Here is a 57671-nt window from a genome sequence, read left to right as displayed (position 1 = left end):
CTGGCTTTTTCCTCCGAGTTAAGCTCCACGCTTACAGCAACTTTGTCACTATCATTCAATTCGCGTTTTGAATCAGAACCCATAATAAATCCATCTTCTGTTATTCTTAATTGTGAGTATAGAACAAGGTCTTTATCACTCTCTTCAACAGGAAAGTCTGGACTTGAAGGGAGCTCACTATATTTTTGCATCGCAATAAGTTCCCCGCCAAATGCCTCAATATAAAGTTTGAAAGCCTCTTCACATTCCCTATTGAACATTAAATACGGTTTGATCATTTTCATTCTCCTTTGAATTAAGATTTGATCCCTTAGTAATAACTGCTACCAAGATTGTCTTCTTATCAGTATATACGAACGTAAGTTCTTCTTTCGAGTGAAAACTTCTAAAACTTAAACCTGTATCATTATGTACAAAAATATCATTTTTTTATTCTCCCCGTGAAGGAATATAATGCTAATAAAACTTGGTGTAAAGATGAATACTACATTATTAAGTGCTCTTGCAGAGCCAATTCGATTAAGGGGGAATTTGACAGCCATTGGCATTTAAACAGCTAAGTGTGCTTTATAAATTCATGAGTGGTGGAATTTTATGAGGAAGCAAATCGTCGAATTAATAAGCTTCGTTCAGAACCCTTTAAGGCATTAAAACTTACGAGGAGTCGCAAGAAATGGTACAGGCGGGCTTTTCAGGAACCTTCGTTCAACTCGCTGATTACCTCTCGAATATTTCGGAAAACTGATATCGGTTGATGACGATCAAAAAAACAATGAGAATACTGTTAATAGCAGTGTTCTCATTGTTCTTATTAAAGGGCACTTTAATGGGGTAACGAAAAAAGCCCGATTTCTTAATATAGAAATTGGGCTTTTTAATATTGGAATTCATTATCATAAATCCGCATTTTCATGACGCTACCATTAAATGATCGGATATTTGGATATCATTTTTTGTAGTCAATTGTCTTGTGAAATTTTTCTTCCTTTAATCATTGATAAAAAAGAAAAACTGTGGTAAATTTATATAGTTATACACTGTTAAATAATTTTTATATAAATTATCCCTATTCTAATTATACTTCATAAAATCCTTTTCAGTCAACCCCTATTTTTATTTTTTTAAAGGAGGGGTTGGTATGAATATGGAACTTTGCTAGGAGCAGGAATGAGTGGACAGCACAATTGGTTGATCAGATGAACAATTTTTGTCATAGAATTCGTCTTGGTATTGAGCGATAAATGGGAGGGAAAGAAATGAAACCATATGTACTAGAGTTTCGGGAGATCGATAAAACGCAACTTTTGCTCGCCGGAGGAAAAGGGGCGAATTTAGGGGAACTATCAAAGAATCATGGAATACAAGTGCCAGAAGGATTTTGTGTTACGACAGAAGGTTATCAAAAAGCCCTCGAACAAAACGAAGCCTTCTACGCATTGGTGGATCAACTAACACTGCTAAAAGTAGAGGATCGAGATCAAATTGGCGAAATCAGCAGGAAGATTCGGAAAATCATTATGGAAGTGGAAATTCCTTCCGATGTAGTGAAGGCTGTTGCTCACTATCTCTCCCAGTTTGGTGATGAACATGCTTATGCAGTGCGTTCTAGTGCGACTGCTGAAGATTTACCACATGCCTCTTTTGCCGGTCAACAAGACACCTATTTAAATATCATCGGCGTCGATGCCATCTTGCAGCATATCAGCAAATGCTGGGCTTCCCTGTTTACGGATCGCGCGGTAATCTACCGTATGCAAAATGGATTTGACCACAGTCAAGTTTATTTATCCGTTATCGTTCAAAGGATGGTTTTCCCACAGGCTTCAGGGATTTTATTTACCGCTGATCCGATTACTTCTAACCGAAAGCTGCTATCGATCGATGCCAGTTTTGGACTTGGGGAAGCACTGGTCTCTGGCTTGGTCTCTGCCGATTGTTATAAAGTACAGGAAGATGAAATCGTCGAAAAGATGATAGCAACGAAAAAATTGGCTATCTATGGACTAAAAGAAGGCGGAACACAGACCCAGCAGATCGATCCCGATCAGCAAAAGACTCAAACACTTACTGAACAACAAATTTTACAACTAGCACGCATAGGAAAACAGATCGAAGCTTATTTTGGTTGCCCGCAAGATATCGAATGGTGTTTGGTTGATGATGCATTTTATATTGTCCAGAGTCGGCCAATCACTACTTTATACCCGATCCCTGAAGCGAATGATCAAGAAAATCACGTTTACGTATCTGTCGGTCATCAACAAATGATGACCGATCCCATGAAACCACTGGGAATGTCATTATTCCAGTTAACATCTTTTGGACCCAGGTTTAAAGCTGGGGGAAGGTTGTTTGTTGATGTCACACATATGCTGGCTTCACCTGACAGCAGAAAAATGTTATTAGATGCCATGGGACAACACGATCCGCTCATGAAAGACGCACTCATTACCATAATAGAGCGAGGAGATTTCATAAAATCTTTACCAAATGATAAAAAAGAACCGAGTTCCGGTAAAAGCAATAAAAGTGTGTCGTCTGCGGATTCTAGGGCACAAATCGAAAACGACCCGACAATCGTTTCTGATTTGATTAAGAGTAATCAAACATCGATAGAAGAGTTAAAACAAAACATCCAAACGAAATCAGGATCGGATTTATTTGATTTTATTCTGGAAGATATCCAGATATTAAAGAAGATTTTATTTGACCCACAAAGTTCAGCTGTGTTTATGGCTGCTATGGATGCTTCATCATGGATCAATGAAAAAATGAACAAGTGGTTAGGTGAAAAAAACGCAGCAGATACGCTTTCTCAATCTGTATCAAACAATATTACTTCGGAAATGGGTCTGGCGCTATTGGATATCGCAGATGTGATTCGTCCTTATCCAGAAGTAATTGATTATCTACAACATGTAAAAGATGATAACTTTTTGGATGAACTGGTTAAGTTTGATGGTGGACAGGAAATCCAAGACGCTATCCATGATTATCTCCGTAAATACGGAATGCGATGTACCGGAGAAATCGATATTACTAAAACTCGTTGGGGCGAAAAACCAACTACCCTCATCCCTATGATTCTCAGTAATATTAAAAACTTTGAGCCTAATGCCAGCAATCGGAAATTTGAGCAAGGGCGACAGGAAGCTTTGAAAAAAGAACAGGAGTTATTAGATCGATTGAAGCAATTACCGGATGGTGAACAAAAAGCTAAAGAAACAAAACGAATGATCAGCCTAATCCGGAATTTCATCGGGTATAGGGAGTATCCAAAATACGGCATGGTTAATCGCTACTTCGTCTATAAGCAGGCTTTGATGAAAGAAGCCGAACAGCTTGTACAAGCCAAAGTCATTCGTGAAAAAGAAGATATATACTACCTCACTTTTGAAGAACTTCACGGAGTCATACGTACAAATAAATTGGATTACCAGATCATCAGCAAACGAAAAGAAGAGTACAAATTATATGAAAAACTAACTCCGCCACGTGTTATCACGTCTGAAGGTGAAATCATTGTAGGTGAGTACAAACGAGAAAATCTCCCAGCCGAAGCTATTGTAGGTCTACCTGTTTCTTCCGGAGTTATTGAGGGACGTGCGCGTGTCATCTTAAACATGGAAGATGCTGATCTAGAAGAGGGAGATATATTGGTCACCTCCTTTACTGACCCTAGCTGGACACCATTGTTTGTATCCATAAAAGGTCTAGTTACCGAGGTTGGTGGACTGATGACCCATGGAGCAGTTATCGCACGTGAATATGGCTTACCGGCGGTTGTTGGAGTGGGAAATGCCACCAAGATAATAAGAGACGGGCAACGAATTCGCGTGCATGGAACAGAAGGGTATATCGAAATAATATAATTCATTACATTTAAACCATAAAAGAAGAGCATTTGCTTTCATGTAGTAACCAAAGCCCAATTTCCCGCCTGCAACACCGGGAAATTGGGCTTTTTATATTTGGATTTTAATAACGTTGTAAATTCGCAGTTATCGATTCAAGTGATGCTATTTCAGCATGTTCGTATCTATTGGATGGGAACCATTCCGAAAAAATATGTTTCCATGTACTCACGATAGCCTCTGGTGTTGGGCCCTATTAACTCGTTATAATACCCTATTTTCTTAGTATTCTAACTGTAGTATCTTTGTTTGACAGAATACATAGGAACAGTCCCACACAAACAACCCCCGCAAAGGAGGCCTTACAGATGAGTAAAGAATCAATTTTAATCGTGGAAGACGAAGAAAAAATCTTGAGACTGCTTGAATTGGAGCTTGAAATCGAAGGCTACCAAATCGGAAAGGCAATGGACGGAAATGAAGCCCTTGAAGCGTATCGAACAGGAAAATGGGATTTAATCTTATTGGATGTGATGCTTCCAGGCATAAGCGGGATCGAGCTGCTTCGGAAAATCCGTATGAAAAACAATTCCACCCCAGTCATCCTGTTAACTGCAAAAGGCTCGGTTGAAGATAAAGTTTCGGGTCTTGATCTCGGCGCAAATGACTACATCACCAAACCTTTCCAAATTGAGGAATTGCTTGCCCGAATTCGTGCAGTTTTAAGAATGCGGACTGCCGTACCTTCAATGAGAGATGAAGACGATGGATGGCTCAATACCGCTGATTTAAAGGTGAATGTCAAAACACGCGAAGTCATTAGAGGTGAAAGTGAAATTGACCTAACGCCAAAAGAGTATGATTTACTTCTTTATTTACTGAAGAATAAGCGTCAAGTGCTAAACCGGGATCAAATTCTGGAAGCGGTTTGGGGATATGATTTCTATGGAGAAACAAACGTGGTGGATGTGTATATCCGATATGTTCGCAAAAAGCTCGAATATGGCTTTGATACGCCGCTTATCCATACTGTAAGAGGCGTTGGCTACGTCATGAAGGATGCAAAATGAGACTTCGGAAGAAAATAAATTTATATACAGCGGTGTTATTCATTTTCCTGCTCCTTTTAATGAATGTTTCCATTTATTTTGTATTCAGTAATCTGATGATGGTGAATGAACTTAATCGTGCGAAAGCGGAGACAAAGAAAATTGCCTTTGATGTTAGTAAAAATGTTAATGATATTTCACCAAATGATTTACTTCGGGCCTATCTGCCTATAGATGGCATGATCGGTATTGTAAACGAAGGTCAACGAAAAGGAACAGTCGTTACATCCAATTCTGAAAAACAATTAAGCAATCGAGATAGTAGCTTTTATCCGGGTGAGAAGAGCGCGATCATCACTTATCATCAGAAAAAGTATGTATACGTTTCAAACCCGATCGTTTGGGGGGATGGAAGTATAGTTAATCTACAAATCACCAAAAGCATTGCAGCAACCGAAGACATGCTCGCTGTTCTGCGCATCGTATTAATCGCTGTAACGGTCATTGCCATGATACCTGTTCTGATATCAAGCACCATTCTTAGTAACTTCATCGCCCGTCCGATTCGATCGATGATTGATACGATGAAGGAGATTCAAACGAGCGGCCAATTTAAGCGACTTAGCCTAGAGGAAAAATCAAAAGATGAACTTGTGGAAATGGGAAAAACCTTTAATCACATGATCGATTTGCTGCAAGCTAACTTCGAAAAACAGGAGCAATTCGTATCAAATGCTTCACATGAATTAAAAACACCGCTAACTGTCATCGAAAGCTATGCAAGTCTTTTGAAGAGAAAAGGGTTGGAGCGCCCTGATTTGTTTGATGAATCAATAGAGGCCATTCATTCTGAAGCCATAAGAATGAGAGAGATGACAGAGGAAATGCTCCTGCTGGCAAAGCATCAGGAAAAATGGAATATAGAGAAGGAAACCGTCATTCTGAACGACATCATTGCAGAGTTAGCGAAAGTGTATAAAAATGCGTACAATCGAACCGTGGAGATTTATAGTGGCGATGCAATTGAAGCAGTAACGGACGTTCAAAAATTAAAACAGCTTTTGTTCATTTTTTTAGACAATGCAAGAAAGTATAGTGACGAGCATATCTCAGTCTACATAGGACAAACAAGTGATGAAGCATATATCCGCATCGAAGACAGAGGGGATGGAATTCCAAAAGCTGAATTGCCAAAAGTGTTCGATCGTTTTTATCGTGTAGATAAAGCAAGAAGCCGAAAGCAAGGCGGATCAGGATTGGGGCTTTCCATGGCAAAGGAAATTGCTGATGCAATAGATGTACGGATTGAAATGGATAGTCTCGAAGGCAGGGGAACGATCGTCACTCTTTATTTAATTAAGTCTCTTATCTCTTAAATAGTGAATTCTTATCAAGTTCTCATTTTATCAAGATTAATAAAGTTAGAATGACGTTGGATGGGGGATACGATGAAGATTAGAAAAATGCTGATAACAGCAGGATCAACTCTCGTTTTTGGTCTGCTATTATTCGTCGGATTTCAATGGTGGGCTCCATCATTATCCGCGGAAAGCTTGACGAAAGAAGAAGTGAACCAGACGGCAAAGGATAAATATCCAGGAACCATTATAAAGACAACGAAAAGTGAAGGTGAAGAATATCAGATTGAAATGCAGCTTGAAACCGGGGTATATCAAATTAGGATGGATGCGAAAAGCGGTGAAGTTCGTTCTCTAAAAAAGGAATCCATAGTTCATGAAGCTGGAGAAACGACGGAAAACATACCCGAAAAGCAACTGAACCAAAAAGAAATAAAGGCACGTATTTCCTCACAAGGTGATCTGGAACAAATTGATTTTGTGCAGGAGAAAGACAATTCCTTTTATAAAGCAGTGGTAAATAAAAATAACGAAAAAATCACATTAATACTCGACCCATATACTGGAGCTATTATTGACTCGACAATGGTGGCAGATAGTATCATTACAGAAAAGGAAGCAATTGCGATTGCGGAAAAACATGTAAAAGGAACAGGTGACGATACAGAATTTTATCAGCCACCAGATCAGACACCTTATTATTTGATCGAAGTTGAATTAGAGGATGATCGAGACGCGGTCGTCCAAGTTGACGGCTACACAAAAGAAGTAAAAACAATCACATGGGAAGATGATGAAGAGAATGAGAATGATAATGATAATGATAATGATGGCCCTGAAAACTAATGGTAGATATGGGGATATAAATCTAGACGTAAATGGAACAAATCATAAAAAAGGGTGATGCCTATTAATAGGCATCACCCTTTTTGGCTTCGGTGAGTAAGAAAAATGCAAAAGAAAAGAGAAGAAAATGTAATAATTCTCACCAATTTCTAATCCTTCTATCATTTAACTCTAATTTAATATCTCTAACATGAAATAAAGCACCAAATGATAAAACGAGCCAAATAAGTTGGTTGGATGAAAGGCATCTGGATTATTGTACATAGAACATTTCCATCATATTTCAACACGAGAAAGGAGAATAAGTAATGTCAGTTATTTCTAGCATTCTGGATTACAACAAGACGTTTGTCGACCAAAACAATTATAAAGAGTTTCAAACGACAAAGTATCCAGATAAAAAGATCGTCATCATAACGTGCATGGATACCCGTCTGTTGGAATTGCTTCCAAAGGCGATGGGTTTAAGGAATGGAGATGCGAAAATCATTAAAAACGCTGGAGCTATTGTTTCCCATCCTTTTGGCAGCATAATGCGCAGTATCCTTGTCGCTATTTATGAGCTAAAAGTGGAGGAAGTGTGTGTGATCGGACATCACGGATGCGGTATGGTGGGGCTTCAATCCTCTTCACTTCTTGATGCCGCAAAGCAGAAGAAAGTCAGTCAGGAGCATATTGATGTCCTTACAAACTCTGGTATTGATTTATCAAAGTGGCTGTCAGGTTTTCAATGCGTTGAGGAGAGTGTAACGAAAAGTGTCCGTTTGATCGAAAATCATCCATTATTACCGGACTCCATTGCCGTTCACGGTATGGTCATCCATCCCGAAACGGGTAAATTGGATCGAATCATAGATGGATATAGCAACGTTGTCAGCAAGGACGAAATACATATTCAAAAGAAGGAGCGATAAAATGATGGGATCTAGCAGGCTTGAAGGATACAACTTAGGCCATTTTCAGAAAGACCTGGTTGCCGGGGTGGTAGTTGGGATTGTAGCGATTCCTTTAGCGATGGCTTTTGCCATTGCTTCTGGAGTAAGACCGGAATACGGACTGTACACATCCATTATTGCAGGAATCATGGTCTCCCTTTTTGGAGGATCCAAATATCAAATTGCAGGCCCGACTGGAGCCTTTGTCCCGGTCTTGTTCGGGGTGGTCATGCAGTACGGATATGAAAAACTGTTAATCGCCGGTTTCTTGGCAGGTATCATGATTTTTCTTATGGGTGTCTTCAAACTGGGAAGATTCATCAAGTTTATACCCCGTCCAGTTACCATCGGCTTTACTGCTGGAATTGCTGTGATTATCTTCTCTGGGCAGATTGCCAATTTCTTTGGACTCAGTAACTTAAAAAAAGAAGAAGCCTTTCTTTTAAATATGAAAGAAATCTTATTGAACTTCAATACAGTGAATATCTATAGTGTACTGGTTGGTATCATAAGTTTAACTCTCGTCATACTGACTCCAAAATATTTACCGAAAATTCCTGGAGCCTTGCTGGGATTGCTTGTATCGACTCTAGTAGCCAGCTTATTCTTTCCAGGTCAGGTAGCGACAATCGGTTCTGCTTATGGCGCCATTCCTAATGCATTGCCCCATTTTCAGTTTCCCCATATCACTGGCGGCCTAGTGATTGAACTCCTTCCGGCTGCTTTGGTCATTGCCATGCTTGGAGGAATTGAATCACTATTATCAGCTGTAGTGGCAGACGGCATGACCAACAGTAAACATAACAGCAATAAAGAGCTGATGGGGCAAGGATTGACCAATATGATTACGCCTTTATTTGGAGGCATTCCAGCTACAGGTGCCATCGCTCGTACCGCAACGAATATTAAAAACGGTGCAGTTTCCCCTATATCAGGTGTGATTCATGGGCTGGTGGTATTGCTCGTGTTGGTCAGCCTGGCTCCTTATGCTTCGGCCATTCCATTGGCAAGCATGGCCCCCATTCTTATGTTTGTCGCATGGAACATGAGCGAACGAAAGGAATTTTCGCATATCTTAAAAGCAAAAACCATGGACTCGATCGTATTGATCGTTACCTTCGTGTTAACCGTATTGATTGACCTGACAACAGGTGTCGGGATCGGATTACTATTAGCGATTCTATCTTTCGTTAAACTGATGAGCGGTACATTGAAATTATCAAAGGTATTACCAGATCCAGCCGATAAACTAGTTAAACCAGAAATGGTGCAACAAGGTTCAAGCTGTCCGCAGATTAACATATATACGATAGAAGGACCATTATTCTTTGGTTCGATCGAAAGGCTGCAAGAAGAAATCGAAGAAATAATGCGTTCAAAACCAAAAGTCCTCCTATTAAGAATGAGCAATGTGCCATTCATCGATACATCGGGAGAAGCGCTTCTCACCGAAATCGTGAAGCAATTCAAGCTCCAAAACCTACAAGTGTTGATTTCCGGGATTCAACAGGAACCAAAAGAAATGCTTAAAAAAACGGGATTTATTAAACTGGTAGGTGAGGAACAATTCTTTTCCAGTACGGGTGATGCCATTAATAAAGCTTTATCCAAACTGGATGAGAACCGTTGTAAAGGGTGCAAACAGTTTTCATTTGCTGAATGTACCGCACTCTCTCAGCAAGTTCCAAAGCCAGCGTTATTAAAACAAAAAAGAAAACGGGAGATAGGATTAACATGACTCCGTAAATAAGAGAAAGGCATCCGCTTTTGGCAGACGTATTCCTTTGATAATATAGTCTAACTTTATTCTTTAACCAACTATAAAAAGTCGTCTTCTTAACGAATGATTCGCCATGGCTTATATATGAATACGGTAGTAGTCAGGAAGGTTGCAAGTAGAAGTAACTCCAATACAAATAGATTCAAAACGGTCAGCTTCCATGTCCATACTATTCACCAATAAACCAGTGAATAGTAATTGAATCAACAGTTTCCCCCTTGTAGGGAGCCTCTTGCCATAACGAAAAGCCGGATTTCAATACTTGCTGAATCCGGCTTTTCGTTATTTCTCCTATTTTAAGAGTTATTGTGAAAACATCGTGCTGTACATGACCCCTGCCATGTACATTTCATCAGTTTTTATGGTCAAAGTATAAACGATCCTATGGAAAAACGAATTGTCTCCATTCATTATGAGGTTCAATTAATCGAACCGAGGTGTTTGATCTTAATATTATTAAAGACCGCTGTGCCTCCCTCTGAAAAGAGGGATATTCCTTTATCATCAAATTCAGGGAATACTAAATTTGAATGTACAATCCTTCCATCGTCCACAAAGACTTCAATGCTTGTTTTATCAATGAGGATCTTTAAGTGAACATGTTTCTTACTGGCATCATATGGAGCAATACTTTTAATATATTGATTACTGTCGTCAGGGTGTCCGGTAAAAGTTCGATTGACATAAGAGTAGTTTTCTTCTGCAAAAATTCCTACGTCAATGTGGCGTGTTTGATCTGCTGATTCTCGAAGCCTTAAGCCTACATTGTTTATATCTGACCAATTGATATCCGCTTCCAATTGATATACATCACCTTTTACATCAAGTGTTTCGGAACCGTTCACTTCAATTTGTTCATAAGAATCCGTTGAACTCGTCAATTCTTTCAATGCTTCGATAGATTGTGAAGATAAATAATATAGGTTGTCGCCTTCATGTTTTAGCTCGATTTGGCGAACGATGGAATCCATTCCATTGAAATCCTCCTGTAAGGTCGGAGTATTATCGGCATAAGCCCAATTATTCATCCAAGCGAGAGCATACCGTTTGTTATATTTATCGCTTTCAGCTCCATCTTCAAATGTTACTCCACCATACCAATCGAAGCCATAATCTAACCATTGCGGTTCATTGTGATCTGGGAAGAATTCCGTTCCATCAAAGCTTCCAGTCCAATAGGCATATGTGTTTGGTTTACCATTCGATTGCCCATTAGCACTGACACCAAGTACCCATTTTAAAGTCCCGTCATCCGCCCTTAATAAATAAAGATCCGGGCACTCTACAAGACCGATGTTTTTCGTGACAAAACTACTCATATACTGCCAATCTTTTAGGTTGTGAGACTTATAAAAACCTATTTTTGTTCCTTCAGCCATGGCCATTACCCATTTCTGATCACGGTCATCCCAGATGATTTTTGGATCTCTAAAATCCTTCGTTCCTGGATTTGAAATGATAGGATCATCACTGTAGGAGGTAAATGTTTTACCGTTGTCCGTACTATACCATAGAAATTGTTCCTGTTTACCGCCATCCTTAGAGGGCTGTGTCACAATTGCCACAAGAGCACCTTTTCCAAACCCTGCTGTATTTTCCTTGTCCACAACGACTGATCCCGACCATGGATCTCCATTATCATTGGTATATTTCGGAATGGCTATCCCTTGATCAGTCCAATGCACCAAGTCCTCTGAGGTTGAATGACGCCATTCTGTTCCATTTCCATCCGGATAATCCCCATTATAGAGGTAAAAGTAATGGTACTCTCCATCAATATAAATCGGCCTCTGAGGATCGTTTTTCCATTTGTCAGGTACAGTGAAATGGTAGTTAGCTCGATACGATTGCTCTTCATCCTTCACTGGTAAAGTTGATTTGACTAGATAGACTAATAATCCGGTAATAAACAATCCAAATATTAATAGACCCAACAACTTATACTCTTTCTTTTTAAAAACAATTTTGTCCAAGTAAATCACCACGCTTTTATTTTCCCTATTTTATTCCTAAGATAATGTAAAACTCATTTAATCAAAAAAAGAAAATGCCAACTTTACTGACATTTTCTTTTTTAATTAATTTTGTAAAACAGCGGATAAAACATTAAATTATTTGTTATTCGTTAGTTGACCCTGTTCCTGAATACTATTTTCTATCACAGATGTATTTGGCCCTTTAATGTTAAGTGAAAAACTTGGGGCAAAGGTAGATTTATGGTCTTTAAAATAACCTCTATTTGTCATGTAACTTGTGATAACTACTTTATCGCTTTTCGGTTGTGGGATAGCATAGTGAGCGTATGTCCAAGTAATATCATAAGGATCAAGGTCTTGGTGTAAGACAATACCGGTTTTATTTAACGGTTTGTATGGACCAGTTAAAGAATTTGCCACGTAGCCTAACATGTAAATATCTTTATCATCAATTCCATCAATGGTCATTTTTGATCCTCTTGTACTTGTGAATAAATACCATTTTCCGTCTTTTTTAAATATGTTAGGACGTTCAATTTCATCTGTTACTGTATTCGAAACAATCAAGGGTTTCATTACGTTTTTTAATGTATAATCATCGTTTATTTCAATGATGCCAATTGCACCGTTTGCTAATTCAGCTAAATCTTTTTTTGAGCTTTGCAGAAGTTTATCCTTTTCAGCTTGGAAGAAATTATTGCTTTTGCCATAGTAAGCTTTGTTATAAAGGGATTCTTCTCCTTGGTAACCATATTCAGTCCCAGTATTCGCTTCAAAAACAAGGTATTTACGGCCCTTTTCTTCAATATAGTGAGGATCTCTAAATGTATGATTATCACTAAAATTTTCATCACTGAAAGCTTTATCATGTGATTGATAAACCGTGCTGTCTCCGCCTTCATAGATGGATTTGTAATCTTCTACGCCATCCACTTGCAATGTATCAGCATCTGACTCAGATAAGTTTACTTGAGCTGTTGTTAATGTTTGTTTACCGTATTGCTTAGAATCTGGTGAAAACTGTCCGCGATTTGTATAGAATAAGCGAACTTCTCCGTCAGAAGTGAAGGTAGCAGAACCGGACCACTCTTCTGCTTGATTTTTTAAATAGGGATCATTTGGAACATTTTTATCATTATCATCAAATACTCTGCCGGCATTTTTCCAAGCATCAATGGATGTTTCTCCAACTTTTTTGTAGAACAAGTAAATAAACGTGTCACTACCATTTTTAGGGTCTCCAGCCAATCCAAAAACGATATGATAGCCCTTATATTCAGCCACTGAACCATCAGCGTTTTGTAATGGCCAAGTATCCCACACATCCAAATCTATTAAATTACCTGATTGGTCATACTTTTTTGCTGAGGGAATATTTTTTATTGTTGATTCGTCAAACTTGGGAACTGTAAACTTTGCATCGCCTTGTTGATTAATCATTTTTTGCATGTCGTAACGAGTGATTTGTGAGGTGCCATACGTTTCATTGTGATCTAATGGGTCTTTTGCTGCCGCGAAAGTTTGTGAGCGACTGCCTCCTAATAATATAACTGTACTAAGTGTTATTACTGTTGCTTGTTTGGCAAGCCTGTTAAGGTTCATATGCCTTCCTCCTAGAATGTTTATGGGTATATAAAAATAAAGTCTAGTGGAACAGTTACTTTTTAGGAGTAACAGTCCCGCCTGTTTGTTGTACAAATAAAATTATAGGTTAGTCTTGATTCTATGGATATGTCATATATTGATTAGAATTTAGTCTTATATTGATATCGTAGTTTTCGACATACAAAAAAATGCCCCAACAAAGGAGGCAAGAAGTGTACAGAATTATTAAGGTAATATAAAGAGATCAAGTCGATTTAAATGGTTGCATCGGAGAATGTGGTTTATTAAATTATTCGCTTGAAGCCCTTTCCCAAGAATTTTGAAACTCGTGCAGTAATTGACCACGATTAAGCTTTTTTCCTACATATAGTTGCATGGCAGCCCCAAACTCTTCTCTAATTCCGACAGGGAAATTAAACCAGTTAGAGGACAACGTTTTTCCTTCTTTATAATACTGAATTGTTTCATCAGCAAGAGGTCCTAAATTGTCAGCCTCAATGTTTTTAAAAGCAGGAATAAATTTGAAGCGTTCTGTCAAAAACATTTTGCCTTGTTCAGAAGAAACCATCCAATTTAGAAATTTCTTCGCTTCTTTCTTCTTTTCTGGTGTGGTTTGTTTGTTTACAACCCAATAATTCGGTACGCTGATCACCAAGGCTTCCTTCTTAGGGTGATCATTTATTGGTATTGGCATAAATCCGATGTTCATATTCGGTGATTGTTGATCGATCATCGGCTGTATCCAGTTTCCTTGTTGAATAATCGCAGCCTTTTTTGAAGTAAATAGATTCACTTCCATGTTGTAATCTGTTGATAGCGGGTTATTGTTTCCATACTTTAATGTTACATCCAACAAATTGATCAGATCATTGAATTTTTGATTATTATATATTTTTTCCGTTCCATCATTTAGGCCTTTTATAAAAGCGGGTGGATCTACTTGTTCTGTAAAACCGACATTCATTAAATGGTCACCCAATATCCAATCTTCATAATATCCAGTTGCAAAAGGAGTAACCCCTGCTTTTTGCAATTTTTCTGCAACTGCTATTAATTCAGTCAGCGTTTTGGGTAATTCATCGATTCCTTCCTTTTTAAATATATCCTTATTATAGATGAATCCGTACCCTTCCAGATTAACCGGCATCCCATGAATTTTCCCATCGAATTTCATAGGGGTTAACGCATCTTCATATGCATGTTCAACCCAGGGTTGGTCGGAAAGATCCTCTAAATATTTACTCCAATGTTTGGCATTTTCGTATCCTCTGTTTGTGAAAATATCAGGACCATTGCCAGTGGCCATTTTCGCTTTCAAATCAGCCAGGTCATCCATAGCCCCGCCTACCGTTTGAATCTTTATATCTACATTTGGATTTTCTTTTTCATATTCAATCACCATTTGTTCGAACTGCGTAGAAATTTCCACTTTCGGATTCCTTACATTCAAAGTGATTTTTCGCTCTGAAATGTCCGGTTTTTTTGTTCCGCTCTCGGTCTTTGTTTGACATGCACAAAGTGATAGGCTCAATATTCCAATTAAAAATATGTTTAGTATCTCTTTTTTCATCATGTCACCCCTGTAATTTTCTAATTAAGGTGAATTATTTACTTCTGACCTACAGTTGCTTTTCACCGTTTCGGTATTCGAATGGTGTCATGCCAACCACTTTTTTGAATAGTTTTGAAAAGTATTTCTCATCCTGATAGCCGAGCATTAAAGAGATGGTGTAAATACTTTTTTCTGTTTCTCTTAACCAACGTTTTGCTTGGTCAGTTCTTAGTTTAGTGATGTATTTGGACAGGAGCATGCCGGTTTTTTGTTTGAACTTTCTTGAGATATGTTCGCGGCTTAAGAAGAATACATTCGATAGTTTTTCTAAACTCAATTCTTCCATGTAATACTTTTCAACATATGAAACGATGTCCTCTATGCGACGTGCAGCATCCAAGTCATCCAAACGGTGGATGGATCTGAAGTTTTGATCGTTCATTGCTTTTTGTAATTTCTTAAAGGAATTGTGGATCTCGCCTAATGATTTCAAGGGCTCGCCACTAACAAGGCGAACAGGAATATCAAATTGATGACTGATCCACTCTTCAACGGATAACCAATGGTCAGGTATGGTGATCACTAGACAAAGATTATGATCGTTCTGAAGCGCAAATGCATTTCCTATTTTCCGCTCAACAAGCTCGTCAGCAAGTAACTGAATGTAGGGGGCAGGATGGTGCATTTGGTAAAAGGAAATTAATGTAAGTTCGTATCCTTCAGCTTTTGGAACATATGTCTCAATTTCGTTTTTGTCGAAGTGTTCCCCCATGCAAGCTGCAGTAATTACTTGATTACTCCGAAACTTTTTAACATCTTCATATACACCTGTCTCTTTATTAACACGAACTTCCTCTTCATCTGCCCATAATTTAACAGCTTCTTCCAGCGTTTTGTTAAATGCATCGGCTTCAATCGGTTTCAACAAATAATCGAAGCTGCTAAACTGAATGGCTTTACGCATAAATGAATAGTCGTCAAAACCCGAAATTAAAATCACTTTTCCAGGATAAGAAATGGAATCTAGCCACTCGATTAGTTCTATACCGCTCATTCCAGGCATTTTCACGTCTGTAAAGATAATTTCCGGACTTTCCTTCTCGATCATTCCTTTTGCATCATCGCCATTACTTGCTTCTAATAGATGGGTAATACCGTATTTTTCCCACTGCCCCAAATGGCGTATTACGTCACGTACATTGAACTCATCATCGACAATTAAAGCTTTCACAGATTTCATCCCCCTTATGAATGAGTAAAAGTGTCCGCTTTTGAATAGATACGAAGCAATCTATTCATTAGCATGCGAAAATTCTAGTGGAATCACTATTTTAACGGAAAATCCTTGTCCTTGATACGTATCCACTTCCAGGTCTGCTTTTGATCCATAATTTAGAACTAAACGGTCATAAATATTTTTCAGACCGATATGATTATGTGAATATGTGCTTTCATGTGGGGAGGCGTATATATTTTCTCTTAATATTCGAAGCTCCGCCTGAGTCAAACTAGGACCGGAATTTTCAACGATAAGGTGTAAAAATTCTCCTTGTATTTCTCCATAAACAGTTAAATGAGCATGATAGAAACCTTCTTCATAACTGTGTTTAAAGAAGTTTTCAACAAGGGGCTGAAGAATCATACTTGGAATCGTCATATCAAGAATCGTCTCGCTGAATTTAATGGAATAGTTCACATTGTTTCCAAAACGCTCCATTTGAAGGGTTAGGTATGCTTCTATATAATTCACTTCATCTCGAACCAACACCCATTGATTCGCCTTAATGGAGTAGCGCATCATTTTAGATAGTGACGTCAATAATTGGTAAATTCTTGGAGAATTAGATCTTAGGGCAACTGCACCAATAGATTGTAACGAATTAAATAAGAAATGCGGATTAACCTGAGATTTTAATGCTCTGAATTGGTTTTTTCTATTTTCTATTTCGAGTTTATATTCTCTTTCAATGTGTAGATTGATTCGGTTCATCATATCCTTCATATGTTTTTCCAGCTCACCAATTTCGTCTTTTCTTCCATCATCAAAGGGGACATCCATATTTCCGCCTTTTATTGTTCTCACTTTCTTACTAAGGAGTTTAATGGGACGAGTAATTCTGTATGAAATAATACCAATCATTAATAACCCTAACAAGCCGACTATTAGTCCAACAATTATATTTGTATAGGCAGTCTTCCGGACATCATCGAATAATACATGATTAGGAGTAATCTTAACTAATTTCCAATGATTTAGTGTTCCTGATAATGTTTTGGTTAAGATAATATCTTCACCCGGAATCTGCTTTTTAAAATCAGGAGTAACGGATTTTCCTATAAGGGACCGATCATTTGCGTACATGACATTGTTATGTGAATCCATAAGTATTACAGATTCTTCATCCTTTTGAACAAGGCTGTTACATATACGGGCATAGGCATCCAAATCTATATCAATTGTAATTATTCCGAGATATTCGTTTGAAGGCACATCGACTATTTTATGGTGAAAAGTCATCACCATTGTGTCGTCCGACTGGGGAATGATCGCTGTGTCATTGTAATTTTTTATTTGATGTGGCGGCTCAATCATGTAAGTAGAGTTAGAGCTATAAAATTGTTTTAGCGGATTTTGATTTAATAAATCGGGTTGAGATTTCCGAGCACTGACCGTCGCATTATAAACTGTAAACGATTCTTTATCCTTATCAATATAAAAACGTACTTGACGGATTTCCTTTCGCATCAGATAAAAGGTTTCTATGCTTTTTTCCATCGCAATCGGGTTAAAATATATCGAGTCTTCAAAACCATTTTTAAAAACCCGGAATAAATCGGGATTTCGATATAATATATATGGAAGATTAATCATGTCATCAAAGTATTGCTCCAGTTCTTCAGCGTTTTTCTGAAGTTGTTCTTGGCTATTTTCAAGCTCATGTCTCTCAACGCTATTTTTTGTATAGTCGTAAATCAGAAACACTGATAAAAAATACGGTAAGATGATAAAAAGAAGTAACATTAACAATAAGCGACTTTGAATGGTTTTCACAGAAGGTGCCCCTTTCGCTAGTGGCCCATTTTTTATTTCATGCAGAGTTTATATAAACGTTACAAACGAATAATCCTTAGCACCATTTTATATGATGCAGTATTTTTGCTTTATTTAGTCTTAAGAGTTTATGAAGGGATTGCTCTAGATGGATTCACTTAAAATTCAGTGACGGCGACTCACATAAATTAATAAAGAGATTTAATCAGTCTTGAATTACTATTTTAAAACTATATCAAATAAACACGTATCGTCAACAGGGCATAAATACGATGCACATTGAGATCTTGAGCAAATAACTATTCGATATAAAAAAACTCATTTTTCAAAGTTAGAAGAAAGGGAGAGTATAAAATGATTAAGATTATAGAAGCTGCCTAGAAGAGTTTTGAATGGGTGTGCTGACAAATCAGGTGAAGTACAGGTGAAATCAAATAACTTTGTACCCCCCGGTTTTTCAGATACTTTTAAGACAAAGCAAAACGCATGCCCAGGAATTAAGAGCATGCGTGAACTATTATTCTTTTATGATATCCATTTCTTTCAGGGCATCAAGCGTAATCGTCTTGGCTTTGCTTCCGCTGCCATCCAAGTTGGTGGCGAAGGCCCATTTGCCTTTGTCCGTTTCGATGTAACCCACATACCAGCCCAATCCCATATCAGAAAGGCGTGTCCCGGTTTTTCCATGGAGGACATATGAGTCTGCTTCTTCATTGATCATGATTCTCTTAACAGTTCTCATATGCTGCTTATCGATAGGAAGTTTTTCTTCTACAAGGTTTTCGATGAATTGGACTTGTTCCCGGGCAGAAATCTTTATGCTGCTGTCGAGCCAGAACTGATCGATCCCACCAGAGATATCACGATTGCCGTAATCGATCAGGTTCACATATCGCTGCATGTCTTCAGCCCCGATATCGCGGGCCATTGCTTGATAATACCAGATCACGGAATGCCTCATGGCTGAAGCCAGCGTATGATCTCTGTTCCAATCTTCAAACTCCCTGATTACGCCATCCCAGCGCTTCACTTCATACTCATCGCTCACCGCTTTTGTCTGCAAGCCGATTAATGCATTCGCGACTTTGAATGTCGATTCTGGAGTGTAGCGCACTTTACTTCTCTGTTTGTTATAGATATATACTTTATCATTTTTTAAGTTTTGCAGAACCATCGTGCCTTCCGCACCATCGAAAGACTCCCCGATATCCAGTTCTTTCACCTTTTGATCGTTTGCACTTGCTTGAATCGTGCCCATGGAACCAGTGACTAGCAGGACAAGAATGAAACATAACGTTTTGATTTTCATTACACACTCTCCTTTAAGGCTGGATTGATCGATCATCAAAAGTAATTTCCATAAAATAGGTTGATAGCTAAAGTATAACTATTCCCGATAAAAAACGAAACCTTATTCTTGGATTCTATCTAGATAGCAGCAATCAAGGAGGAATGAAGCGGGTAGCCAATGAATATATAGAGCAAACTATAGAATGGATAATGGGGGGAATCTATCATGCAGGTTAACCAAAGAAAAGTAAATAGTAGTGAAAAAGAAATTACATACACACATATTGAAAACGGAAGTCGAGCCGTTTGTTTTATGTTTTCAGGTGCGGGGTACACATATGAGAAGCCGTTATTCTATTATGCGACAATGATGATGCTTCAAAATCAGTATGATGTCGTACATATTCACTACGCTTACGATCAGGATATTTTCAAGCATCCATTGGTAGATATCACAAAAGTGATTGTTAATGATATTAATCCTGTCATTACGGAAGTGCTTCAAAACCATGAATATAAAGGAACAGTGTTTTTAGGCAAATCACTTGGTACCATCCCCATCATCAATGGAATTATGAAAAGTGAACGGTTTATGAAAGCCAAAATGATTTTGCTTACGCCACTATTGAAGTTCGATTCGATTTTTGAAGGGTTATTGAGGAGCAATCATTCAGCACATATAGTTATAGGGGAAAAAGATCATCATTATATTCCAGATAAAATTCAAGCAATTGAAAATAAACCGAACATAAGCATGGATAAAATCACGCATGCAAATCATTCCTTGGATATTGAACCTTTCGATACTTCAAGGACGATCATCGTGCTGGAAGGTGTAATGAAGAGAATGGAAGAGTTCTTAAAAAAATGACTCTTTACATGAGCTCGGGTTGGTGGAGGGGGAAAATGTTATAATAATGGTATTGAAATTTTGGTTTATGAAAGGAGACTCATGGAAGGAACCAATACATTTCATTCAATTGATGAATACATTATAAAATTTCCCGAAGAAGTTCAGGAGATACTACTAACGTTAAGAAAGGTCATCAAGGATGCAGCACCGGATGCAGAAGAAAAGATAAGCTATCAAATGCCCACTTTTGTCTTATATGGAAACCTGGTACATTTCGCTGCCTATAAAAAACATATAGGATTCTATCCAACTCCAAGCGCGATCACTGCTTTTGAAGCTGCTTTATCTGAATATAAATGTTCAAAAGGGGCCGTTCAGTTTCCGCTAAACAAGTCAATTCCTTATGAATTAATAACCGAGATGGTTATATTTAGAGTGGAAGAGAACAAAAAGAAGAAAGCAGAAGGCAAATTGAAAAAGAAAAAATAACAGAAACCATTATCAGAATTAACTGAATATTTAACATTTGATTGTGAGATTCAATACGATAGAGAAGGGTGGAAATAGTATGTTCAAAAAATTATTCAGTAAAAAAGAAAGTGTGGAACAGCTGCTTGCTCCTATTAATGGACAAGTAATAAATATTGAAGACGTTCCGGATCCGGTGTTTTCCGGTAAAATGATGGGGGACGGAATAGCGATACTTCCTGAGGAGGGGGTGGTCGTATCTCCAATCGATGCAGAAGTAATCCAGGTTTTTCATACCAAACATGCACTAGGCCTCCGTACAAAGCATGGCATTGAATTGTTGATTCATATTGGATTGGAAACAGTTAACCTTAATGGTGAGGGATTTGAAGTCCATGTCGCAGAAGGGCAAAATGTAAAAGCAGGAGACAAGCTTGTAACATTTGATATCGATTTTCTAAAATCCAAAGCTCCAAGCATCGTAACTCCGATTGTTATCACGAATGGCGAGCTAGTTGAAAAACTGGAAAAAACAAATGCCACCCAGACACAGATTAACGAAACGGAGATTCTGAGTGTTTATTTGAAGTAAAAGGAAGATTCCATGGAGATCTCTCCTTTTATGCTGCAAGCAGGATAATGGAAAAATGCAGCGAATAGTAGGTGTGTGAACAAATAAATAAAGCGAGGGTGAATTTGATGGGAGTTCAAGCAGAAAAGATTTTTGTAAACTTGCCTGTTAAAGATTTGGATGCCTCAGTAGAATTTTTCACAAAGGTTGGCTTTGAGTTTAACGAGCAAATGACCAATGAAAATGCGACATGCATGGTAATCAGCGAGTCCATATATGTCATGTTATTGGTGGAAGATTACTTTAAAACGTTTACCAAGAAGGAAATCCCGGATTCTGCAGCGAGCACGGAAGCCATCGTCGCCCTGTCCGTTAAAAGTAAGGAAGAAGTCGATGAGATCGTGAATAGGGCACTGGATGTTGGCGGAAAGCCTTTTAATGAAGCCATTGATCATGGTTTCATGTACGGTTGGAGTTTCCTGGATATCGACGGACATTCTTGGGAAGTATTTTACATGGACGAAAGCGGATTTAATCAAAATTAAATCAAAAGCAAGGCACAATCCTTCGTGAAGGACTGTGTCTTTTTTATAGTGTTAAGTAAGCGATCTTACCTGAAGTTTATTCATAATAATACTGGGCTAATATCCTTCCACACATAAATCAATAGATTCAAATCAGTGCCAGCCATTTTGATTTTTTCGGTTTTAAGCAATTCAGCACCAAATGCCTCATAGAAGTATCGAGATTTATTATCTTCAAGCACCTCAACGAAAATTGTCTTAAATCCCAGTTCGTCGAATTTAAAGAATAACTCTTTGATGAGTTTCTTGCCTATCCCCATTCTTTGAAAATTTTCTAGGATATATATCGCAGTTAAATCACCAGAATCCTCAACTTTATTATTTTCCCTTTTCCCGCCACTTATAAATCCCACTATCTTCCCCTCGTTATTTTCAGCTACATAAACATAATTTTCATCACTGGTTATATTCCTTTTCCATAATTCTTTCCTTTTCCCATAAGACAGATTATCTAAAAAATCACTCGGCATTATATCTTTATAAGTGGTTCTCCAGCAATCCACATGGACTATTGCTATACCTTCAGCATCAGCCACCGTTGCCTCTCTTATTAGCATATTGATTCCTCCTTTTTTTAGTTTGCTATACCACCTATTTTTTACTAATATTATCCATTTTGCAAGTAATACAAAGATATCTTAATTGTTTAACTATATAATTTACTATTTACAGTTGTAATAAAAGAATAATGAAACTCTCCATTTTTCGGAGATAAAACTAAAGTTTTCGTCGATATATTTCAAATTTCGGAGATAAAACTAAAGTTTTCGTCGATATGTTCCAAATTTCGGAGATAAAACTGTAAGTTTCGTCGATATTTCTGGTGAGTTGTGGCTTCTGCAAAAAAAGAGATAAACCTATAAAATGATATTGAAGATTGCTGAATAGTTTGATAGAATAAAATAAATGAAAAAGACTATGTGCAACTGGCGAAACACGGATAACCGTGAGGGAACACATAGTGTCGTAGCCGTTCGCCTGGGCAGAGGTAAGGGATTTTATCCCTTGCCTCTTTCTGTATATTAATAGATAGTGAAGGTTTAAAGTATGCAGATTTTCATGGGCTTAAAAATCTTGTAAGTATTTTGAAATTTCAAAACTATCATGATCAAAAGAGGAGCAAACAAAATGAGCACATTACTTTTAGAAAAAGTCAAAACGATCAAAGCGTTAAATAATATTGCCGAAAGCGGGCTGAATGTATTCAATAAAGGCGATTTTAAGGTCGACAATGACAGTGAAAACCCTGATGCGATCGTTCTTCGCAGCTTTAACATGCATACTATGGAATTCGGCGATCAGTTAAAGGCAATCGCAAGGGCAGGGGCTGGAGTCAATAATATTCCGGTCGACAAATGCACCGAGCAAGGAATTGTCGTTTTCAATACACCTGGTGCTAACGCAAACGCTGTAAAAGAAATGGTGCTGACGTCATTAATGGCTTCATCTCGTAACCTTTTTGCAGGTGTGGCCTGGACAAAGACGCTTGAAGGCGAAGGAGAACAAATTCCAAAGCTTGTTGAAGCAGGAAAGAAACAATTCGTTGGTAAAGAAATCAAGGGGAAAACTCTTGGCGTAATCGGTTTAGGTGCAATCGGTGCACTTGTAGCGAATGATGCCCTGGATTTGGACATGGATGTCATTGGGTTTGACCCGTTCATCTCTGTTGATACAGCTTGGAACTTGTCCCGCAATGTACAGCGCGCCATGACGATTGAAGAATTGTTTGCAGAATCTGATTATATTACAGTACACGTTCCATTAACTGACGACACAAGAGGAATGTTTAACCAAGAAACATTCAGCATCATGAAGCCGGGCGTACATATCTTGAATTTCTCACGCGGCGAGCTAGTGAATGAAGATGATATGCAAGCTGCACTTGAAAGCGGAAAAGTAGGCAAGTTCATTACTGACTTCCCGAATGAAAACGTGTTGAAAATGAAAAATGTCGTTCCCATTCCGCATCTTGGTGCCTCTACGCTTGAATCAGAGGAAAACTGTGCCATCATGGCAGCTCGTCAGTTGAAGACCTTTTTAGAAACAGGGAACATCAAGAACTCTGTGAATTTCCCGAATACTTCCATTCCTTATACAGGAAACCGTCGTGTGGCAACTTTCCACGAAAACGTTCCGAACATGGTTGGGCAAATCACACTGGCTGTATCTGGCTTTAATCTGAACATTGCTGACATGGTTAACAGAAGCCGTGGGGGATATGCATATACGATCATCGACATCGAAGGTGAAGTAAACGGCGATATCATTCCTGGCTTGGAAGAAAAAATCAAACAAATCGAAGGTATCGTTACAACTCGTATTATCTAAATTAATTCAATTGATAAGTGAAAGCCTCAATTCCTTTAAGGAGTTGGGGCTTTTTAATTTTGTTGAATTTTTTTAGCAAAATGGCATTCATTCCTGCATCCTTTGGAACGTACGTACAGTTCAGGAACCTTATTAAAGAATCGCACCGGTTTTAACAACCACATTCAAGTAAGGAAGTTGTTAGTACTGTCTTCCAAGATAAAAATCCTCCCGTTAATTCTTTAACTTAAAAATCGTTTCTCCTTTGCTTTAGGCCTTAATAAAAAGTTAAGAAATACTCTGCATAATAAGTTTCACCACTTATGAAAAGGGAGGAGTTGTACATGGAACAGGTAGCACCTGAAACATATAAGAAAGCTTGGAGAAACTACATAGGAGGACAAAAAGTATGAAAAAGATGCTGTATGTTAAGCTTGGGTTAGATATTTTAATGGCCGTTACGTTCGTATTATTTTTTAATAAACAAGTATTAGGGGGATTAACGTTTCACGAAATTGCCGGGTTAGCTATTGCCATATTATTTTTCACCCATGTGTTGCTCAATTGGCAATGGGTAAAAAAAGTTACTATTAAATTATTTGACCGCAAGCTGCCTCTTGGAACAAAATTTGGTTACTTTTTAAACGTAATGTTGTTAATTACAATGACCTTCATTATGATCAGTGGTATTTTTATTTCAAGAGTTGTATTCCCGAATATCAACGTTGGAAATGAACAATGGTTTAAAGTTTCTCATATATCGATTTCGTGTTTAGCACTTATTTTAGTTGCAGCTCATGTTGGATTACATTGGAAATGGGTAATAAATGTTTTTAAAAATATGATTAACTTCAAAGCCCCGAAACCAAGCTTAGGAATTTTAGCAAGAGTGGCAACAGTTGCCTTATTAGTGTTTGGAGGCTATCAAATGTACTCAACACATTTCATCAGGCAGGTGCAAGGAGTTGCGAGCGTGTTTAATCTTTCTTCTTCACAAATGCCAGAAGGCGGCTTTAAAGGGGGAGAAAAACCGAACTTTCAAGATGGAGGCTTCGAAGGGGGAGAACGACCAAACCTTCCGGAAGGCGGCTTCGAAGAGGGCGATGGCCCATTTGAAAAAGCAAGCCTTTTAGAAGGTGGATTCAGAGGGGAAAAGGGTCACTTCGAAAGTTCGAACGCTTTAAGCGTTATCGTTACGTATTTTGGCATCATGTCTCTGTTTATCATTATCATTTATTATATTGAAAAATTTATAATGAACCATACACGGAAAAATAAAAAACGAACTATAGTGAAGGCGATTTAGCGAGTGTGTAAAAGTAATTTAGACTTCGTATGAGCATTCAACATAGCAAAGAACAAAATCAGTTACGAGACTAAAAGAAGTCCCAAGTGAAGGTAAACTACTTGGGACTTCTTTTAGTTGATAGAAGACGCTCTGTTCTACAGCTTACGTAAGCTAAAAATTTTGATTCTGCTGTTGATGAAGGATATTCGATGTTAAAAATGCTCCAACAGGAGGTAATTGCTCGGTATGGGCGTTACCGCTAACAGGAAATTGATTCAAAGCTATATCAGTGGTGGCAATCCAAGATCCAGACTCACCTGCTTGCAGAGAGGGGGGCTTCATAAGAAAACGTCCTTGTAGAATAAAATGCCGAATCCTAATCTGGTTATCATCAATTATGGTTAAATTGCCAGAGAATGTGGCATAAGGTGAATCAAATGAGATTTGTTTAGTGCTTTCATTCCAAAATCCATTAATCGGAATAGGTGTACCCCGAAAATTAACCGTACCAATTACCCTATTATCCGTAATAGAGTGAATGGCAAGTGTACCCCAAATGATCGTTCTGCCAGCTATTGAAGAGTGGATACCCCATACTGATGGGAATGGAAAGCTAACCGAAGCAGTACCCTGTGAAGTTACCAATGCTATGCCCTCCTTAAAGGTTCTTTATGTTCTGAGGAAGCTTCCTTGTTTAAAGGAACATTCCAGTATATGCAGCAGGAGCAGAATAATCCAATAAACAAAGGTGAAGTATTGCATCCCTGCCTGAAACTGCATTCTTTCCGATCAATAAAAACAACAAACAAAAAACGTGGTAAACAAACATCGATAAAAAATCCGGTCTTCAAGGGAAAACCGAATTTAAAATAAATTTTTTAATGATGATGTCCATGACTTTCTTCTTGTTTTTGCATCCCTGTTTGCAAGAATTTCAATTCACTTTCAGACAGTTTTCCTACGATAAACTGTTTTTGAGGCATAATGATTGAACCATCGTTACTAGCATGAACTTTTATATAGTATAGACCATCACTATCAAAGTTTTTACTTAAAGTATAAGTACCGTTTCCCTCTTCCTTAGCTTGTTCCATACTATATTTGAGCGAGCCATCTTGTTTCCATATCTCAAAATGAACATAATCTGCGTTTTCAACCATTTGACCACCTTGAGTAAGAACAGCCTTCATGGTCTCCTGGGTATTAACTGAAAAGGATTCTGGTATAATTATTTCAGCTTCAAGGGGTGTTTCTTCTTTGTATAGATTAGTGACATCCTTTTCAAGTGAACAAGCACTTAGAAATAAGCTGAAAATAAAGATTAAAGAAATACATATATATTTTTTCACGGCAAAAGCCACCCTTTACATTTCAAATTATGCATTCAAAAACTTCTTAACTGCAGAAATTCTTTTGATAATTAACCAGTCAATTAACCAAACAACAATAAGAGACAAACCAACTAAAGGAAACAAAATTCCTAGACCTATTAACAGAAAAAGAAAGAATTTCATGTTCTTTATAGGAGGAGCTTTTGGTGCACCGAATCCTTTTTTCGGCTTTCGCTTCCACCATAAATAAAAACCACTAAATGCAACAAGCATAATTCCTAAACATATAAGAAGGCTGATTATTTGGTTAATCAAACCAAATTGAGTCCCTTTATGCAAGGTAATTCCCCAAGCAACTATTTTTCCTATTAAACCGTAATGATCATAACGATAATCAGCTAGAACTGCACCGGAGTATTGGTCAATATGTATAGTCGCTTCATCTTGTGCTTTCGGTGGAAAAGCTGACAATGTATAAACGCCATCAGTTTCATTTGGAATATTAATGCTATAACTTGGATGCATACCCTCACGATTCGCTATCGTGACTACATCATCAATGGAGAGTGGGATAAAACCTTGAATATCTGAGATAGGTACATCTAAATTTTCTGCTGCCCAAGGTACATCTGCAATGTCTTTTGTTTTAATTGAGGATGTTGGAGCACTTCCTGTCCATATGGAAGGGGGATACCCAGATCCGGAATTGGTAGCTAACAATTGAAAATTACTTCCCCAAAAACCAGACCAAGGCAATCCTGTCATAATTAAAAATAACATGCCCGCAGTTATCCAAAAGGCAGGTACTGCATGTAAATCTCTTCTGAAATTATTTTTTCCTTTATTTATTCTTGGAAAAAGAACACCAGAAAGTCTTAGCTTACTTTTGGGATACCATAAATAAAGACCAGAAACAATTAACACAACTGCCCAACACGCAGCTAACTCTACAATTCTATCTCCCAAGGTGCCGGCCATCAGTTCACCATGAATTTCTTCGATTTTATCCATAATTCTGTCTTCATCATTTAACTCTCCAATAGTTTTACCTGTATACGGATCTATAAAAATGGTAAGGGACTCATTATTAGAAGTGATGCTTACTTCGCTTGAACGAGATGCATTTTCTCCAGGATGATACTTTGTCACTACTCCATCAGGGTAAAGTTTCTTCACTGTCTCAATCTGCTGGGATGCTGGTATCTTTTCTCCTTGCGGAATAACCTCTTGGTAGTTTTGATAAAGCACTTGTTCAATCTGTGGCTTAAATAAATAGATTGAGCCAGTAACTGCCAGAATAATAAGTAAGGGTGCGAAAATAATTCCAGCGTAAAAATGCCATCTCCATACTGTTCTATACAGAGAGGTGTTTTGTTGTTTAGTTTCCATTTATACAGAACCTCCAAGTAGTACTATTAAATTCACCTATATAGATGATAAAAGGAAATTGTGAGAAAAATATGAAATTTATTTTAAAAAAGGAAGTTTGTATTTGTTAAAGATGAAATGGTCATCGACTAAGAAGAACAACTGTAACTAAGGAGTGAACTTGCAGCAAGTAGTAGAGTAGGATTGGAATGAAGGGAAATGAGGTAAATACGGCGAAAGTAATATATAGAAATGTGTTGAAGATAAGCATCAAGATCTCAATGTAAACGGCTAAAGAACCGATGTTGAAGACAAACGCATTAAGAAAAGCAGCACTCTTGAAAATTGTATAAATCGTAAAAAACTTTAAAGGAGTGACGAATATGCATAATAAGGATTGTTCCAAAAAGTGTCAGTGTTTCATCGTACCTAACTATATTCTTGAGAATATGGCACAAAATGAAGTGGAAGAAGCACGGATCAGTTTAGCGAAAAGCCGTCAAATGCGCAGGCGCAGAATTTTTAAAGAATATGATATTGAGGGAGTTATCGCTTTAACGGATGCAGGATCTGAACGGCAAGGTGAATCTGCCCGACATGTTTACGATTGTATAGGGGGAACGAAACTCCGGCAGAATGAGGCAAGGAAAGAAGGAGATCGATCAAGTGCAGACCCTGTTGTTAACGCTGCATACGATTATAGCGGAGTTGTGCGTGACTATTTCAAAGATGTCTTGCACCGCAATTCAATTGATAACCAAGGCCTTGATCTCATTCTGAACGTTCATTATGGGAATAAATTCACGAATGCCTATTGGGACGGGGATGAAATGGTATTTGGTGACGGGGATGGGGTCATCTTTAGCAATTTTGCCAATTCACTCGATGTAATTGGACACGAACTGACACATGGGGTTACGCAGTTCACAAGTGGACTGGAGTATGAAGGTCAGTCCGGGGCTTTGAATGAACATCTTTCAGATGCGTTTGGAGTTGCCATAAAACAATTTCACTTAAAGCAAACGGCAGGTGATGCCGATTGGCTAATCGGTGCTGATATAATGGGACCAACACTGAAAGGGCAGGCACTCCGTTCGATGAAGGCGCCAGGTACTGCATTTGACAATAAGTTAATGGGTAAAGATATTCAGCCTGATCATATGAAGAACTTCTATAAAGGAGAACGCGATAATCATGGTGTCCATATCAATAGCGGCATACCAAACAAGGCCTTTTATCTAGTATCCATGGAGATCGGAACGGACAAGGCGGCATTGATCTGGTTCAATGCGATGCAGAATTTATTTGCAACGGCAAACTTCAATCAATTCGTGCAAATTGTCATCAAAGCAGCGCAAAAACTCGTTGATAGCGGAGAAGTGCCTGAAACAGCTATAGGAACAATTGAAAATGCTTTTAAAGCGGTTGGATTGCCTGAGTAGTCATATTCCATGAATAGGAGGCCTCATCTAACATGCATATCAAATTTAGCTGCATAGGGGGATTTGCCAACCTCGACTTGTATTGCCAGATAGATACGGATGAATTGCCGAAAGAGAAAAATGAGGAATTGCAGAACTTAATGAAGACAGCTGACCTTCCTAATGCTGCCGAAAGTAAAATAGTAAAGGCGCAAGGGTTCGACTCGTTTTCATACCAACTGGATATAGCAGATGAAAAGAAGAAGCAGTCTTTCTCGTTTACTGACATAACAGCTCCAGAGGACGTTCGGCCCTTATTGGATTATTTACGGAATTTAGCGATTGAAAAAAAGATGGCAGAATAACCACGTAAAAAAAGTCTATCATCACGATAGACTTTTTTTACGTGTTTTAAAACTTCACAAAAATGTCATTTCATTTCACTTTTATATGAATTTTGGCTGTTTGTTCTCTAAATGGACACAAAATAACAAGGAAATAGCAATCTGAGCAGCAGATTTTAAAAGAAAATTCGAGATTTTTTATAGAGTGAGCCAATTAAACAGGCAATGCAGCCACAAAAGGGATCCAATTTTGATAGAGGTAAAATCAGATGGATTTTACAAAAAATACATAAAATAGGATAATAGTCGCATGGAGGTGAATGACATATCAAGAAATGAAAGTGACGATAGGCGTAAATAAAAACCCCTAGGTGAGGACGTCCTGGAAGACATCACCTAAGGGCTTGCGAGCAGGAGTATACCTGCCTCTATATCCAGTATACTCCAAAAAAAATGAAATGGGGAGTGAATGGAAGGATGATACGAAAAAACTATTTATTGAATATGGAAACGGTGGGAATGATGGAGCATTACGATTTCAATGGTGTGGAGATGACCACGGTAGTGGAGGGAGAGAAAACATTCCATGTTGCCCAACCGCGCCAGGAAATCCTCAATAACACGTTAAACCACTTTGGTTTGGATCTGGATGGCGGACTTGCAGCAGCCAAATCCGTGCTTGGAGGTAAATACAGACTGCCCGTCTGCATAAACGCCCAGCTGAGAATGGTCTGGTTCTCCTCCCGCTCATTCCGGAAAAGAGGAGGAGTCTGGTTTTCCTACATCCACATTCGTGACTTAGAGGAAATGAACGAAAAAGAAACATTGGTCCATACAAACTACGGACATTGCCTTCCTGTAAACTTAAGCAAAAATCAGCTCGCCTTCAAAAGGGACCAAGCATCCTATCTGCAAACGACCTTCCATGAACGCTCATTAGGCAAAAAGACCCTTTATTACGAACCGGGAAGCGGAATCACCTTTTGTAAAGAACCTGGGGAGGTCCAATACAGGGTGAAAGGGAAGGAATAATTAAATCAATGAGAGGAAGACCGCCGAATGGGCGGTCTTTTGTATTTCCAACATATCATTGATCTTTTCTGCTGCCTTCTAGTTTAGTTTTAATGAACTCGATCCAAGTTCTAGTTGCGTATGAGAGATAACTGTCCTTTTTCCAAGCGATGCCGATTTGCCAGTTAATACTGGGGTTAAGGTGAATGACTTTAATCTTTCCTTCACTGACATCAATTTGTTCTAGGTCACTTTGGGGGAGGATCGTTATTCCTTGATTAAAGGAGACCATTTCCATGATGAATTTCCACTGCGAAGTTTCGCAAATGAGTTTGGTTCAAAGCCGTTTAGTTTACATGCCTGCATGATCAATTCATGAACTTGGTAGCCCTCCCGAAAAATGATGAAGCTTTCTTCCTTTAAATCTTCCCACATTACCGTTTCTTGATCGGCAAGTCGATGATTCTGATGGACAACAAGACATAAATTGCCTTTCATGAATGGGGCAGGGGCATCACCACTAAATCAAGTTCGCCTTGAAGTAGGGTGTTTTTTAAATGGAGGGCGCCATCCTCCACAAACCGCACAGTGATGAGGGGATATTCTTTGTGGAATAGAGCCATGAGTTCAGAGAAAATGTCCGTTCCTAGCGTAGAAAAAATGCCCATTTTTATATTTCCCTTTTTACTATTCTTTATATCATCCAATTCGTCATAAAAATGCTCGATTGATTGGGAAATGCGTTGACCGTATTGATAAAGTAATTTACCTGTATCAGTAAGTTCGATCTTTCTTGTGGTTCTGGTCAGCAGCTTAACATCCAGTTCCTTTTCTAAATCTTTAATGGATTTACTGATGTTTGGCTGTGATAAGAATAAGTGTTCAGCCGCCATCACTGGTGAAGAAATCGGCGTTACTGGCGGGATATAATATATAATTTTGTTACACATAGTATTCCCCGTATACCTGATGGCCCTTACCGGGGAAACTTCTAAGTTTGATCAAGTTAACACAAGAAACCTTGATAAATGAACAAATAGAATGGGCATGTTTTAGATTAATCAAAACATGCCCTTATAATATTTAATTGGATTATTCATTTATAAAAAAGTTTGTTGAGTTCCTTAATCAACGAACCCACCCGTTAGTCGAATAACCATTCATCTAAAAAACGTCAAGACCGTAGTTTTATGCTATAGAATCTCATTGCTATAGGGACACCCTCTATGTCAAAAGTACCGTTATTTATTAGATGCCTAACTCGGTATTCAATAAATTCGTCTCCTGAATATTGTTCTAGATGACCCATTACTTCACCTACTAATCTTGCACTTTTCATAAAATCCCTATGCTTTTGCTGGCTGTGTAATTTACTTGCCTTGTTGATGATGAACGGATCATAAAAATCTTCATCAACGCCATGCATTTCACCATTTTCCCAAATACGCAATACATCTTGTGCCTCAGCTAAAGCCTCCCATTCTCGATGGAATTTTCTTCTATCCTCGATGGCAATAGGGTTGTTCGTTTTATTTTTCTCGTAGATTGACTTCAGTTTATCCGGAGGAATTCCACCGGTAGTAAGAGGGGAGTATACTCTATTTGAATCCTTGAATTGTTCATGATAGGCTTTAGTCGTATTAATTAAAATAATCTTATTTCGCTTATTATTCAATAAATACAAAACATATCTAACTCCTGTTTGTTCATGGGAACTATCTCCTGCCCAAAGAAAGATGGTGGATTCTTCGGGAACATGACAAACTTTATCCTTAGTTTTATTAAAATCTTTCCCATAGTCCATTTCATAGTAATCATCTTCTGATAAAAACTGTGTTCTGAACCAATCTATCCTTTGTTTCACTCCAAATTCATCATGTAATTTCCAGATAGGTCCGATTGAAAAGATGTCCGAAAAACATATCACCTGCTCTTCATTTTCCATACCTAGTTCACTAAGACTCATTTTCAATGATCCAGAAGTTGATTGTCCAAAAACAATGTGTAAAATTCACTCTTATTTATCACAGCACTTGCACCAACTTTTTATAAAAAGTTTTACTTATATACTCTAAATAATCTAATAAGTAAAGCATCCGTTTGTTAAGAACCTTTCAAGACATCCCGGATATGAGCAGTCTTTTTCAACATAAGTATATGTTTATGAAAAATGGGAATTAATTGTATCTTCAACTTTCTTTAACATGCCTTTATATGCTTCTTCATCAAGGTATCCAATACTTCCGAATAGTAAATGATCCACAGGTTCAATTCCAGTAAAATCAAATATTCCCATATCAGAGGTAACTTTCAAACCAGCTGTCATACCCACCGCATCGTAAACCTCGTTAGGAGTTCCGTGTGTATTGATGATAAGCCCCTTTTTACCTTTTAATAGCTTGATTACACCTTCTTCTCCAGCAGAATATGCAAACCCAAATGAGAATACTCGGTCTACATACCCTTTAAGAATTGCTGGAAGACCCGTCCACCAAATAGGGTAAATAAATGTTATAGCTTCTGCTTCAGAAATAAATTCTTGTTCCGTTTTAATATCATCAGGAGTTTTTCCTGCTTTCATGGCTGCTGTATCTTCCGGTTTCAGTACAGGTTGAAAATCAAGTGCATATAAATCACGCACAACAACTTCGTGACCGTTTTTCTTTAATGCATTGACTGTTGTTTCCAAAATAGAGTGATTTAAGCTTTCAGAGTATGGATGTGCATAAACAACTAAGTGCCTCATTTCGAATCTCCTCCAAGTAATTTTTATTTGATTATTAAGGGTAACCTAATATTATAGTGTTAGACATTTTTTTGAAAGTAGTCATTTTTTTATAACATAGTCACAAAAATGGTACCATTGAGAAAGAGAGGAATGTACGGTGGCGCGAAGCAGGTTCGGTGAACCTCCAGAGGAACAAATAGAGGTTTGTCCAGTTACACAAACTCAAGACATAATTGCAGGGAAATGGAAAATCATCATTTTATGGCATTTAAGCACAAATACAAGAAGATTTAATGAACTTCAAAGGCTGTTACCAGGTATTTCAAAAGGAATACTGACACGTCAGTTGAGAGAATTGGAAGAAGACCAAATGGTTCACAGAGAAGTATATAAAGAAGTCCCCCCAAAGGTAGAATACTCGCTAACACCTTTAGGGAAAAGCTTTATTCCGATACTGGATAGTATGGGAGAGTGGGGAAAAAAATATGAAAAATTAATAAAAAGCTAAAGCCTATACAGGTCTTTAGCTTTTTCCTCGTGGTTGATCTTCCACTAGCCCCATTTAATTCAATAAGACATCTTTTTTATCTTTCAAACCGTCCAGTATGTGTATTTTCTCGATTTATAAGTGCATCACCAAGATTGATTCTGCTCATAAGTCTCTCATGGTCCGAAGGAAAACGTTCTTTAACGTTTGCAACTCCCTCTATTGTTTGGATATTTCCATTTCGCCCAGGACGTTCTTCTCTTTGAAATCCAGGGTTCAAACCATCATCAATCATTACAGGTCTGTCAATTGTATCGTTGTCATCATTAGCTGGGTCTCTACGTGTATCAAGGTTCCCGGCATTATTAAATGGATCATTATTATTATCTTGTGGCATATATTTCACTCCTTCGCTTATATTATCCGCTGATGGCATTAATCTATTCGCACGCTGTACTTATCCTTTATCCATATAGTAAAGAATCCTGTCTTTTCTAATCCGCAACAACGCCAATTCTCTTGAATTGTCATCAAGTACGAAGGGGAAAAAGGTTTTTTTATGAAAGGATATTTAAAAAAACTTATAAATATTATTATTGACTTACATTTTAAATTGTCTTACAATTTCAATGTAAATAGTCAAAACATTCAATCAAATGGAAGGGGAGCTTTGTTAACGAGCTGATTCACTTCAACATGAAGCATGACAACATACTGCAGCGTACACTTTATGTCAATTCGAAAATGACATAAAGTCTTGGCATAATTTCAATATCTGTATGTCTAGAGTTATCAAAGTATTAATGCTTCAGAAAAAATGAAAGCGAATACATTACTCGTTGGAATGGAGTGAATAACTTGAAAAATCAATCAAACCTTGCTGAATCTACTGTGATTGTTCCGGAGGTCGTCAGTAAGAAACCCAATTTCATCACGAAGTTTAAAACATCTTATGGTCCGGGGATTCTTGCCGTGTTAACGTGGCTTGGGGCTGGAGATCTGGTGACTTCATCGGTTGCCGGGGCAGATTATGGATATAGCTTAATGTGGATTTTAGCTCTATCATTAATCCTTCGTTTTCTTATCGTTAATGTTATCGCCAGGTTCCAGCTCTGTAACACAGAGGGGTTAACCATACTTGAAGGATATGGACGTATCCACCCATTCTTCGGTTACTTCATGTTTGGTTATGCACTAATAATGGGTCATCTTTTTAATGCATATATGATTAAGGGAGCGGGAGAGGTATTATCGACCTTATTCCATGTCAATCAGCCATTCTTGGCTTCAATGGTAGTTGTAGGATTAGTTTTTATGCTTATTGGCAGAAATATTTATAATAGAATTGAAAGTGTAATGAAAGTGCTTTTGGCATTATTGACCATTGCCTTCTTGTACCTGGCCATTCAAGCAACACCGGATGTGGGGCAAATCATTAAGGGAACAGTTGGTTTTAGCATTCCAAGTGATACTGGCGTTCATGGAGCATTATTGGTAGCGATTTCAATTATCGGTGCAGTGGCAGGATCGATTTCGAACTTTGTTCATCCATATTTCATGAAGGAAAAGGGCTGGACGAAACCAAGTCATGTAAAGGTTCAAAGAAATGATTTGCTGTTTGCCATCGGAGTTTGCATCGTGATTAATTTGGCCATTTGGGTGGTTGGGGCAGAAATTTTAAAACCGAATGGAATTCATGTGGAAACGATTGATGACTTGGCAATGGCATTACAAATGTCGTTAGGACAATTTGGCTGGTACATTTTCTATCTTGGTGTATTTGGCGTATTGTTCGCGAGTGTAGTAGGCAAGTCAACTGGTTTTCCTAGATTGATAGTAGATGCCTTTTACGTAATAAATAAGGATCGTCGCGAAAAGTACAATGGTAAATATGAAAAAGATCCAATGTATAAATGGGTTATGATTTTTGTATTGGTTACCCCAATCATTTGGTCCATTCCCGGCATGCCTGGTTTCATCGCATTGACAATTGGCGTAAATGCAATAAACATAATCGGTTTTCCTATTATCGCTATTGGGATGCTGGTGCTATCAAATAAAAAAAGCTTGATGGGAAAATATAAAAACAATTGGTTCGAAAATATCATTCTATCTTTAGCTTCCATTTTAGCGGTTTGGTCCGCCATTCAATTAGCTACAACCTTTTTTTAAATAATGGTAGATTATAGGTAGAGGTATTTCAAAATATATGTGTCTGCATTTGATCCCGATGGGGTCCTACTTTATTGGAAGTGAGGGTACTAATGATGAAACCGAAAGTAATCATTTATAAGAAAGTGGATCAAGAAGTATTGGATTATATTCAAAAGACTTGTGATGTCGTTTATTTTGAAGGTCTTGACTCACAAAATTATCCTGAATTTCTTCAAGAGCTGAAGAACGCACAAGGTATATTAGGTTCAGGATTAAAAGTGGATAAAACTTTACTGGATCAAGCACCGCAATTAAAAATCGTCTGTAATTCGTCAGTTGGTTATGACAATTTGGATATAACGGAGCTATCCAATCGAGGAATCATGGCCACGAACACTCCCGAGGTATTGAATGAAACAGTCGCAGATACAATTATGGGCTTGATGCTGTCCACAGCGAGAAGAATGCCAGAGATGGATCAAATGGTAAAGTCAGGGCAATGGACATCGAATATCGGGGAAAAATCGTTTGGATTGGACGTCCATCATAAAGTATTAGGGATTATCGGGATGGGCGGAATAGGCTCTGCCGTTTCAAAAAGGGCCCGTTTTGGATTCGATATGAACATCCTATATCACAACAGATCTAGAAACGAAGAAGCAGAACAAAAGTATGGAGCTACATACTGTTCTCTGGAAGAACTATTAAAGCAATCTGATTTTGTCTGCTTGATGACACCGCTAACTCCCCAAACTGAAAAGATGATGGGGGAAAAGGAATTTAAGCTCATGAAAGAGACCGCCATCTTCATCAATTGTTCAAGAGGGAAAACCGTTGATGAAGAAGCCTTGATCACTGCGCTAAAAACAGGTGAAATTCACGCGGCAGGACTGGATGTCTTTGTACAAGAGCCCGTCCAGGAAGACAATCCATTGCTTTTCATGAGGAATGTCGTCACTTTGCCTCATATCGGTTCCGCAACATATGAAACCCGCCTGAAAATGGCGATGCTGGCAGCAACCAACCTTGTAGCCGGATTACAGGGAGAAACTCCGCCTACCTTGATTAAAGCTGGTGTAAAGGTGAAGTGATTTCTTAAACAGCATTATAAATTTTAAGCTGGATAGCCTTATTTGGGCTTTTACTTCTTCTCCAAAACAAACAAGCCCTCTCTATAAAGGAGGGCTTCAGGCTGTAGACGAACTCGTTACTATCGATTTCTACTCCAGGCACTCGCTTTTCGCGGGGTCTCCCTTGGACGCACTATTCCCGCAGGAGTCTCGCACACCCGTACGAATCACCTTTGTTTCAAAATTAGAAGCCCTCTCTATAAAAAGAGGGCCTTTATATCAATTCTTCAGACTTTTGTTATTCAACCAGCCATTCCATCAATCAATCGGAAATTGCGATCTATCAAACAGCTAAGCCCCGGAAATACCTGGGTTTGTCATCTCGGAAGGATAGTCTGTAATCGGAAAGTTTTCGACTGCACGCAATGTTTGGATACTATAGCCATAGTATGCATGCACTTGTACTTGTTATGATCCTATGAAATCTTTCTCAATACGTACGGTATGATTTATATGGATATAAGTTTATGCTACGTCTGATTGTTTAATGGAATCAACGTAATCGTTTGCTTTTTCCTGGTCAAATTCACCTTCCCACTTCGACATGACAATCGCCGCCAATGAGTTCCCAACGACATTAACCGCTGATCTTCCCATATCCAAAATTCGGTCGATCCCTGCAATGAACGCAACACCTTCCACCGGCAGTCCCATAGAACCAAGTGTTGTTAAAACAACAACAAATGACGCACCTGGAACGCCAGCCATTCCTTTTGACGTTAACATCAGTACTAGTAACAACGTAATCTGTTGTGTAATGGATAGATCAATCCCATACATTTGTGCCACAAAGAGTGAAGCAAGTGCCTGATATATCGATGAGCCGTCCAGATTAAACGTATAGCCTGTTGGAATGACAAAAGAAGTAATGGATTTCGGGCAGCCAAACTTCTCCATTTTGTCCATAAGCCTTGGTAATACCGACTCTGAACTTGCTGTTGTAAAGGCCAAAATCAGTTCATCCTTTAACACTTTCAGGATAACAAAAATGCTTGTCCCAGACATTTTCGCTATAATTCCAAGAATGACGAACACAAAGAATACCATCGTCACATAAACAGCAACTACCAAGTTCCCTAAAGGAATTAATGTTGCAATACCAAATTTGGCAACGGTTACACCAATGAGTGCAAACACACCAAAAGGGGCAAATTTCATGACTAGATTCGTCACCCAAAACATGACTTCCAACACACCTTCAAAGAATCCAAGAATAGGCTTTCCTTTTTCGCCTATCGCAGCCACACCTAAGCCGAATAAAACAGAAAAGAAGATGATCGGTAATAAATCCGCTTGAGCCATTGATTCAAATACATTTTGAGGAACAATATGAGAAATTGTTTCACCAAAGCCATTGCTTCCAGCTGTCTTTGTTGTTTCTTCATATTTTGAAATATCACTTTTTTCAAGATTGCTTGTATCTAAACCAGACCCCGGATGGAACAAGTTTGCTGCCAGTAATCCAATAACAATGGCAATCGTGGTGACAATCTCGAAATAAAGAAGGGTCTTCCCGCCCAATTTTCCTAGTTTTTTAATATCGCCGACTCCCGCTATTGAGACCACTAATGCAGCCATGACGATCGGGATGACAATCATTTTAATTAAATGAATGAAAATATCGCCAATCGGTTCCATAATGGCCATGGCTGTTTCATTACCATGGAATAAAGCACCGACACCGATACCTAGTACAAGTGCAATAAAAATTTGAGTAGCTAAGCCAAACTTTTTCATTTTAATTCCTCCTATCATTTTGTTAACGCTTTCAATTTTTAGATTATTTTAAGTTTATGATCAGCCTACCGGAACCTACTGAAACCTACTGATATTTACAAGTGATAGAAAAAAATAATAATTTCAGTTAAAACCCCTCTCTCATTTTTACCATTTCGTGTGTTATGTTTTTATAAAGTGACTGGGGAGGGACCATATTGAAAGAGAGAATAAGGATATTATTATTGATTATGATTGCGGTGCCTCTTGCGGGTGAATTCAAGTTTTATCCATTCGACGATACATTCAGAGTCAGTTTGGGAACCCCCGTCTTTTTCTTGTTTTTGCTATGGGGGAGGGGAATCCATCCGATTATTGCAGGCATTTTAACGGGGATGAGTGTGTTTGTTTTTCGTTTTTCACTGGCTGTCGGAATACGTGACATATCTGTTGAGGAAGCGATGTACCTTCATTTCCCCGCCTTTTTCTATTACTTCATCTACGCGTTCGCATTTCATAGGACGAAATTGAACGAACGGCACGATCAGCCGTTTATGATCGGGCTTTTAGGGGTATTGATCGAGCTTTCTGCAGGTGTATCGGAATTGGCGATCCGTTCCTTCTTGGCCAATCAGGACACACCCTTGCTAGCCATTGACCAACTCGTTTTAATCGCCTTTATTCGAAGCTTTTTCGTTCTCGGCTTTTTTAATATATTAAAGCTGAGAGAAGCAAGATTCGCAGAAAAAGAGCAGCGCATGCAAAAGGAACAAATGCTGCTTTTCATTTCAAGTTTGTATGAAGAAACGGTTCAACTGAAGAAAACGATGCAAAATGCGGAAGAAATCACCCGCACATGTTATGACTTTTACCGTCGATTAAAATCAGAGGGCACTAATGGAAGCGATGCGCAAACGGCCCTGCAGATTGCCGGTCTCGTGCATGAAATCAAAAAAGATAACCAGCGGATTTATGCGGGGCTGTCGGAACTCATGTCTTCCGAAAACCTGCAGGAATACATGAATATCGAAGAGCTTGGTAACATCATGATCGTATCCAATAGACGATATGCGGAGTCCCTTCGCAAAGATATTTCATTTTCCTTTCATATAGATGGTGACCATCCACCCTGCCATGTATTTATGGTATTATCATTAATAAATAATTTATTGGCCAATGCAGTGGAAGCCATTAAAGAAGAGGGATACGTATCATTGCATGTGAAAAGAAAAGGTCAATTCACGGAGTTTTGCATCAGTGACAATGGCCCCGGTATTGCACCGAAGCAGAAGGAAGTCATTTTTACAGCAGGATATACAAAGAAATTCGATGAGGCGGGAAACCCTTCGACAGGAATCGGGTTATCGTATGTGAAACAAACTGTTGAAAAATTTGGAGGACAAATCAGGTTAATGGATAACTATAAAGAAACCGTATTCATCGTAGAACTTCCGATTGATGCGATTATGGAGAAAGGGTTAACGAGATGAATTATTTCATTATAGATGACGATCCTGCCATTCGAGGAATGCTGACAGAGATGATTGAAGACGAAGATTTAGGAAAAGTTGTGGGAGAAGCAGAAGACGGATCGTTAGTGAATAATGGCTTACTGTCTTTTAAAAAAGCAGACATTGTCCTAATTGATTTGCTCATGCCAATTAGGGACGGAATTGAAACGATCAGGGCTCTTGCTGATGGATTTCAAGGAAAGTTTGTGATGATTTCGCAAGTGGAATCGAAAGAACTGATTGGAGAGGCGTATAGAATAGGGGCGGAATACTACATTACAAAACCGCTGAACCAAGTTGAAATTTCATGCATATTAAACAAAGTGAACGAGCGAATACTGGTGGATCAATCGATCCAGGGCATTCAAAAATCGTTGAACGTGTTTACGGGCCGACCGAAGTCTTCGAAAGCGTCCTCCTCTCATACAAAAAATATTATCGAAGCCGGACGTTCCTTAATTTCCGATTTAGGTATGATTGGCGAAGGGGGAAGCGAGGATTTACTAAACATTTTAGAATTCCTCCAAAATGAAAAGAAAAGACTCGGATCCGCCTACACGTTTCCATATTTAAAGGAAATTTTTGCTGCGATTGCTGCTGAAAAGCTGGGAGATCAAGTGAAAGAGGCCGAAATTCAGAAAGAAATGAAAGCTTCTGAGCAGCGTGTCCGCCGCGCTCTTAACCAGGCCCTCATCCATATCGCTTCATTAGGATTGACGGATTATATGAATCCGAAATTCGAAGCCTATTCATCCACATTTTTTGATTTCTCGGAAGTCCGCAAAAAAATGCTGGAGCTAGAAGACAAAAGCAAAAAAGTAAGCAGCCAGAGCCGTAATAACATGAAAAAGTTTATCCAAGTGCTGTTTATGGAAGCAAGACAGATGATGAAATAATAAACCGGAAACACAAGTTGAATAGATTGAAAATTCACAAAAACATTTTCATATTTTTCAATGGAAGAAACAAAAAGACAAATCCGTTTATATGGATTTGTCTTTTTGTTTCTTCGTTTTTAATAGTTGATTAGTTCCATCGCTCTAACTTTGGGATGCCTCTAGTGAAAAACTTAGCCATAAATTTAGGCATATTCATATTTTCCATCATATGATTTTGAACAACTTTTTGCATTTCCATCGCAGTAATGTTTTGAGTGAAGTCACCATTTATATAACAATGACTGCAATATATAGTGCTTTTACTACCATCTTTTTCAGTTCCTCCACCTAATTCATCTTTAGATAGCGGCATTCCACAACTTTGACATGATTTAAATTTTTTCATGATAAATTCTCCTGCAAAAAGTTTTATTCTAAACATTATCTAACAAACAAAATTAAGTCAAGACAATATGAAGCGCATGTCATCGAAACGACGAATCAACCGTTAATGTGGGTGTTGCCGTTATGAAAGGCAGGACTAGCGAAGCTTTAGGCATTCAAATAATCATAAAAATAACCAGTCAAGCTACTTACTCAACTGGTTATGGCTATATATGTTAAATTAGAGTTTAAAATGACGATTTATTATGGCAACTGTTGTGCAATATACATTGATATAATTCTGAAAATGTGATAAATTAATATAGAAACACATTTATCAATATACAATAACAGTTTACCCCTTACTATAAGTATAAGGTAAAACTCACCTCTAGTCAACCCCTATTTTTATTTTTTGAAGGAGTGTCTGATATGAACGATGAAATTCGGCAGGAGCAAGAACGTTTGGATGAGGTGATGGAAACAATTACGAAACAAATCAGCAAAATTGAAGGAGAAACTTCAAAGCGTAGAAATGAAGTTGTTAATATCCGTAAACACTTTTGGGATGACCTCAAGGTTAATATGGATACTTTCGATGATTACCTCGAGACCATCATTGGCTTAAGGCAACAGGCTCAAGCCTTGTCAGAGCGCGAAGGCGCACATAGATATTCCTTCAAGAGGTTAGCTACACTGCGCCGCATGCAGGAAGTACCTTATTTCGGGCGGATCGATATCACTGAAGAAGGGTCCGAACTTACGGAACATATTTATATTGGGACCTCCACTCTTACTGATAAAACAGGAGAAAACTTCATTGTCTACGATTGGAGGGCTCCGATTTCGAGTGTTTATTATGACTATCCTCCCGGTCCCGTCGAATACTCTACTCCAGGAGGCATGATTTCCGGGATGTTGGAGAAAAAGTGGCAATATATCATCAAGGGAGGCGTTATCGAATCAATGTTCGATACGAGTCTCACCATTGGAGATGAGATACTGCAGCAGGTGCTTGGCAAGGGAACAGATAAGCATATGCACAGTATAGTGGCCACCATTCAACGGGAGCAAAATAGGATCATCCGGAACGATCGCGGACGTCTGCTCATTGTTCAAGGTGCCGCTGGCAGCGGCAAGACATCAGCTGCCCTCCAACGGATCGCTTACTTGCTTTATAAGAATCGCGAAAGGCTAAAAGCCGACCAAATCATACTATTCTCTCCTAACTCAATGTTTAATAACTACGTATCCAGTGTGTTACCCGAACTTGGCGAAGAGAATATGCAGCAGGTAACATTCCAGGAATACTTGGACCATCGTCTGACTGACTCGTTTCAAGTTGAGGATTCTTATGAGCAATTGGAATTTTTATTGACTGCAGCGGATGATCCTTCCTATAGCACTAGGACAGCGAGCATTCAATTTAAAGCATCAATTCGCTTCTTTGAGATAATCAAAGCATACAGACAATCACTAGAACGATCTGGAATGATCTTTAGAGGGTTAAAGTTCCGAGGGGAAACGCTCGTCTCCGCCAAACAAATCTCAGAAAGATTTTATAACACAGACACCACACTACGTTTTCACAATAGGGTTGAAAAATTGAAAGAGTGGTTATGTGAGATGCTTGATGAAACGGAAAAGTCTGAGTTGAAAAAACCTTGGGTCCAGGAGGAAATCGAGTACCTTAGCAAAGAAGACTATCAAAAGGTATACACCTACTTAGAGAAAAAACGCGGCCATACTGAAGATTCCTTTGACGATCATGAGAAAGAGCATAAAATTCTCACGCGTATGATTGTTCGCAAGAAATTGAAGACGTTACGCAAACGGGTAAAATCACTTCAGTTTATCAATATTAAGCAAATATACAAGCAGCTTTTTGACGAACAAACACGGATCGAACTGTGGAATGAGGGTGAAACACCTGTCGAAAGGGAAATATGTTTATCAACGCAAAAAATGCTGGACGAAGGCAAACTGCATTACGAAGACGCGACTCCATTTTTGCTGCTGAAGGAGCTAATTGTAGGTTTTCAGACGAATACCTCTATAAAATACGTGCTTGTAGACGAAGCACAAGATTACTCTCCATTTCAATTCGAGTTTTTGAAACGGTTATTTCCTTCTGCAAGGATGACCGTGCTCGGTGACTTTAACCAGGCTATATTTGCTCATGCCAGCGAACGGGTGGATTTTCAGACTCTTACCAGTTTATACGGAGTTAGTGAAACCGAGAGCATAACCTTGGATCAAAGCTACAGATCCACAAAGCAGATTATAGAATTTACACGTGAACTAGTTCCTGAAGGCCATCGAATTAAGGCATTCGACCGTGAAGGCGAGAAGCCTGTACTGACTCAAGTGTCCAGCCGTGATGAATTGCACCGCAAAATCATGTCTAAAGTCAAAGACTTTCAAAGTCGTGAGTATAATACCATCGCAATAATATGTAAATCCGCTGCCGAAAGTGCCGCTGCATACGATGCCCTTAGTATCCTCGGGGAAATTAAACTCGTACAGAAAGGCACAAATGAATATGAACAGGGTGTTGTCGTTATTCCGGCTTATTTGGCCAAGGGCATCGAATTCGATGCTGTCATCATTTATGATGCATCTGTGCAAACATACGGTGATGAGAGCCTGCGAAGATTGTTCTACACCGCATGTACCAGGGCTATGCATAACTTGCAGATCTATACGGTTGGCGAACCCAGTCCTTTCTTGCAAAACGATGCAACGAAGCATTTACTTCTGACATAATAGTGCTTCCTTTTTTCTCCTTTAATTTTATTGTTCTTTTATCAAATACTATAAAGAATCTTTAGAAAAGGAGGAGATGAATTGACTAACGAGAAAGAAAACAGATCCGTAAGACTTGATCAGGCAGAAACGGGAGAAAGTCATGCGACTGGTGAATCAACAATTGAAACAGTCAATGATGGTCATTATCATTATCCAGGGCCCGTGGAAGAAGGCTATAGTGGAAATACAGGAAGAGCAGTACAGCCTGCCGGAAAAGAAAATCGCAATATTCCTCAGAACAAAGACACATTTAATTACACTCGTATTTTAAAGTAGATTCTTCCAACAAACAGCTTTTTTGAAACCTGTGTAGACTTTGGTTCTATGCAGGTTTTTTATTGGGGTGACCTTTATAGAAACGACCTCGTTTTTAATTTATAACAGTTCGGACATAATATACTTGGAGGTGAAGGAAATGAGTAAAAAGACAGGAAGAGGTCGCATCGCACCAAGTGTTAACCCGCAGGGACATGGAAAAGATGTGGAATTCTCCACTGAGCCAAAAAGCGAGCTTGAAAACAAGGCAAAAAAGTCCAATACAAAATAAGCGCATTGGGCAAAAATATGGTCATACTTCATAAAGAATGCCCTTCTCTTAGACGAGAGGGGCTTTTATAATCTATAAGAAGGCTCAATCTGTATGGGATTGTAAAGATCTCCAACACTAAGCCCACGATTTTTGTCGAAGAATCATACGTTTTTGGAGCAGTGGAATGTGAAAGAATGGCAGATGGAGCTGCCTTTTAAAAAAACGCCAAATACATTTGTCGCTGTGCTAATATGAAAGACTGAGCTTAATAAAATGGAGAGGAGTTACAAATGAAAATAAATCGATTAATAGCGAACAATATAAGCCATTTAGATTCATCACTGCCAGACGATCAATCATTAGGAATTGCTGGTTTATCCGGTTCCGGGAAAACGACTTTTTGTCAAACCATTGGCGAAGAATCCAAGAAGCGTCTCGTTTCCTTATTGCCGAAGTCTGAATATCAATATTTATTTCCTGATATTATGGAAACCAACTTCAGCGCCATCAAGATGGAAGAAATGCCGCTTGTCCTTTTTCTCGGCAAATCATCCATTTCAGCCAATCCCCGTTCAACCATTGGCACACATACTGGTGTGTTTAAAGAGATTCGTGTTTGTCTTGCTGAAAAATTCAATCTTTCTCCGGAAGTTTTTTCCTTTAATAATGCCTTAGGCTGGTGTCCCAGCTGTAAAGGACGCGGTACGACGAAAAATGTCGAGTGTCCGAATTGTGAGGGGAAACGCTACAATCAAGACGTCGAGCAATATACCATTGAATTATTAGATCGCCCGCATACTATATCCGATATCAACAACTTAAGCATCGAAACGATCCTTTCACTCGCAGAGACATTACATATCAGTGAAGCTAAACAGCATATCCTCCAAAATATAATCAATATGAATATTGGCTATTTAGGCTTGAACCGTATTATGGGGACAGTGTCAGGGGGAGAATTAACCCGGCTATATTTGGCTGAATTCATGGCAACAAGTGAAAATACCGTCATCATCATTGATGAGATCTCCGTCGGTCTTGATCATCAAACCCTTTTAAAAATTTTGGAGCAGATTGAGCAATTAGGTTATAAAAATCAAATTTGGCTCATTGATCATTCAGACACGGTGTTAGATAGCACAAATGAACAATTGTTCTTTGGACCTGGCAGCGGGAAATATGGCGGGAAAATCGTTGAGGAATCACCTCGTCCCAAACCAATCAGCTGGGAACGAAATGAAGCAGCGCCAACGGAATACTATCAATTTCAGGATCTTTACTGCCGTAATATTCAAATGGAGGAAATCCGGATTCCAAAGAATAGGCTCGTTACCTTTACGGGTGAGTCGGGATGCGGTAAATCTACACTTGTCAATGAATGTATCTCCAAGGATTTTCAGAAGCGGTATCCAAAGGATAAGCTGGTCATGGTCGGGCAGGACCGAAACAAATCGATTACCAGTCGATCAACCGTTGCGACGTTTCTTGATATTAAAAAGAAACTTACCAAATACAGTGATGAAATTGATGATATTTTTCTGCGTTCGATTGAAGACATCATCGAAGAATTGCCAAAGGAAGACATCGCTCATAAACGCTTGAGTTTATTGATCAAACTTGGGCTTGGTTATTTGACGTTAGAAAGAAAAACACAAACACTTTCAACAGGTGAATTTCAATGTGTCCACTTAGTTTCCGAGCTGTTCGCGAAGACACGAAACCCACACACGCTGTTCATTTTTGACGAGCCTTCAAAAGGGTTATCGCAAAATATTTTAAACCAATTCATCGATAGCGTCAGGGTCATCCTGGAGGATGAATCCGTCTCCATCATCATGATTGAGCATAATGGTTATATGCTCGAAAGCTCGGATTATATCGTTGATTTTGGTAAAAGGCAGCTTGCACCTGTCCAGCATCTTGACGTTGTCAGCCATGATGAGCATTATCGTCAAAAAGACAGTGGGAATCGAGTGGAGCCATTGCATATCTCTTCTACACTTCGGTCAAAAAATGGTATCAATTATTTACAGGAAAATCATTTGGACTATTTCAAAAAGGCAGAGAACGTCTATAAGGGCGGCATTTTAAAAAGCTTATCACCGATTGCTCGTGTGATTTATGGTGAGTACGAGTCCGACACGATTGCACCTGTGATCGCCATCGATCTTGAACGGCACTTGTACAGCCAATATACGTTTCTTTATGAATTGGGCGGAATGATCAACCATATAGTGGCTGCACATCCGACCAATAAGGATACAAGAAGCTTCGATTTCTATTCTGCAGAAAATCATTGTCCAAGCTGTTCGGGACGCCGGGTCATTGAAAAATTCGATTTCGATGTAGTCATACAAGACAAAAACGTGCCATTCTGGGATGGTTTATTACATCCGGATGTGATGGAAGTATTAAAATATTATCAACATTCAAAACTGCAATTCCTGTTTGATGAGATCAAGAATGAACTCGGTCACGACATTAGTAAAAGCTATAATGAGATGACAGATGCCGAAAAGCATACCTTCTTATATGGATATTGGGAAAAGTCCTTTTACGATAAAGCAGGCAAGGCATCGCGAATTTGGGAAGGGTTCAATTTCATCATTGGGCGTTATATCTTCGTATCGAAATCAATCATTAAAGAGCAGATGAAAGAAACAAAAGAGGTGATCGACTGTCCAGTCTGTCAAGGAACGGTTCTCAAACATCATAAAAAGCTGATGTTTGGTGATACGGACATTCGCGAGATCATCCAACAGCCAATTGATCAAGTCATCAAAATTGTAGGAAAGCTGCCGGAACTGGAAAAACTAAAAGCGATTGTGGGCGGCGATATCGCACTTACTGATGATGTCTCATTCCTTCCTCGGGAAACAAAAGCAGCGTTGAAAATGCTCGAACTGGAACTGGCAAGCTTTGTCGGCTATGAAGTGGTCTTACAAAATACCCTGCCATTCTGGGGCAGCATTAAAGGCAATATCGAAGCAATCAGCAGCAAAAACCAGATCACCATCTGTGACTTTGCCGATATTAACGAAACAAGAGAAACCATTATTGATAAAAACTTCACCAATGGCAAATACAAAAAACTAACCTATGTCTATGAAACATTTGGCTACAAAAAAATCGTTACCCAAATCAACAAAATTAAAGCAAGTCATAAATGCCCATTCTGTAATGGAAAAAAAGTCATTTCAGAAGATAACCTCCATGACGGCGTATATAAATTAACGATACCGTGTGTGAGTTGTCATGCCAGTGGCATCAATGATGAAGGACGTAAAGCAATCGTCGAAGACATCGACGTACAGACCTGGCTGACAGGGAAAGTAAGCGATGTTGTGGCTGAAAGTGAACGTACCGAGGCCGTTGCCGATATCCCTATTTTCGCCCGGATTCGTGAATTGAACAAACGAGATATGATGGCGGTTTATCAATGCCTTGAACAGAAAAATAAATAATGACAGCACTCTATTGCAAAAAGTCCGCCGTTAGAAATGAAAGAGTAATCAAATGGATGCCTCCATTTTACGAATCTAAATGTTAAAACAAAGTTGATTGGAACGGAAGGTGCGAGACTCCTGCGGGAAAAGCGTGTCCAAGGGAGACCCCGCAGGCGCGGAGCGCCGAGGAGGCTCCCGGACCGCCCGCGGAAAGCGAGTGCCTGGAGTGGAAATCAACGGTTAAAGTTTACTGTAGACAAACTTAAATATTATAGAGTTTGTCTACAAATTAAAAGTCCGCCTTAAATGGCGGACTTTTTTTATTATTTTACAGAATAACCCTCTTGATAAACGGGAAGTGTTACTGAAATCGTTGTTCCCTTATTCAAAAGGCTAGTTATATGAAGTGTGCCATTCATCGTTTGGATGGTCCTAACAGCTACCATTGATCCCAACCCTGTCCCTTTTTCCTTGGAACTGTAATAAGGTTCGCCAAAACGATTTATTTGTTCTTTGTTCATGCCTATTCCATTGTCACTTATTTCGATAATGATGTCGAAATTATTTATATAAGAAACAATACTAAGTTCCCCGCCGTCTGGCATGGCCTCTATCCCATTTTTAATCAGGTTCAGGAAGCATTGCTTGAAATGTTGAACATTTCCCCGGGTAATGCCTGGAGCCAACTGTTCAGATATAGTAACTAAATTCATGCTGGCCAATGGTTTTATCATTTCAAGTACATATCCTATTTCACGGTTAATTGAAATAGGATCCACTTTTTCAATTGCAGGTTTTGCAAAAGCTAAATATTCACTAATAATGGATTCTGCACTATTAAGCTCTCTAACAACATGCTCTATATATTGTTCTTTTACTTCTTGAGTAAGATCAGGGGCCTTTAGCAGTTGGACAAATCCTTTCACAACTGTTAAAGGATTTCTAACTTCATGTGAAATGCTAGCCGCAAGCTGACTGACTACCTCCATTTTTTCAAGCCTTATCATTTGTGTTCGGATTAAAATGGCATCTTTTAAAATTTCTATGATATATACAGCCAAAGCGATAATGAAAGGAGGGAGGATAATAAAGTAAAATACATACGCCTCCGTTATTCGAAAATAATCAGACATAACGAGTGAAATAAAGCTGGTCAGTATTCCTAGAAACAAAATTAATAGGATGGAGCTATTTAGCTTATTTTTTCTATTAAAATTTTTGAATTTGGAAGAAAATAGAGCCGTTATAATAAATATAACGATATATACAATTAACGTAAGTGAATTGAAACCATAAAAAGCAAACCTAAAAGTTAATATGATGACTAACATAGCAGCCCCTACAGGCCAACCACCATAAAGTGTCCCTATTATAAAAGGAATTTGCCTGAGATCGTGGACACAATATTCATCTATATAAATAGGAAACTTCATACATAATATAATAGGGATGCTCATGCATGCAGTAATAAGGGTCTTGCCATACTGACTTAACCTTTTGCCATGATCTAATAAAATGTAATAAATCAAAATACTTACTAAGATATAAAAGAGGTTATCTAATATGTTTTGATTAATATATATATAATTCATAGGATTCTCCTGAAAAAGTAACCGTTTCGTTTATTATACAAGAATAACGCTAAAAAAGAGAATCATAATAAAGTAATTTATTTACAGAAAGAAATTTAAATTCAAAAAAAGAGTTGGTTAAAGCCCCTCTAGGTATTTACCGATTTATCAGTTGGAAAGTTGGTTTTACATAATAAAGGAAATATAATATAGGTAGAGGTGATTTTCATTGAAAAAATGGACAAGAGAAATAGAAATAAACGCCCCTATTGAACAAGTTTGGAAGTTTCTTGATGGTTCTGTAGAAAATATGCAACAAATCATGCCTCAAGTAGTTGAACACAAGCCCGTTAAAATAACCGAAGAAGTGGTTGGGAGTGTATATCGCCAAAAGTATCGAGAAGGAAAACGAACAGAAGAGTATGATATAGAAACATTGGAATATTTGAATGAAACTAATGAGAAAAAGCTAAAAGTAGGCTTCATACTTGCTAAAATGTTTGAAATTACAGCTTTTTATGAACTAAATAAAATCAATGACAATAAGACTTCCTTTACATATACAGTCACCAGTCGCCCGTTAAAGTGGTTTTTGAAATTACTTTTATTATTTGCCACCGATAAAGTGGTCGTTGAATTTTTAGAACGTGTCAAGAAGGTAGCTGAAGCAGAAACGGGTAGGTAATGATTTTGTTAAGTCGATCTTCTGCATCGAAACAGCAACACAGATAGAAAATGATCCATCTTTTTTAAGATGGATTCTTTTTATTTGTCGTGAAATGTTGGGGTGTGAGGTGTTTTTGACTGAACTTACACCCCATTAAAACCTATATATATATTTCAAAGGCAATATCTGATTCATACGAACGAGATATGGTTAATGGAGATGCCTATTCCCGGGCACACTGGGTATCCTCAAAAGGTTACAAGGTAAACGCAGCATACGAATATTGTAAATGCTGCTGTCAATCAAGTCATCGCTGAACGTGGTACGGTGGATGTTCTAGTAAATAACGCAGGACTGCAATTCATCTCACCAGTGGAAGACCTCCTTGTAGAAAAAAGGGGCCTTGTAAATGGCGTAATTCTAAAAGGAGCATTCTTATTGACCAAACATGCACTGCCAGCCACGCAAAAATAAAGGACGCATCATCAATATTTCGTCTGAACACGGCAGAATCCTGGATACATACAAATCCTCCTATTGTGCCGCAAAATTTGGCCAAATTGGCTTTACGAAAGTAATCGCAAAATTAATAATTCAACCAAGGGATGGTTGAAAAAAAATAAAAGCATACGTTGATGATTTATACCATCGTATGCTTTAAATTTCATTCACTTTTAGTTAATCAAGGAATTCTAATTTTAATTATTAATATTCGTTAAAAAATTGCTGAATTTCTTTTGGATCATCTGTTTTAGTTAATGCAAGCATCGTCAAAATGCGTGCCTTTTGAGGATTAAGTGAGTCCGCTGTAACAAAATTATTTTCATCGTCAATCTTTTCTCTCGTAACAATACCATTTCCTACACGGCTAGAGCGAGTAATAATCACGCCTTTTTTGACAGCGTCTTTAGCACCCTCAAAAGCAGTATCAGAAGTTAAACCGTTTCCTTCACCTGCTATTATGATCCCTTTAGCTCCTGCTTCCACAGATGCATCGTAAAAATATCTACTATCATTTTGATAGCTATAAATAATGTCCACTTGAGGAAGTTTATCTAGTTTTGATACATCAAACACCGATTTGGTTGTATGTTTACGAGTGGGTTCATTGTAGAAAAATATTTTATCACCTGAGATTGCTCCTAAATAGCCTTGTTCCTCAGATTGGAATGTATCTGTCATGGTTGTATTGGTTTTTGTTATATAACGTGCAGAACCTATCCGGTCATTTAATGAGATTAAAACACCTTTGTTCTTAGCATCCTTACTAGCAGCAATTTTTACAGCATTATATAAGTTTAAAGGTCCATCTGCACTAATAGCTGTAGCCGGTCTCATTGATCCAACAACCACGACAGGTTTGTTGCTTTTTACGACCAGATTCAGAAAGTAAGCAGTTTCTTCTAAGGTATCTGTTCCATGCGTTACGACAATTCCATCAACGTCTTTAGATTTTAATAACTCATTAATTCGTTTTGCCAACTTTAATAAAGTTTTATTATCCATATTGTTACTGCCAATATTGGCGATTTGTTCACCACTCACATTTGCTACTTGTTTTAGTTCAGGAACAGCTTTAATTAGTGTTTCCACACCAAGTGCACCTGCTTGATAACCAGTTGTGTCAGTATTGGACGTAGCAGAACCTGCAATCGTTCCACCAGTAGCTAAAATTTTCACATTGTTTAACTTGGGATTTGTTGAAGTTGCTTCTACTTTCTCTTCTTTTGACTTACTATTTGCTGAGCTATGGATAGTGGCGATAGATCCAGAAAATAATAGTGTAACTGATAGAAACGTGATTCCTAGATATTTTCTAATGTTCATTTCTAGTTAGCTCCTTCTTTATTAAATTATGTATAATATATGAAAATACTATCATATTTAGATATTACTTACAATATATTATATGTTAGATTATCTTACATGATTTTGTTCTGTTGGAAAAACACTTACTAACCTGCACAGCAGAAGAACTTGCATTGATGGTCAGTATCGCTGGATATCATTACAGCGTCTCAAATTGTTTTAGGTGTATGTTAAAGTTGATTTCGTTTAGTAAAAAGACCCTTCAATTCTTGAATAAATATAGAAACTCTTCTAAAATAAATTTAGTCATAATTTTACAGTGAATAAAAATATTACATAGAAATGAATAAGAAAAGAAGTTGAAAGGACTTTCCATAATGTCTATGATTTACGAATCTCAAACACTAGTTTCGGCCATGCAAACACGTGTCGGACAATATAAGGACCTGAAAGAACAGCTCACTGAATTAAAAAAAGGATTTGAGAGTATCGTTCATTTGGATGATGAGCTGCAGGGGCAAGGCGCAGAGGCCATTAAAGGGTTTTACAAAGCACAGATCGATGTCGTGGATTCTTGGCTGCGTCTAATCAATCGGCATATTGCCTTTTTAAGTGGAATTCAAGGAGATACAATCGAAGCGAACCTTAGTGAAACCGTGGTTACGGTCCCTTTTTTAGAGGAAGAGCTGGAAAACGCCAGTCGAAATTCCAAGGAAATGGTCACAGCCCAGAAGAATGATCTGAAAAAAATATTCTCCGGAATTGATGATATCATTCAGTTAGAGCCCTTTTCCGATGATGCGTTCTTTGAAAATATGGAGAAAGCTGAAACAAAACGAACCGAAACGATAGACAAAGTAAACGAAATCGATCATAAGTGGACGGCTGAATATGCCAAATCCGAAGCGGACCAAGCGGCAGTGGCGGCACTCATGGAGCAATTGAAAGCATCCAGTACTAGGGGAGGAGAAGTATCCCCTCTCTATTTTAATGCGATAGCATATAAAAATAGTGAAGCCTATAAAAACCTAGAAGTTAGGAAAAAAGAGACCGCACAATATCTGAAGGTTAAGAAAGAGGAAGCGGAGAATCGCCGGATTAAAGACTTGAAGGCACAACTCGATCATGTAACAGATCCAGATGAGTTCCTCAAAATCGCCAAGCAGATCGGGTATGAAAACTTAGCGCCAACCCAGCAGCAATATGTTATGCAGCTAGAAGCATCCAAGCAAACGGCAGACATTGCAAAAGGTATCGGCGTAGGCCTGTATGATGTAGGTAAAGACTTTGTGACAGGAGTTTGGGACTTTGTCACAGATCCAGGGGAAACGGTTGAAGGCGTAGCAAATTCAATCATGCACCCGATAAAAACCTATGAATATATTTCAAAAGCAATATCTAATTCATATGAACGGGATATGGTAAATGGAGATGCCTATTCGCGGTCTCATTGGGTAACTTATGCCCTTGGAACAGTCGTCACATCAGTAGTCGGAACAAAAGGCGCAGGAGCCGTAACGAAGACTGGGGTAGCGACTACCAAAGCCGCTGCAGTAAAAGGTGCAACGAAGGCAAAAGAACTGGCCACTATCCCTAACCTATTGCCTTATAATCCTAAAAACCAACTGTCGTTGGCAGGTGGAGTACCTTATAATGTGGTTAATGGTGTGGGGTTAAAAGAACAGTTAATTTCGATGGCGAAAGTGGAGTGGACAGTTAATAAGGGTACGGGTAAGGGAGTAAGTGAAGCTAATTTAAAAAATATAGACGAGTTTATTAATGGAAGTAAGAACTTTGATAACGTTATAGATGACTATGCAAAAGTATATAAAGAACATGTGGAATCTAATAGACCATGGTCTTGGGATGATAATATTCCAGGTGGAGATAGTTTATCTTCATCTCAAAGAAGAAAGATAAAAGAAATGGCAATATCAAAAGGTCATATTCCAAAAATAACTGTAAATAAAGTAGAAGGTATGAGATATGGATTTGCTGATTTTGCAAGTGCGGATCTAGTTAAGGAAACAGTTCATCTGCCTGAAGAGTTTTGGAAGTTGTCAGATAAACACCAATTTAAATGGTTAGATGATCAAATTGGTGGAACTCAAAAGGGAATGACTTGGCATCATACCGAAGTGCCTGGTAAGATGGAATTAGTTCAATTTGGCATTCATAATATCACACCTCATAATGGTGGAAGAACAAAAGGTATGTGGGCAGATGCTCCAAGATAACATAAAATTGAGGAGGTATAAGTATTATGGAAATTAAAGATGGTTCTGTAATTTATCCAGTACCAGACGATACTTTGTTATCTGAGAAAGAAAGGAAATGGAGAATTAAATTACCTAGTGCATATAAAGAATTCATTAAAAAGAATAATGGAGCTGTTCCGATAAAAGATAGTTTCGTCTGTAATAATCATAGTTATGTTATAGATAGGTTTTTGTGTATACTAAAAGTGACTGGCCAAAGTGATGATGAATTTTATGATATTGGTGTTGTTAGAACCCAGTTAGAAGAGAGAATTGTTTCTGATGAAGATTTAGTAGGGGTAGAATTATTGCCAATAGCAGTTTTATTTGCAGGTGATTTTGTATGTTTAGACTACCGAGGGAATAACGAAGAACCTTCTGTTTGTGTTTGGAATCATGAAGAGTCTGCAGATTTAGAACCCGTGACTTATTTTGCGAGTAATAATTTTGAAGAGTTTCTAAAAATTCTAGCTGAATAATATGAGAAGCATTAGATTAGGGATTTGATTCTTGCATCTAATGCTTTTTATTTTAGTTTATTAATAAATTTTTAAAGTGTTTATAGAAAATATGATTTTATTTCAATTGCTAATGATCCAGGAGGAAATGAGATTCTATTAGGGATTAGTGGAGAGTATCAGGGAAAGGTATATTTTTGGATTCATGATATAGAACCAGAGGACGAAATGGGGAATATGTTTATCCTCGCAGATAGTTTTGATGAGTTCTTAAATAACTTATATGTATCTGAATAATGATACTCATAGAGAGCTACATTTAACTGTTTAAGCAATCCTAGATTTTTTATCTTGGCTGAGTAAGCCTCAAAGCAAATCAAACTTAGTCTTGAATGATGAAGGAATCGAAGTCATTGGACGTGGTGTGAAAAGAGGCTATACAACTGTTGAAAATATGACAAATACTAGAATTATCTTGAAAAAGGATGGAGAAGGGAATTATATTCTAACTGGTTATCCAAATTAATACTAAAGGATGAGATGTTATGTTGTCTTCTAACAAACTAGAAGAACCTGTTTTTCAGTTCTTGGCTGGAACTTTTCATCAAGATATTGAATCTCCAGAAGAGGCATTAGAAGAATTATTAATAGAGGAAAGTAAAGAGTATCTGGAATCTGCTATTGTCTTTTTAACAGATTTTATTGGAAGGGAGTATTCAGATATCGAAAAGAATGAATACGTTCAATCTTGTGCAGATGGTGTGTACTTTCCCGCTCTTGGTTTAGAACCACTTCAGTGGCTCTACCAAGTAATTGAACAAATAAAAGAAGCTGTTAAAACAAATTAGACTTATGAGGAAAAACTTGATTTGCTAAAAGCCTTTCGAGGTTTTTCTGACAATATTTTAATGGTAACTAAACAGATATTAAACATAAAACATAAAGCGCAGATTCTCATATGACTATAAGAGAAGAGGGGTCTAAATAATGTTAGGAGATTCTTATCCACATCTGTTAAAACAATGGCACCCTACACTTAATACGGATATATGCATAGATTCAGTTACACCTGGATCAGGAAAAAAGGTCTGGTGGATTTGTAATAAAGGGCATGAGTGGGAGGCTGTAATCAGGACAAGAACAACAATAGGAGTAGGATGTCCATATTGTTCTAATCGTAAAGTTTGTATGGATAATTCATTAGCTACGATTGTACCTTCGCTGGCATTGCAATGGCATCCAACTAAAAATGGCACTCTTTCTCCGAATGATGTTGTGTATGGATCTACAAAGAACGTATGGTGGCAATGTGAAAGAGGTCATGAGTGGCGAGCGAAAGTCGAATATCGTTATCACAAAAAGTCAGGATGTCCTTTTTGTAATCTCGAAGATAACTCATTATTAACAAAACAACCATTCTTATGTAAGGAATGGCATCCTTCACGAAATTTTAATTTAACTCCAGCCAAGGTAACTCAATCATCGCAAAGAAAAGTGTGGTGGCTCTGCAAGGAGGGACATGAGTGGGCAGCAGTAATATCCAGTAGGAGTAGAGGACATGGGTGCCCATATTGTGCAGGAACTAAAAGAAATACCGTCCCATTAATTGATTCACACCCAGAAGCTGCTCAATTATGGGACGGTAATAAAAACAGTCCATTAACACTAAATGATGTAGATGCTTACTCTCAAAAAGTAGTATGGTGGAAATGTCCAGAAGGTCATGAATGGGAAAAAGAAATATATTATCAAGTAAATAAACCATGTAGTATCTGTAACTCATTGGCACATAAAAACCCAGAAACAGTTAAATATTGGGATGTATTTAAAAATAACCCGTTATCTCCATGGGAGATTAGTTACGGTAGCTCAACAGTTGTGTGGTGGAAGTGTAAAAAGGGACATGAATGGCAAGCATCAATCGCTGCAAGGAGGAACAAAAAATTTTGCCCCAAATGTAGAGGAGGAACATCCTTTGGAGAACAAGCTATTTTCTATTATTTAAAAAAATGTTTTTCGAAGGTGGAAAATAGATATAAGCATAACTCTGTTGAACTGGACTTATATATTCCATCTCTTAAAATTGGGATTGAATATGATGGAAAGTACTATCATAACTCAAACGCAGCAAAACATAGGGATAATACAAAGGTACAAGTTTTATCTAAAGACGGAATAAGGTTAATTCGTCTAAGAGAAAGAGGTTTACCCTCATTGTGGATTTGAGTCAATATTTTGGACACTAAAAAGTTAAATCTTAAGCTGTATTCCTAATTCGATCTTCAATGGCCTGT

49 protein-coding genes, 3 pseudogenes and 1 riboswitch (1 of these 53 running past the window's edge) are annotated in these 57671 nt (G+C 38.2%); of the genes and pseudogenes, 33 read left to right on the top strand and 19 right to left on the bottom strand.

Annotated elements, in window-relative coordinates; genetic code table 11:
• On the bottom strand, positions 1 to 278 hold the 5' portion of the coding sequence (locus ACFX4I_RS19200; RefSeq protein ID WP_377422368.1) for a VOC family protein. The gene continues 127 nt to the left of window position 1, outside the view; the window shows 278 of its 405 coding nt (coding positions 1–278); it begins with the start codon at positions 276 to 278; its stop codon lies beyond the left edge, outside the window.
• Positions 279 to 1256: 978 nt separating this feature from the next.
• On the opposite strand from ACFX4I_RS19200, the gene ppsA reads away from it, so the two are divergent.
• The 6 genes from ppsA (at position 1257) to ACFX4I_RS19170 (ending at position 9780) form a co-directional block, all read left to right on the top strand.
• Positions 1257 to 3872: a phosphoenolpyruvate synthase gene (gene ppsA, locus ACFX4I_RS19195; protein ID WP_377422366.1), complete on the top strand. Its 2616-nt coding sequence runs from the start codon at positions 1257 to 1259 to the stop codon at positions 3870 to 3872.
• 350 nt (positions 3873 to 4222) lie between these two features.
• The gene (locus ACFX4I_RS19190; protein WP_230300882.1) at positions 4223 to 4924 is read left to right on the top strand and encodes a response regulator transcription factor; all 702 of its coding nucleotides are present in this window, start codon (positions 4223 to 4225) and stop codon (positions 4922 to 4924) included.
• Positions 4921 to 6279, top strand: coding sequence for a sensor histidine kinase (locus tag ACFX4I_RS19185; RefSeq protein ID WP_377422364.1), 1359 nt, complete (start codon positions 4921 to 4923; stop codon positions 6277 to 6279). The genes ACFX4I_RS19190 and ACFX4I_RS19185 overlap by 4 nt, the downstream gene beginning before the upstream one ends.
• A gap of 72 nt (positions 6280 to 6351) precedes the next feature.
• Positions 6352 to 7107 (top strand): PepSY domain-containing protein, encoded by a 756-nt coding sequence (locus ACFX4I_RS19180; RefSeq protein ID WP_230300880.1) that lies wholly within the window; start codon positions 6352 to 6354, stop codon positions 7105 to 7107.
• A gap of 308 nt (positions 7108 to 7415) precedes the next feature.
• On the top strand, positions 7416 to 8021 hold the full coding sequence (locus tag ACFX4I_RS19175; RefSeq protein WP_377422362.1) for a beta-class carbonic anhydrase: 606 nt from the start codon (positions 7416 to 7418) through the stop codon (positions 8019 to 8021).
• Position 8022: 1 nt separating this feature from the next.
• Positions 8023 to 9780, top strand: a complete 1758-nt coding sequence (locus ACFX4I_RS19170; RefSeq protein WP_377422360.1) for a SulP family inorganic anion transporter — start codon at positions 8023 to 8025, stop codon at positions 9778 to 9780.
• A 461-nt stretch (positions 9781 to 10241) separates the two neighbouring features.
• On the opposite strand, the gene ACFX4I_RS19165 is transcribed toward ACFX4I_RS19170, so the two are convergent.
• The 6 genes from ACFX4I_RS19165 to blaOXA all read right to left on the bottom strand — a co-directional run bounded on the left by ACFX4I_RS19165 (position 10242) and on the right by blaOXA (position 19316).
• Positions 10242 to 11756: a glycoside hydrolase family 32 protein gene (locus tag ACFX4I_RS19165; RefSeq protein ID WP_377422358.1), complete on the bottom strand. Its 1515-nt coding sequence runs from the start codon at positions 11754 to 11756 to the stop codon at positions 10242 to 10244.
• 177 nt (positions 11757 to 11933) lie between these two features.
• Entirely contained in the window at positions 11934 to 13400 is a 1467-nt protein-coding gene (locus tag ACFX4I_RS19160; protein ID WP_283932127.1) for a glycoside hydrolase family 68 protein, read from the bottom strand.
• A gap of 292 nt (positions 13401 to 13692) precedes the next feature.
• On the bottom strand, positions 13693 to 14973 hold the full coding sequence (locus ACFX4I_RS19155) for an ABC transporter substrate-binding protein (protein WP_377422355.1): 1281 nt from the start codon (positions 14971 to 14973) through the stop codon (positions 13693 to 13695).
• Positions 14974 to 15022: 49 nt separating this feature from the next.
• Positions 15023 to 16186: a response regulator transcription factor gene (locus ACFX4I_RS19150; RefSeq protein WP_377422353.1), complete on the bottom strand. Its 1164-nt coding sequence runs from the start codon at positions 16184 to 16186 to the stop codon at positions 15023 to 15025.
• A gap of 60 nt (positions 16187 to 16246) precedes the next feature.
• Positions 16247 to 18007, bottom strand: coding sequence for a sensor histidine kinase (locus ACFX4I_RS19145; RefSeq protein WP_377422351.1), 1761 nt, complete (start codon positions 18005 to 18007; stop codon positions 16247 to 16249).
• A 517-nt stretch (positions 18008 to 18524) separates the two neighbouring features.
• The gene (gene blaOXA / locus ACFX4I_RS19140) at positions 18525 to 19316 is read right to left on the bottom strand and encodes a class D beta-lactamase (RefSeq protein WP_230300872.1); all 792 of its coding nucleotides are present in this window, start codon (positions 19314 to 19316) and stop codon (positions 18525 to 18527) included.
• Between the two features lie 207 nt (positions 19317 to 19523).
• On the opposite strand from blaOXA, the gene ACFX4I_RS19135 reads away from it, so the two are divergent.
• From ACFX4I_RS19135 to ACFX4I_RS19120, 4 genes are all read left to right on the top strand, one after another.
• A complete protein-coding gene (locus tag ACFX4I_RS19135) occupies positions 19524 to 20168 on the top strand; it encodes an alpha/beta hydrolase (protein WP_377422349.1) in 645 nt (214 codons plus the stop codon).
• Between the two features lie 81 nt (positions 20169 to 20249).
• Complete coding sequence (locus ACFX4I_RS19130) at positions 20250 to 20639, top strand: iron chaperone (RefSeq protein WP_377422347.1); 390 nt, start codon at positions 20250 to 20252, stop codon at positions 20637 to 20639.
• A 79-nt stretch (positions 20640 to 20718) separates the two neighbouring features.
• The gene (locus tag ACFX4I_RS19125; RefSeq protein ID WP_377422345.1) at positions 20719 to 21210 is read left to right on the top strand and encodes a PTS sugar transporter subunit IIA; all 492 of its coding nucleotides are present in this window, start codon (positions 20719 to 20721) and stop codon (positions 21208 to 21210) included.
• Between the two features lie 107 nt (positions 21211 to 21317).
• The gene (locus ACFX4I_RS19120) at positions 21318 to 21734 is read left to right on the top strand and encodes a VOC family protein (RefSeq protein ID WP_101223282.1); all 417 of its coding nucleotides are present in this window, start codon (positions 21318 to 21320) and stop codon (positions 21732 to 21734) included.
• A gap of 80 nt (positions 21735 to 21814) precedes the next feature.
• Here the strand turns inward: ACFX4I_RS19120 and ACFX4I_RS19115 are convergent, their stop codons facing one another.
• Positions 21815 to 22330 (bottom strand): GNAT family N-acetyltransferase, encoded by a 516-nt coding sequence (locus ACFX4I_RS19115; RefSeq protein WP_377422343.1) that lies wholly within the window; start codon positions 22328 to 22330, stop codon positions 21815 to 21817.
• Positions 22331 to 22685: 355 nt separating this feature from the next.
• Positions 22686 to 22764, top strand: a riboswitch (ZMP/ZTP riboswitch).
• 137 nt (positions 22765 to 22901) lie between these two features.
• Between ACFX4I_RS19115 and ACFX4I_RS19110 the strand changes: the two genes are divergently transcribed.
• Together ACFX4I_RS19110 and ACFX4I_RS19105 are read left to right on the top strand one after the other, a co-directional pair.
• Positions 22902 to 24101 carry a phosphoglycerate dehydrogenase gene (locus ACFX4I_RS19110; RefSeq protein WP_309518495.1) on the top strand — a complete coding sequence of 400 codons (1200 nt, stop codon included), beginning with the start codon at positions 22902 to 22904 and terminating at the stop codon, positions 24099 to 24101.
• 388 nt (positions 24102 to 24489) lie between these two features.
• Positions 24490 to 25386 (top strand): DUF4405 domain-containing protein, encoded by an 897-nt coding sequence (locus tag ACFX4I_RS19105; protein ID WP_377422341.1) that lies wholly within the window; start codon positions 24490 to 24492, stop codon positions 25384 to 25386.
• Positions 25387 to 25539: 153 nt separating this feature from the next.
• On the opposite strand, the gene ACFX4I_RS19100 is transcribed toward ACFX4I_RS19105, so the two are convergent.
• From ACFX4I_RS19100 to ACFX4I_RS19090, 3 genes are all read right to left on the bottom strand, one after another.
• A complete protein-coding gene (locus ACFX4I_RS19100) occupies positions 25540 to 26013 on the bottom strand; it encodes a hypothetical protein (protein ID WP_377422339.1) in 474 nt (157 codons plus the stop codon).
• Positions 26014 to 26246: 233 nt separating this feature from the next.
• Positions 26247 to 26717 (bottom strand): FixH family protein, encoded by a 471-nt coding sequence (locus tag ACFX4I_RS19095; protein ID WP_377422337.1) that lies wholly within the window; start codon positions 26715 to 26717, stop codon positions 26247 to 26249.
• A 27-nt stretch (positions 26718 to 26744) separates the two neighbouring features.
• On the bottom strand, positions 26745 to 28088 hold the full coding sequence (locus ACFX4I_RS19090) for a PepSY-associated TM helix domain-containing protein (protein WP_377422335.1): 1344 nt from the start codon (positions 28086 to 28088) through the stop codon (positions 26745 to 26747).
• Between the two features lie 362 nt (positions 28089 to 28450).
• On the opposite strand from ACFX4I_RS19090, the gene ACFX4I_RS19085 reads away from it, so the two are divergent.
• The 3 genes from ACFX4I_RS19085 (at position 28451) to ACFX4I_RS19075 (ending at position 30864) form a co-directional block, all read left to right on the top strand.
• On the top strand, positions 28451 to 29509 hold the full coding sequence (locus ACFX4I_RS19085; RefSeq protein WP_377422333.1) for a M4 family metallopeptidase: 1059 nt from the start codon (positions 28451 to 28453) through the stop codon (positions 29507 to 29509).
• A 32-nt stretch (positions 29510 to 29541) separates the two neighbouring features.
• Positions 29542 to 29853 (top strand): protealysin inhibitor emfourin, encoded by a 312-nt coding sequence (locus tag ACFX4I_RS19080; RefSeq protein ID WP_377422331.1) that lies wholly within the window; start codon positions 29542 to 29544, stop codon positions 29851 to 29853.
• Positions 29854 to 30309: 456 nt separating this feature from the next.
• Positions 30310 to 30864 (top strand): competence protein ComK, encoded by a 555-nt coding sequence (locus tag ACFX4I_RS19075; RefSeq protein WP_377422329.1) that lies wholly within the window; start codon positions 30310 to 30312, stop codon positions 30862 to 30864.
• Between the two features lie 55 nt (positions 30865 to 30919).
• Here the strand turns inward: ACFX4I_RS19075 and ACFX4I_RS19070 are convergent.
• From ACFX4I_RS19070 to ACFX4I_RS19060, 3 genes and pseudogenes are all read right to left on the bottom strand, one after another.
• Positions 30920 to 31736: pseudogene (locus ACFX4I_RS19070) on the bottom strand (LysR substrate-binding domain-containing protein).
• Positions 31737 to 32017: 281 nt separating this feature from the next.
• On the bottom strand, positions 32018 to 32845 hold the full coding sequence (locus ACFX4I_RS19065) for a DUF1835 domain-containing protein (RefSeq protein ID WP_377422402.1): 828 nt from the start codon (positions 32843 to 32845) through the stop codon (positions 32018 to 32020).
• Positions 32846 to 33004: 159 nt separating this feature from the next.
• Positions 33005 to 33589 (bottom strand): NAD(P)H-dependent oxidoreductase, encoded by a 585-nt coding sequence (locus ACFX4I_RS19060; protein ID WP_377422327.1) that lies wholly within the window; start codon positions 33587 to 33589, stop codon positions 33005 to 33007.
• A 139-nt stretch (positions 33590 to 33728) separates the two neighbouring features.
• Here ACFX4I_RS19060 and ACFX4I_RS19055 point away from each other — a divergent pair, with 139 nt between their 5' ends.
• The gene (locus ACFX4I_RS19055) at positions 33729 to 34079 is read left to right on the top strand and encodes a winged helix-turn-helix transcriptional regulator (RefSeq protein ID WP_283932119.1); all 351 of its coding nucleotides are present in this window, start codon (positions 33729 to 33731) and stop codon (positions 34077 to 34079) included.
• A gap of 76 nt (positions 34080 to 34155) precedes the next feature.
• Here ACFX4I_RS19055 and ACFX4I_RS19050 read toward each other — a convergent pair whose 3' ends face one another.
• Entirely contained in the window at positions 34156 to 34455 is a 300-nt protein-coding gene (locus ACFX4I_RS19050; RefSeq protein ID WP_377422325.1) for a hypothetical protein, read from the bottom strand.
• A 461-nt stretch (positions 34456 to 34916) separates the two neighbouring features.
• Here ACFX4I_RS19050 and ACFX4I_RS19045 point away from each other — a divergent pair, with 461 nt between their 5' ends.
• Together ACFX4I_RS19045 and ACFX4I_RS19040 are read left to right on the top strand one after the other, a co-directional pair.
• The gene (locus tag ACFX4I_RS19045; RefSeq protein ID WP_230300856.1) at positions 34917 to 36230 is read left to right on the top strand and encodes an Nramp family divalent metal transporter; all 1314 of its coding nucleotides are present in this window, start codon (positions 34917 to 34919) and stop codon (positions 36228 to 36230) included.
• Between the two features lie 95 nt (positions 36231 to 36325).
• Positions 36326 to 37303, top strand: coding sequence for a 2-hydroxyacid dehydrogenase (locus ACFX4I_RS19040; RefSeq protein ID WP_377422400.1), 978 nt, complete (start codon positions 36326 to 36328; stop codon positions 37301 to 37303).
• A gap of 504 nt (positions 37304 to 37807) precedes the next feature.
• Here ACFX4I_RS19040 and ACFX4I_RS19035 read toward each other — a convergent pair.
• Positions 37808 to 39079, bottom strand: a complete 1272-nt coding sequence (locus ACFX4I_RS19035; RefSeq protein WP_377422323.1) for a cation:dicarboxylate symporter family transporter — start codon at positions 39077 to 39079, stop codon at positions 37808 to 37810.
• Positions 39080 to 39276: 197 nt separating this feature from the next.
• On the opposite strand from ACFX4I_RS19035, the gene ACFX4I_RS19030 reads away from it, so the two are divergent.
• Complete coding sequence (locus ACFX4I_RS19030) at positions 39277 to 40548, top strand: ATP-binding protein (RefSeq protein WP_377422321.1); 1272 nt, start codon at positions 39277 to 39279, stop codon at positions 40546 to 40548.
• The gene (locus ACFX4I_RS19025) at positions 40545 to 41465 is read left to right on the top strand and encodes a response regulator (RefSeq protein ID WP_377422319.1); all 921 of its coding nucleotides are present in this window, start codon (positions 40545 to 40547) and stop codon (positions 41463 to 41465) included. The genes ACFX4I_RS19030 and ACFX4I_RS19025 overlap by 4 nt, the downstream gene beginning before the upstream one ends.
• Before the next feature lie 130 nt (positions 41466 to 41595).
• Here the strand turns inward: ACFX4I_RS19025 and ACFX4I_RS19020 are convergent, their stop codons facing one another.
• Positions 41596 to 41853, bottom strand: a complete 258-nt coding sequence (locus ACFX4I_RS19020; RefSeq protein ID WP_377422317.1) for a zinc ribbon domain-containing protein — start codon at positions 41851 to 41853, stop codon at positions 41596 to 41598.
• A 410-nt stretch (positions 41854 to 42263) separates the two neighbouring features.
• On the opposite strand from ACFX4I_RS19020, the gene helD reads away from it, so the two are divergent.
• The 4 genes from helD (at position 42264) to ACFX4I_RS19000 (ending at position 48632) form a co-directional block, all read left to right on the top strand.
• A complete protein-coding gene (helD, locus tag ACFX4I_RS19015; RefSeq protein ID WP_377422315.1) occupies positions 42264 to 44597 on the top strand; it encodes an RNA polymerase recycling motor HelD in 2334 nt (777 codons plus the stop codon).
• Positions 44598 to 44678: 81 nt separating this feature from the next.
• The gene (locus ACFX4I_RS19010; RefSeq protein ID WP_230300851.1) at positions 44679 to 44915 is read left to right on the top strand and encodes a hypothetical protein; all 237 of its coding nucleotides are present in this window, start codon (positions 44679 to 44681) and stop codon (positions 44913 to 44915) included.
• 139 nt (positions 44916 to 45054) lie between these two features.
• Positions 45055 to 45186, top strand: coding sequence for a small, acid-soluble spore protein L (gene sspL / locus ACFX4I_RS19005; RefSeq protein WP_061464729.1), 132 nt, complete (start codon positions 45055 to 45057; stop codon positions 45184 to 45186).
• A gap of 272 nt (positions 45187 to 45458) precedes the next feature.
• Positions 45459 to 48632, top strand: a complete 3174-nt coding sequence (locus ACFX4I_RS19000; RefSeq protein ID WP_377422312.1) for an ATP-binding cassette domain-containing protein — start codon at positions 45459 to 45461, stop codon at positions 48630 to 48632.
• A 305-nt stretch (positions 48633 to 48937) separates the two neighbouring features.
• Here ACFX4I_RS19000 and ACFX4I_RS18995 read toward each other — a convergent pair whose 3' ends face one another.
• Positions 48938 to 50206 (bottom strand): ATP-binding protein, encoded by a 1269-nt coding sequence (locus ACFX4I_RS18995; RefSeq protein WP_377422310.1) that lies wholly within the window; start codon positions 50204 to 50206, stop codon positions 48938 to 48940.
• Positions 50207 to 50414: 208 nt separating this feature from the next.
• On the opposite strand from ACFX4I_RS18995, the gene ACFX4I_RS18990 reads away from it, so the two are divergent.
• The 3 genes and pseudogenes from ACFX4I_RS18990 to ACFX4I_RS18980 all read left to right on the top strand — a co-directional run bounded on the left by ACFX4I_RS18990 (position 50415) and on the right by ACFX4I_RS18980 (position 51465).
• Positions 50415 to 50870 (top strand): SRPBCC family protein, encoded by a 456-nt coding sequence (locus ACFX4I_RS18990; RefSeq protein ID WP_377422308.1) that lies wholly within the window; start codon positions 50415 to 50417, stop codon positions 50868 to 50870.
• A 128-nt stretch (positions 50871 to 50998) separates the two neighbouring features.
• Positions 50999 to 51100: pseudogene (locus tag ACFX4I_RS18985) on the top strand (hypothetical protein); the annotation flags it as partial.
• Positions 51101 to 51179: 79 nt separating this feature from the next.
• A pseudogene (locus tag ACFX4I_RS18980) lies at positions 51180 to 51465 on the top strand (SDR family NAD(P)-dependent oxidoreductase).
• 92 nt (positions 51466 to 51557) lie between these two features.
• On the opposite strand, the gene ACFX4I_RS18975 reads toward ACFX4I_RS18980, so the two are convergent.
• Positions 51558 to 52679, bottom strand: a complete 1122-nt coding sequence (locus ACFX4I_RS18975; RefSeq protein WP_377422306.1) for a type II asparaginase — start codon at positions 52677 to 52679, stop codon at positions 51558 to 51560.
• A 359-nt stretch (positions 52680 to 53038) separates the two neighbouring features.
• On the opposite strand from ACFX4I_RS18975, the gene ACFX4I_RS18970 reads away from it, so the two are divergent.
• The 6 genes from ACFX4I_RS18970 to ACFX4I_RS18945 all read left to right on the top strand — a co-directional run bounded on the left by ACFX4I_RS18970 (position 53039) and on the right by ACFX4I_RS18945 (position 57603).
• Entirely contained in the window at positions 53039 to 54898 is a 1860-nt protein-coding gene (locus ACFX4I_RS18970; RefSeq protein ID WP_377422304.1) for a T7SS effector LXG polymorphic toxin, read from the top strand.
• A gap of 26 nt (positions 54899 to 54924) precedes the next feature.
• A complete protein-coding gene (locus tag ACFX4I_RS18965; RefSeq protein WP_214744873.1) occupies positions 54925 to 55398 on the top strand; it encodes an SMI1/KNR4 family protein in 474 nt (157 codons plus the stop codon).
• A 99-nt stretch (positions 55399 to 55497) separates the two neighbouring features.
• On the top strand, positions 55498 to 55674 hold the full coding sequence (locus tag ACFX4I_RS18960) for an SMI1/KNR4 family protein (protein ID WP_377422398.1): 177 nt from the start codon (positions 55498 to 55500) through the stop codon (positions 55672 to 55674).
• Positions 55675 to 55711: 37 nt separating this feature from the next.
• Positions 55712 to 55903 (top strand): RNase A-like domain-containing protein, encoded by a 192-nt coding sequence (locus ACFX4I_RS18955; RefSeq protein WP_377422396.1) that lies wholly within the window; start codon positions 55712 to 55714, stop codon positions 55901 to 55903.
• A 19-nt stretch (positions 55904 to 55922) separates the two neighbouring features.
• Positions 55923 to 56225, top strand: coding sequence for a contact-dependent growth inhibition system immunity protein (locus ACFX4I_RS18950; protein ID WP_377422302.1), 303 nt, complete (start codon positions 55923 to 55925; stop codon positions 56223 to 56225).
• 139 nt (positions 56226 to 56364) lie between these two features.
• Complete coding sequence (locus ACFX4I_RS18945; RefSeq protein ID WP_377422300.1) at positions 56365 to 57603, top strand: zinc-ribbon domain-containing protein; 1239 nt, start codon at positions 56365 to 56367, stop codon at positions 57601 to 57603.
• Positions 57604 to 57671: the final 68 nt, after the last annotated feature.

Source organism: Peribacillus sp. YIM B13472 (assembly GCF_042788005.1).
GTDB lineage: Bacteria > Bacillota > Bacilli > Bacillales > DSM-1321 > Peribacillus > Peribacillus simplex_E.
This window is presented reverse-complemented; position numbering and strand designations above follow the sequence as displayed.

Excerpts from the sequence above, each read along its gene's own strand:
- ACFX4I_RS18995 (WP_377422310.1), bottom strand. The coding sequence starts at position 50,206 with ATGAATTATATATATATTAATCAAAACATATTAGATAACCTCTTTTAT.
- ACFX4I_RS19075 (WP_377422329.1), top strand. The coding sequence starts at position 30,310 with ATGATACGAAAAAACTATTTATTGAATATGGAAACGGTGGGAATGATG.
- ACFX4I_RS19080 (WP_377422331.1), top strand. The coding sequence starts at position 29,542 with ATGCATATCAAATTTAGCTGCATAGGGGGATTTGCCAACCTCGACTTG.
- sspL (WP_061464729.1), top strand. The coding sequence starts at position 45,055 with ATGAGTAAAAAGACAGGAAGAGGTCGCATCGCACCAAGTGTTAACCCG.
- blaOXA (WP_230300872.1), bottom strand. The coding sequence starts at position 19,316 with ATGAAAATCAAAACGTTATGTTTCATTCTTGTCCTGCTAGTCACTGGT.
- ACFX4I_RS19130 (WP_377422347.1), top strand. The coding sequence starts at position 20,250 with ATGGAAGGAACCAATACATTTCATTCAATTGATGAATACATTATAAAA.
- ACFX4I_RS19160 (WP_283932127.1), bottom strand. The coding sequence starts at position 13,400 with ATGAACCTTAACAGGCTTGCCAAACAAGCAACAGTAATAACACTTAGT.
- ACFX4I_RS19190 (WP_230300882.1), top strand. The coding sequence starts at position 4,223 with ATGAGTAAAGAATCAATTTTAATCGTGGAAGACGAAGAAAAAATCTTG.
- ACFX4I_RS19180 (WP_230300880.1), top strand. The coding sequence starts at position 6,352 with ATGAAGATTAGAAAAATGCTGATAACAGCAGGATCAACTCTCGTTTTT.
- ACFX4I_RS18975 (WP_377422306.1), bottom strand. The coding sequence starts at position 52,679 with ATGAACATTAGAAAATATCTAGGAATCACGTTTCTATCAGTTACACTA.
- ACFX4I_RS19040 (WP_377422400.1), top strand. The coding sequence starts at position 36,326 with ATGAAACCGAAAGTAATCATTTATAAGAAAGTGGATCAAGAAGTATTG.
- ACFX4I_RS19050 (WP_377422325.1), bottom strand. The coding sequence starts at position 34,455 with ATGCCACAAGATAATAATAATGATCCATTTAATAATGCCGGGAACCTT.
- ppsA (WP_377422366.1), top strand. The coding sequence starts at position 1,257 with ATGAAACCATATGTACTAGAGTTTCGGGAGATCGATAAAACGCAACTT.
- ACFX4I_RS19035 (WP_377422323.1), bottom strand. The coding sequence starts at position 39,079 with ATGAAAAAGTTTGGCTTAGCTACTCAAATTTTTATTGCACTTGTACTA.
- ACFX4I_RS19155 (WP_377422355.1), bottom strand. The coding sequence starts at position 14,973 with ATGAAAAAAGAGATACTAAACATATTTTTAATTGGAATATTGAGCCTA.
- ACFX4I_RS19060 (WP_377422327.1), bottom strand. The coding sequence starts at position 33,589 with ATGAGGCACTTAGTTGTTTATGCACATCCATACTCTGAAAGCTTAAAT.
- ACFX4I_RS19170 (WP_377422360.1), top strand. The coding sequence starts at position 8,023 with ATGATGGGATCTAGCAGGCTTGAAGGATACAACTTAGGCCATTTTCAG.
- ACFX4I_RS18965 (WP_214744873.1), top strand. The coding sequence starts at position 54,925 with ATGGAAATTAAAGATGGTTCTGTAATTTATCCAGTACCAGACGATACT.
- ACFX4I_RS19115 (WP_377422343.1), bottom strand. The coding sequence starts at position 22,330 with ATGCTAATAAGAGAGGCAACGGTGGCTGATGCTGAAGGTATAGCAATA.
- ACFX4I_RS19110 (WP_309518495.1), top strand. The coding sequence starts at position 22,902 with ATGAGCACATTACTTTTAGAAAAAGTCAAAACGATCAAAGCGTTAAAT.
- ACFX4I_RS19185 (WP_377422364.1), top strand. The coding sequence starts at position 4,921 with ATGAGACTTCGGAAGAAAATAAATTTATATACAGCGGTGTTATTCATT.
- ACFX4I_RS19090 (WP_377422335.1), bottom strand. The coding sequence starts at position 28,088 with ATGGAAACTAAACAACAAAACACCTCTCTGTATAGAACAGTATGGAGA.
- ACFX4I_RS18945 (WP_377422300.1), top strand. The coding sequence starts at position 56,365 with ATGTTAGGAGATTCTTATCCACATCTGTTAAAACAATGGCACCCTACA.
- ACFX4I_RS19020 (WP_377422317.1), bottom strand. The coding sequence starts at position 41,853 with ATGAAAAAATTTAAATCATGTCAAAGTTGTGGAATGCCGCTATCTAAA.
- helD (WP_377422315.1), top strand. The coding sequence starts at position 42,264 with ATGAACGATGAAATTCGGCAGGAGCAAGAACGTTTGGATGAGGTGATG.
- ACFX4I_RS19175 (WP_377422362.1), top strand. The coding sequence starts at position 7,416 with ATGTCAGTTATTTCTAGCATTCTGGATTACAACAAGACGTTTGTCGAC.
- ACFX4I_RS19105 (WP_377422341.1), top strand. The coding sequence starts at position 24,490 with ATGAAAAAGATGCTGTATGTTAAGCTTGGGTTAGATATTTTAATGGCC.
- ACFX4I_RS19125 (WP_377422345.1), top strand. The coding sequence starts at position 20,719 with ATGTTCAAAAAATTATTCAGTAAAAAAGAAAGTGTGGAACAGCTGCTT.
- ACFX4I_RS18970 (WP_377422304.1), top strand. The coding sequence starts at position 53,039 with ATGTCTATGATTTACGAATCTCAAACACTAGTTTCGGCCATGCAAACA.
- ACFX4I_RS19025 (WP_377422319.1), top strand. The coding sequence starts at position 40,545 with ATGAATTATTTCATTATAGATGACGATCCTGCCATTCGAGGAATGCTG.
- ACFX4I_RS19000 (WP_377422312.1), top strand. The coding sequence starts at position 45,459 with ATGAAAATAAATCGATTAATAGCGAACAATATAAGCCATTTAGATTCA.
- ACFX4I_RS19135 (WP_377422349.1), top strand. The coding sequence starts at position 19,524 with ATGCAGGTTAACCAAAGAAAAGTAAATAGTAGTGAAAAAGAAATTACA.
- ACFX4I_RS19120 (WP_101223282.1), top strand. The coding sequence starts at position 21,318 with ATGGGAGTTCAAGCAGAAAAGATTTTTGTAAACTTGCCTGTTAAAGAT.
- ACFX4I_RS19085 (WP_377422333.1), top strand. The coding sequence starts at position 28,451 with ATGCATAATAAGGATTGTTCCAAAAAGTGTCAGTGTTTCATCGTACCT.
- ACFX4I_RS18950 (WP_377422302.1), top strand. The coding sequence starts at position 55,923 with ATGTTGTCTTCTAACAAACTAGAAGAACCTGTTTTTCAGTTCTTGGCT.